The organism is Novosphingobium ovatum (assembly GCF_009909235.1).
Taxonomy (GTDB): Bacteria; Pseudomonadota; Alphaproteobacteria; order Sphingomonadales; family Sphingomonadaceae; genus Novosphingobium; species Novosphingobium ovatum.
Genome location: NZ_JAAAPO010000001.1, coordinates 1 through 57,671, shown reverse-complemented (window position 1 = coordinate 57,671; position 57,671 = coordinate 1). Strand labels below are relative to the sequence as shown.

Genomic DNA, 57,671 nt, shown 5'->3' with positions numbered 1-57,671 from the left:
GCCCCAACCGCCGCCGCCCGCGTTCCAGCAAATAGGCCGCCACGCCGGCCGCGCCATCGTCATTGTCGGCGCACACGCCGGGCAGGCGATCTTCGGGATCGGTGTTGATCAGCATCACCGCCGGCACGCCCGCCTCGATACATTCGCGCCCGACGCGCGCGGCGTGCCCGCTGGAGGCCAGCACCACCCCGTCCAGCCGATAGCCCAGCAGTTCGTCCAGCACCGGATCCAGATCCGCCTCGCCATGGGTGATGAACAGCACCAGCCGAAGCCCGCGAAGCGCCAGCGCCTCGTGCAGCATTTCGACCATGGCGGGGTAGAACTGATTGTCCAGACTGGTGATCGCCAGCCCGATCAACCGCGACTGGTTGGTCATCAGCGCGCGGGCGCTGTGGTTGGGGCGGTATTTCAACAGGCGCGCGGCCTCCATGATGCGCTTGCGCGCCTCGTCCGACACAACGCCGCCGGTAAACGCGCGCGACACCGCCGATTTCGATACCCCCGCCGCCCGCGCGACATCCGATCCGGTCGCTCGCCTTTGCACCACGTCTGTCCATCCCGCTTGCCGACATTCTTGCGCATCATCGCATGGGAACGGTTGCAATTTCTAGCCTTCGGTTTTCTGGATGGACGCCTATTCGCAAATTGGATTTTACTTATCCACGGCGAATATCGCAGATACAGGGCAACATCATAATCGATGAGAGGGCAGAAAAGCATATCGGGACAAGCTGCGTCGCATATTGGGAGCGGTTGCAATGCCACCCTCCGGTCGCGCCGCCTCCGTCCCATCCATCGCCTAGCCGTCCGCCTGCTGCACGCGCTTCTCGACCTTCCGAGAGCCGGACGGCCAAGGGTGGCGGCCACTGGTCGCAAAGTGGCCGCCACTTTCGCACGCCTGCCATCGGTTTTGCCTGATCCGTTTCGCACCCAAGGACACCTGAATGACCAAACACCACAGTCCCGGCCTGATGACAGGCGTTGCGCTGTTGCTGCCCGTGACGCTTTCGACGATGGCGATCGTGCTGTTGGCGCCCGTCCTGCCGCAGATCCTGACCGAATTCGCCGATGTTCCCGGCCATGACTATTGGGTGCCGATGATCCTGACGATCCCGGCGCTGTGCATTGCGCTGCTTTCGACGGTGGCGGGGATGCTGGGGGACTATTTCGGGCGGCGGCGGCTGTTGCTGTGGTCGTTCGGGCTGTATGCGATGGTCGGCATCGCGCCGATTTTCCTGCGCGATCTGACCGCGATCCTGATCAGCCGCGTGGGTGTCGGCATCGCCGAAGCGCTGATCATGGTGCTCTCGACCACGATGATTGGCGACTATTTCAAGGGTGCGGCGCGGGACAAGTGGCTGGCGGCGCAAACCGCCTTTGCCTCGATGTCGGCGCTGCTGTTCTTCAATCTGGGCGGGCAATTGGGCGCCTTTGGCTGGCGCACGCCGTTCTGGGCCTATGCTTCGGCGCTGGCGATGATGGCGCTGGTGCTGGCCTTCACCTGGGAACCGCAGGGCGATGATGGCGACGAGGCCGAAGCCGCCCCGCACAATGCCAGTTGGGCCGGTTTCCCGTGGGGGCGGATGGGCGTCATTCTGGCGATCACGGTCTATGGCGCGGTGTTTTTCTATACCGTGCAGATCCAGTCGGCCAGCGGTCTGGCGCTGCTGGGGGTAACCGATCCTGCGCGGGCGGGTTTCCTGACCTCCATCGCCAGCGTGGGCGTGCCGCTGGGCACCTTCCTCTATTCGCGCATTGGCCGCTGGCCGGTGCAACGCCTGTTGCTGATCGAGTTTGGCCTGCTGGCCATCGGCTTTCTGTTGATGAGCCGCGCGGGCAGCCCGGCGGGCTTTATCGCGGGCTGCTTTGTCAACCAGTTGGGCGCTGGCCTGTTGCTGCCCACGCTGCTGGTCTGGGCGATGAGCCTGCTGTCGTTCGAGGTGCGCGGTCGCGGCGCGGGCATGTGGCAAAGCGCCTTTGCGCTGGGACAGTTCCTCAGCCCGGTGGTGGTGACCTTTGCCTCGGCGCAGGCAGGCGGATTGCAGGCGGCGTTTGGCGTGCTGTCGGTCGGCGCGCTGGTGGGCATGGGCGCGGTATTGGTCGCGGCGGGCCGCATCACCCGCGCGGGCGATACCAGTGATGTGCAGGTGGCTCTTCATGGCTGACCGTTTGCAGGGCAAGCGCGCCATTATCACCGGCGCGGCCAATGGCATCGGCGCAGGGATCGCCGCCGCGTTCCGGGCACAGGGCGCGCAGGTGATCGGGGTCGATCTGGCGGGCGCCGACATCGCCTGCGACCTGACCGACGAAGCTGCCGTCAACGCCTTGTTCGCGCGATTGGCCAATGATGGCCCGGCGATCGACATTCTGGTGAATGCGGCCGCCTTTGCCCATTTCGCATGGATCGAGGCGATGACCTATGCCCAATGGCGCGCAACGCTGACCGGCGAGCTGGACATCGTGTTCCTGCCCACCCGCGCGGCGTGGCCGTTGCTGCGGGCATCGGGCCGGGGGGCGGTGATCAATTTTGCCAGCGCCAATGCCTATCACGCGTTGGAAGGATCGGCGGCGCTGGCCCATTGCGCGGGCAAGGGCGGCGTTCTGGCGATGACGCGGCAATTGGCGATGGAGGGCGCGCCCCACAACATCCGCGCCAACACCATTTCGCCCGGGTTCATCCGCACCGCCGCGACCGACCGCCATCTGGCCGCCGAACCCGCGTTGCGCGAGCAGGTGCTGGCCAAGAACATGCTGAAAATGCTGGGCGAACCCCATGACATCGCAATGGCCGCCGTGTGGCTGGCCAGTGACGAGGCACGCTATGTCACGGGCGCCGACATCTCGATCGATGGCGGGGCGACCGCCTGGTGAACTGACGACCAAAGACCAAACAAATGGGAGGGTTATAATGAAAATGTCCGCATATGTTTGCGGGGTGTCCTCGCTGTGCCTGATCGCCGCGTGGGCGCCTGCCGCCGCTGCCGAAACCAGCGCCGAAAAGCCCAGCCTGAACGACATTGTCGTGACCGCGCAAAAGACCACCTCGACGCTGCAAAAGACGCCGATCGCCATTTCGGTGGTCAAGGGCGAGGATGTGGCCGCGCTGGGCCAGACGTCTGCCGATGAGGTGTTGAAAAGCGTCTCGGGCGTCGAGGTGCAGGGCGCGGCGCGCGGTCAGGTGATCGCCATTCGCGGCCTTGGCACTGATACGCCTCCGGGCGTGGGGGAAAGCTCGGTCTCGACCAATTTCGATGGCGTCTATTCAATCCGCGCGGAATCGAACACGCTGGGCTTTTACGATCTGGAGCGCGTCGAGGTGCTGCGCGGGCCGCAATCGACCCTGTATGGCCGCAACGCCACGGGCGGCGTGGTCAACATGATCAGCGCCAACCCGGTGCTGAACCAGCGCAGCCTGAACGTCTCGATGGGGGCGGGCAATTACAGCCTGATGCGGGGCGAGGCCGCGCTGAACCTGCCGCTGGGGGACACGGTGGCGTTGCGTGTGTCGGGCACGGGCATTTCACGCGACGGCTATTTGAACAACGGCCACGCCGATCAACAGGGCGCGGGCCTGCGCGCCAAGCTGTTGTGGAAGCCCAGCGCCGAGCTGTCGGTGCTGACCGGGTTCGAAGGCGCATGGCTGAAGGGCCACGGTTCGGGCGGGGTCGAGGTGGCCAATTTCGCCGCCGGCCAACATTACACCACCGCTGACAGCGGCATCGGCGGACAGGACTATTTCGGGTACAAGGTATGGGGTCAGGTCGACTGGAAAGTCGGCCCCGGCACGGTCACGCTGATCCCCGCCTTCCAGCACGGCAGCGGCACCAACAATGGCGTGTTTGGCGGGCGCGGCACCTATGGCTCCGACCCGGCCAACATCGATCAGGGCAGCGTGGAATTGCGCTATGCCTCGGCGCCGGGGGCAAAGGTGCAATGGCTGGTGGGCCTGTACCACTATGACTACAGCCAATACACCTTCTCGCTGGACAATGCGACCTATGGCAGCTCGGCCGGGTACAGCTATAACCGGGGCATCTCGAACGCGGTGTTCGGGCAAGTGACGGTGCCGCTGGCGCCGGGCCTGCGGCTGATCGGCGGCCTGCGCCAGACCTGGGACAAGCGCCGCGCGTCGGGCACCGATGTGTTCGGCAATATCGTCGGCGGCTCGCTCAGCAACAGCTTCTTCGACTATCGCGGCGGGCTGGAATATGATCTGGGCAGCCATTCGCTGGCCTATGTCACCGCGTCCAGCGCGTTCCGGCCGGGCGGGGTCAACCCGTTCAACGGCTCGACCTTCCTGCCCGAACGGCTGCACGCCTATGAAGTGGGCGTCAAGAACCGCTTCCTCGACAACCGCCTGCAACTGAACCTCAGCGGGTTCTATTACGATTACAGCAAATATCAGGTGGTCGATTTCTTCATCGGCGCGACCGGCCCCAATCTGGTGTTCTATAACGTCGATGCCAAGAATTATGGGCTGGAAGCCGACATGCAGGCCGCGCTCAGCACCGCCGACACGGTCAACGCCAGCCTGACCTATCTGCATTCGCGGATCGAGGGCGACCTGATCCTGCACCCGGCCGATCCCTTTACCTCGGTCAATTTCCGGGGCGAACGCCTGCCCCACGCGCCCGAATGGACGATCAAGGGCGGCTATCAGCATGTGTTCGACCTGAACCGCGCGGGCAGCCTGACGGCGCGGGCCGATCTGCGTTACGTGTCCAAACAATATATCGCGCCCAACAACACCAGTGGCGCGACGCAGGACGCCTATGCGACGGTGGATGCCTCGCTGGCGTGGCGGTCGGCCAATGACCGGCTCAGCGTCACCGCCTTTATCAAGAACATCACCGACAAGGCCGTCAAGACCGCCTATTTCGTCGGCTATGTCATGGTCGGCGCACCGCAGACCTATGGCTTTACCGTCTCGGCCAAGTTCTGACGACGGTTGGGGGCGCGCGCCTGTGGGACGCGCCCCCTTCTTCCTCTCCCCTGCACAAAGGTCTGTCTGATGACCAAATACCCTGTGGGCCTGCGCCCGCTGTTGCTGGCGGTCGCGCTGATCCCGATGGCCGCGCTGGCGGTGCCTGTCATGGCCCAACCCGCCCCGCCGCCCGGCGCGCCGCCCGCGTTGCCCAATGGCGGGCCGCCGCCCGCGATGCCCAATGGCGGGCCGCCGCCCGCGATGCCTTCCATGGCCGATACCGCCTATGACGCGCTGATCGCGGTGCGCGATGGCCGCCTCACCCACACTCTGCCCGGTCGCGCGGCGGCCTCGGCCACGTTGGTCGCCGGGGCGCATATCACCTCGGCCCGCGATGGCCAGAACGGCGTGTGGATCAGCGGCGGGCACAGCGCCTTTACCCTGCGCAATGCGGCGATCCGCCTGTCCGGCACGGGCCGCAATGACTTTCTGGGAATCGGCGCGGGCGTGCTGGTGCGCGACGATGCCGCCGCCGTGATTGACCACAGCCGGATCGAAACCCGTGGCGCGGTCGCCTCGGCGCTGGTGGTGGCCGAAGGCGCGACCTTGCGCGTCTATGACAGCCATCTGGTCGCCCATGGCGGCCCCCTGCCCCGTGGCTATGTCCGCCACATCGGCCCCGGCATGATGGAGCCCCCCGCCCCGTTGGGACTGGACGGCACCGCCCGCGCCTTTCTGGCGATGAGCAACGCGCGCGCCTATCTCTACCGCACCACGATCGAGGCCGATGGCTGGGGCGCGCTGTCCACCGATGCGGCGGGCGGCCACCTCTATGTCGAGGCCAATGATTGCACCATCCGCGTGACGCGGCGCGGCTATGGCGCCTATGCCGATTTTGGCGCGCATGTGGTGTTGAACCGCGGCACGCTGGACAGCGGCGCCGATGGCGCGATCATCGCTGGCCAGGCCCGCATCGACATGACCGATGTGCGCGCCACCGCCGCCCGCACCGGGGTGATGATCCATTCAGTGATGGGCAACCCGCAAGAGGTCGCCACGCTGAACCTGACCCGCACCACGCTGACCACCACCGGCCCGGCACTATTGGTCAAAAGCGCCAATGCCCGGATCACCCTGCAGGGCGGCCAGATCACCAGCGCCAGCGGCCAATTGCTGACCCTGCGCCGCAACGATGACCCCAACGCCACCCAGACGCATGGCGCGATGGTGCCGGGCGTGGTCCTGACGCTGCGCCAAGCCGCGCTGAAAGGCGATGTTGCCAGCTATGATCCCGACCGCACGCTGACCCTGACGCTGGACAATAGCCGTTTGCAGGGCGCGCTGCGTGGCGTGGTGCTGAACGCCACTGGCCAAAGCGGCTGGACCGCCACCGCCGCATCGGACGTGACGCTGGCCAATGCCGGCAGTGCCGCACTGATCGACGCGCCTGCTGGCGTTACCGTCACCGCCACCTCCACCGACCCCGCGCTGCCTCCGCAATCGCGCAGCCTGCCCGGTGGCGGCACGTTGATCATCCGCCGCCCCTGATCCCTGCCCTTTGGAGAAAACCCATGTCACGAATGACCCTGCACCGCGTCACATTGGGCGCATCGCTGATGGCGCTAATGGCCTCGACCCTGCACGCCGAACCCGCCCCCGCATTGGTGGCGGCCACCACCACCTTTGCCGATCTGACCATCGCCCCCGGCCAGATCCCCGCCGCGCCTGCTGGCAAGCAACTGACGCTCAGCGTCGATGGCGTCGAACTGCCGCTTGCCCCTGGCCATTACACCGGCGCGGTGACGTTAAGCGTGACCGATGACATCCCGGTGAACTATCACGATGTGCTGAAGCACAATTTCCGCGCGGGGGCCTATGTGCAGGACGGCGCGCTGGTGGCGGGCAAATCGGCGCTGGCAACAGTCACAGGGGCAACCATCACCGATGGAGTGATCCAGAACGCCCGCATCACCAGCCGCGCCGAACGGTTCAACGGCATCATCATCACCGGCAAGGGCCATTACCGGCTGGACCACCCCGTGATCGAGATGACGGGCAATGGCGGCAATGACTTTGCCGGATATGGCGCGGCGATCACCGCCACGGGCGACGCGCAACTGACCATCGAGCGCCCGGTCATCCGCACCCATGGCGCGATCCGCACCGCCGTGTTTGTGGGCGGCAATGCCACCGTCCACATCAATGACGCCGATATCGAAGTGCTGAACGGCACGCTGCCGGCCGATTACACTTTCACCGTCGACATGGGCCGGATGATGGAAGTGCCATGGATGCTGGGCCTGTCGGGCAATGTCCGGGCGACCAATCTGGTGGGCAATGGCACGGTCTATTACAACCGCTCGCACATCCGGGCGCAGGGCTGGGGCGCGATGTCCACCGACGACAGCACGCATGTCCGCATGTTCGTCAATGACAGCCTGATCGAGGTGACCGAGAGCGGCTATGGCTGCTACTCGATCGGCGACAGCATCGACACCTTTACCCGATCGACCATCCGGGCCGCCGATATCGGCTGTATCATGGCCGCCGAAGGCAGCGTGGTGTTCACCGAAGGCACCCATGTGCAATCGGGCCGCTATGGCGTGATGATGCATTCAGGCGATGGCGGTGGCCGTCTGGTGATCGACAAGGGCAGCGTGATGCAGTCCGCGCAGACCGCCATTCAGGTCAAGGGATTGGGCACCACCATCCTGGTCGATGGCGCGCGGGTGACGGCGGGCAACGGCATCCTGTTGCAAAGCATGGAGAACGACGACCCGTTCATGAAGGCGATGATGCGCGGTGAAATCCCCGCCGGCATGCTGGCTCCGCCGCCGGGGGTGGCCGCCGCCGCGCCCAAGCCCAAGCCCAGCCCCGATGTGCTTGCCACCTTCCGCAACACCGCGCTGGTGGGCGACATGTTCAACGCCCGTCCAACCGGCAGCGCGATGGTGCTGACGTTTGCAGGCGCGCAGATCACCGGCCGCCTGTCGACCGCCACCGTGGTGGCGGCCAAGGGCGTGGAACCCACCCGCGCGACGCTGACCGAGATCGGCCATGTGGTGAACACGCCGGGCGCGGTGGCCGGTGGCAAGGGGCTGAAGGTATCGCTGGACGGGGCCTCGCGCTGGCGGGTGACGGGCACGTCCTATCTGACCGATCTGACGCTGGCGCCCGGCGCGCGGCTGGAGGCGGCGTCAGGCAAGCTGAACCTGAGCGTCAATGGCCGCAAGGTGGCGGTCAAGCCCGGCCACTACACCGGGGCGATCATCCTGCGGGCCGAATAAACGCTGCGGCCCCGGTGGGTGATCCCGCCGGGGCCGTTGACGCAATGGGCGCGGCAGCGATCAGGCCATGCCGCGCGTGCTGGGATGATTGGCCTGAAACTGCACGGCAATCTCGTCCGCGCGGGCGTCGGCGATCCGGGCCAAAGGCACCACATTGGTGTCCGCCGCAGGGCCGCTTTCCTGCGCATAGGCGGCCAGACGTTCCACCACCCAGCGCAGCGCCCGGTCATTGTTGTTGGTGATGTGCCACTGCACCGCCTCGCGGATGGGGGGGATGTCAAACGGCACCTCGCGCTGGATCAGCGGCAAAGTCTGCACCATCTGCGCCGCCAGACGGCGATGCATCGTGGCAATCCGGCGCGTGCCCAGCACCAGCCCCGGCAGCGACAGGAAACTGGGCGCGACCACCTCGATCCGGCGTTGCGTTTTTTGCCGGCGCACGAACCAGTCGTCAAAGGCGGGCGTCCGGCTTTTCCCGAAACGGGCGGTGACATGGCCCAGCGCGAAATATTTGTCGCGCGTCATCTCGCCCTGCATGGCGGCATTGGCGGCATCGCCCACCACCACATAGTCATCCTCGAACATCAACTGGCTGGGGTGGTCGGAACTGATGGCATAGTCGATGGTCAGCAACAGGTCGATCTGCCCACGCTCCAGCGTGTCGATGGGGTTGTCGCCCATCGGCTGGATCTCGAAACGCATATGCGGCGCTTCTGCCTCCAGCATGCCCAGCGCGCCGGCCAACAGCACCTGACACGAATAGTCCGACGCCATGATGCGGATCAGCCGGTCGGCGGTGGCCGGATCGAATTCAGGCTGGATGGCAATGGTTGAACGGATCTGCTCCAGCACCGCGCGCACCGGCTCGATCAATTCCTCGGCGCGGGCGGTCAGCACCATGGAGCGCCCCTTGACCACCAACAGCTCATCGCCAAAGTAATCGCGCAACCGGCCCAGCGCGCTGCTGGTGGCCGATTGCGACAGGCACAGTCGATCCGCCGCCAAACTGACGCTTTTTTCCGACAGCAGCGCGTCCAGCGCCACCAGCAAATTCAGGTCCAGCCGTTGAAACCGCATCTCCCGCTTTCCTTTTATGTCAGCGTCGTCAGCGCGCTGGCCACCAGAGTAGCCAGATCGCCATCATGCGCAAATCCGGCATTATGCGCAGCGGGCGTTTCCAGCGGCGGCTGTGCCCCGAATGCCACTTCCAGCGCGGCATCGGGCTCATAACGCACCAGATCGGCCGAAACGCCGCACTGGCGGGCGATTTCGGCGGCCATGTCGCCCATCCGCACCCGCAGAGCAGGCAGCGTCACGGCGCGCGTCACCGGCATGGCCGCGCCGTCCATGGTCAGTGCATGCAGGAAATTGCGCGCCACACGGTCGACAGATTCCGCCCAGATCGTCGCCTCGGCCGACACCGGGCAGACGAACGCCTCGCCCGCCTGCAACGCGTGGAACAGATTGGACATGAACGCGCTTTTCATGCCCGATGGCCCCTTGGGCCGCGCCAGAATGCCCGGCAGGCGCAGCGACACGCCATCGATGGCGCCACGATTGGTGAACATCGCCACCGCGTCCTCCATCATCGCCTTGTGCCCGCCATAGACCATCTTGGGGCTGAGCGGGGTGGCGTCATCGACATGGGCAGGCAGCGGATCGCCAAACACCGCGATCGAGCTGGCATAGACAAAGCGTACACCCGGCGTAACCGCGCTGGCCTCCAGCATCAGGTCATACATCGCGTCAATGTTGATCCGGCGCGAGGCGGCCGGGTCCTGCTCGGCCGCGCCACCGGGCACCGTGGCCAGATGGATCACCCCCGACACACCGCCCGCCAACGCCTGCGCGCGCAAGGCCGCATCGGCCAGATCGCCCGCCACCACCCGCGCGCCTGCCGGAATGCCACCTGCGACCGTATCCATCGCCACCACATCATGGCCGCCCGCCAGCAACAGCGCCACGATCTGCCGCCCGACAAAGCCGCCAGCGCCGGTCACAAGGATACTCATCTGCAATTGTCCTGTCTGATAGTGTGGGAAAGGCGCGATCAATAGCGGTCAGGATAGTGATCACGCACATTTTCGGAAAAGGAATCCGCCGGATAGGGCAACATGCCCGCGTTCCATTGCGCCCATGTCGCACGCATCCGGGCCAGCCGGTCAGGATCGAGGGCGGCCTGATCGGCCCGTTCGCGCGCGTCGACGGCCAGATTGAACAGATGTTCCTTGCCGCCCAGCTTCAGATATTTCCAATCGCCCTCACGCAGCGCGGCCTGATCGCCCGCCTTGAACCGCCAGAACAATTGCCGCGCCACCGGGGCCGCGCCGCGCGCCAGTTGCGCCGACAAGTCCGCCCCGTCAAACGCCACGCCCGCAGGCAATTTGCCCCCCGCCATGGCCAGCAGGCTGGGCAGGAAATCCATGTTGGTCACCACCTGATCGCTGATCGATCCAGGGGCGATCCGGGCCTTCCAGCGGATCAACAGCGGCACGCGGATGCCGCCCTCCAGCAATTCGCCCTTTACCCCGGTAAACGGCCAGGTTTCGGAAAAGCGTTCGCCGCCGTTGTCGCTGGTGAAAATGACGATGGTGTTGTCGGCCTGGCCCGTGCGCTCCAGCGCGGCCAGCACCTTGGCGACATTCTCGTCCATCGCCTGCACCATGCGGCGATAGGCCTCCAGATTGCCGCCATCATAGTGATAGGAAGCGCCGATGCGGCGGGCCAGTTCGGCGTCCTCTCGGTTTTCCCAGGGCCAATGCGGCGCGTTGAAATGCAGCGATAGCAGGAACGGCTTGTCGCCCGCCTGCTCGATCACCTTGACGGCCTCGTCGCCGAACATGTCGGTCAGATAGCCTTCCTGCGCCGTACCCGCATTGTCGCGCGCCAGGCCGATGCCCACATCGCGCCCACCCACCACCATATGGTGCCGGAAGTAATCGGCCGCCCCTTCGACGATGCCGAAAAAGCGGTCATAGCCATGCTGCAACGGCCCATGGCGGGGCGGTTCGCCCAGATGCCATTTGCCGATCAGGCTGGTGGCATAGCCCATCTGGCGGAACACGCCCGGCAAGGTGGGGCGGTCAAACGGCACGCCCAGACTGGCCAATGCCTTGGCGCCCAGCGGCTCTTCCAGCCCAACCGGGAAACGGTACTGATAGCACCCCGTCAGCAATGCCGTGCGCGAGGGCGAGCAGATCGGGCTGTTGGCATAGGCCTGTCGCACGAACAACCCCTGTTGCCCGATGCTGTCGATCGCCGGGGTGCGGATGTGGTGCGATCCGGTGAACGACAGATCGGCAAAGCCCATGTCGTCCGCCATGATAAAAACGATGTTGGGCCGCGCGGGCATCGCCCCCACCGTGCGTGCCATCAGCGGCCCACACAGGCCAGCGGCGCCGAGGGCGGTGGCCGCCCCCAGCGCCTGAACGATCTGCCTGCGCCGCAGGCCCGACCTCTGGCTCATCGTCAGAACGCGGCCGACAGGCGCAGCCCATAGGTACGCGGCGCGCCATAGCGTGCCACCGCCATGCCAATCGGCGAAAGCTGCGGCGTGACCATGCGGCGCACGTTTTCGACATTGTTGACATAGGCACCCAGCGACCAGCCACTGCCCGCCTTGCGCAGCGTCAGCGACAGGTCGGTGTTCCAATAGGCCGGGATATGTTCGAACGAGAGATGTTCAAACGCGCCCCACTGGTCCGACCGCCACGAGGTGTTGACGCTGCCCACCACTTCAAAGTCATGCGTCAGCGGAACGATCTGTTCCAGCCCCAGATTGACCGTCCATTCGGGCGAGAACAGCAGCGAATTGCCCGAGCAGTTGAAGTCCTTGACCGGCGCGCCACCAGCGGTTGCGCCCGTAAAGCTATAGGGGCAGCCGATATTGTCGCGCGGCGCGGCGGTGTACAGGTGCAGGTCGTCATACTTGGCCGACAGATATTGCACCTTGGCCGACAGGGTGGTGTTGGGCATCGGGCGGGCCACCACGTCCAGATCAAAGCCCTTGATCGTCGCGCGCCCGGCGTTCTCGTTCGAGTTGATCAGCGTGCCGCTGCTGTCCACCGTGAAATAGGTGATCTGCTGATCCTTGTACTTCCACAGGAAGGCTTCGGCGTTCACCTGCAGGCGGTTGTTGAAGAAGCGGTTCTTGGACCCGATGGTAAAGGCGGTGATGAACTCGGGCTTGTAGCGCGACTTGCCCTCGGCCAGCTGGAAACCACCGGCGCGGTAACCGCTCTCGGCCGAGATGAACAACAGCGAGCGCGGGCCCACGTCATATTCGGCCGCCAGCTTCCACGTCACGCGGTTATAGCTGCCGCTGTCGACCACCGGGTTATAGGTTTTGAGCACCACACCCGCGCCCGACAACAGCGGGAACACCTGCACATTGGCCTGATCGGTGCTTCCCGGCGCGATATAGCCGTTCGAGGCCATCCAGCTGACGGTCTGCCCCGTGGTCAGATAGTTGGGGAAGTGCGGCAAGGCGCCCGGCGCGGCGCAGCCGATGCCGAACGAGGCCGGCGGCGTCACCGGCGGAATGCCACCGCAGAAGGCGATGAAATTGTTGATGATGCCGTTCATGTCCTTGTGGTCATGGGTGTAACGGGCACCACCCACCAGACGCAGCTTGTCAGTGATGTGGCCGGTCAACTGGCCAAACAGCGCCCAGCTGTTCGTCTTGTGCGTGTACGACTGGATCGGCAGCACGAATTCCTGGTTATATTCGTTGCGAGCGACGATCTTCTCGTTGAACCAGAAACCGCCCAGCACATAGTCCACCTTGCCGCGCGAACCTGCCAGACGCAGTTCCAGACTGGTCTGCTTGTCATGCTCGTTGTTATAGGCGGTGTTGAACGCCGGGCCATAGAAATAGGCCTCGCCCTTGGACTCGCGATAGGCCGGGATCACCGTCACCTTGCCCAGCGACGTGGTCCAGTTCACCTCGGCATTGAGGCCCCAATAGGTGTAATCGGTCGACTGCTGGCGGTTCATCGCGTTCAGGAAGCCAAAGCCCGGCGCGCCCAGCTGGGTCTGGCGCCATGCGTTGGCGGCGGCCGTGTTGAAGCCTTCGCTGGTGTCAAACGGCCCCGGAACAAAGCCATAGGTGCCCGGCGTGAACGAGCCGACATAGCTGCTGCCCGCGCCAACGCCGCCCACCGCCGTCCAGTCCGCGCCCAGACGGATCGACAGATCGCTCGACGGTTCGATCAGGTATTGCACGCGGAAACCGGTGCGATCCAGATCGTCCGAGCCATCGCGGTTATAGCCATCATGCGACTGGCGCGTGGCGGCAATGCGCAGCGCGGTATGGTCCGAGGTAGCCAGGTTCAGATAGCCCTCGGCGCCCAGCGCGTCGTGATTGCCATAGGACAGGGTGAAGCCCATCTTGGTTTTGCCCAGTTCGGGGCGGGCAGGAATGATGTTGACCGCGCCGCCCGTGGCGTTGCGGCCATAGAGAATGCCCTGCGGGCCTTTCAGCACCTCGACGCGGGCCAGATCATAGAATGCGGCCGAAAAAGCGCCCGCAGCGCGGCCCATCACCACGCCGTCATAGCTGGGCGTGACGGCCGGATCGTTGTACGAGCTGTTCGTGACGTTACCCACGCCGCGCAGAAAGATCGAGGTGTTCGAACCGCCGCCATTGGTCACGGCGATGGCGGGCACCTGCTTGGTCAGATCGGCTGCCGAAACCATGCCGCGCGCTGCCAGATCGGCGCCCGTCACCGCGTCAATGGCGATGGCCGCGCGCTGGATGCTTTCCACCTTGCGCTGGGCGGTCACGACGATTTCGCCAATGCCGGTCTCTGCCGGGGCCGCTTGGGCCATCGCTGGCGCTGCGACAGCGATCGCGCCCAACGAAGCCGTCAGACAGGCGCAATGCCTCACCAAATTACGCATAAAACCTCCCCTCATGGTGTTTCCACACAGTGCTGCACGCACTTGTTGTGCCTTTGGGTAGCGCGTGGGGGGCCATCCGTCTTACCGATTGTATCGATAGTCGTGCATCCATGGTTCGGATTTGCCTATTGCCGGGCCATCATTAGGCATGAGGCCATGGAACGGGAGAACATCACCAGCGTCGCAAAGGCGCTGATCGTAGGCGGTGGTATCGGTGGCATGGCCGCCGCCATCGCCATGGCTGAACGCGGAGTGCGGGTGGATCTGATCGATCTGGACCCGCAATGGCGCGTGTATGGTGCGGGGATCACGATCACCGGGCCGACGCTGCGCGCCTATCGCAGGCTGGGATTGCTGGACGCGATCAAGGCACAAGGGGCGATCACCAACAAGACGCGGTTGTTCCGTTATGACGGCACGCATATCAAGGATCTGGACGAGCCGGTTATCGAGGAAGGCCTGCCCGCCACCGGCGGCATCATGCGCCCCGTGCTGCACCGCATCATGCAGGCGCGCGTCAATGAACTGGCCATCCCTGTGCGTCTGGGCCTCAGCGTCAGCGCGGCGGTCAACACCGGCGATGGCGTCGACGTGACCTTTACCGACGGCAGCACCGGGCGGTATGATCTGGTGGTGGGTTCGGACAGCGTATTTTCGGGCATGCGCGATCTGGCCTTCCCGCATATGGGCCCGGCTGTGCCCACCGGCCAGGGCTGCTGGCGCATTTCCATCGCCAAGCCGCCAGGGCTGGAATATGGCGAATTCTATCTGGGCCACGCCAACCCTTGCGGCATTACCGCCTGCAGCCCCGACAGCGTCTATATGTGGATGCTGACCGCCCATGTCGAACGCGAAACCTTTATGACCGAGGACGAGCTGTTCGACGAACTGCACCAGCAACTGGCTGATTTTGGTGGGAATGCGGGCTGGATCCGCGACAATATGACGCGGCAGGACTGGATCAACTATCGCCCGCTGGCCGCCGTGTTGCAGCCAAAGCCTTGGTACAATGGCCGCATCGTGCTGTTGGGCGATGCGGTGCACGCCACCACGCCGCATCTGGCATCGGGCGCGGGCATGGCGGTGGAAAGCGGCATCGTGCTGGCCGAGGAACTGGAGCGCGCGGACAGCGTCGAGGCGGGCCTGAGCGCCTATCAGGAACGCCGTTACGAGCGCTGCCGCGATGTGATTGAATCGAGCGTTTCAGTCGGCCGCCTGCAATTGGCGCATGGCGACCCGCGCGAACACGCCACTATTCTGGAAGGCGCGCTTTCCAGATTGAACCAGCCGTTCTGAACGGCTGACGTTCTCTCCTAACGCCTTGCGGGCGCTGCACCGAAGTGTTGCAGCGCCCGTTTTTTGTGCGCAGCATTTCGCGCATGCAACATCGGCTCACCACCTGCCATGGCCACAAAAAGGGGGCCGGAAATCCAGCCCCCTTCCCCCTGTTCAGTGCGACCCGGACAGGCTTTGTGTGATCATTTGCCCTCGGCGCGGCGTTCGACAAAGTTCAGCCGCGCCGTGTAGGGGTCCTCGATATGACGGGCGCCCGCCGCATCCAGCATCTGCACCGTGGTGGCAGTGGGTGTCGCCAGGGGCCAGGCAGGCACCCCGGCACCATCTGGCGCACCGGTCTTGATGAAATTCACCCAATACCGATGCATCTGCTTGGCCACTTCCAGCTCTTCCGGCTTGGGCGCAGGGCCCTTGCGCAGTTGCAAAGTGTCAAACGCATAGGGAATTTCGCTGGCGTGTGGCGCACCGCCCATCGCCGGGCCCATCTCGCTGGCCGGATAGCCAAAGCGATAGATCCACGCCTTTTCCCCCCGCGCGGACAGCGTGCGTGCCATCAGGCGCGCCGGTTCGATGAACATCACATCGGCGCTGGTCATCGTGCCCACCTGCAACCCGCTGGTGGTGCCATCGGCATCATACAGCTTGCGCGCGGCATCGGCATCGGCGCCATAGGCGGCAAAAATCTTGTCCTTGTCCGTCACCATGGGGAATCCATCGGCCGAATTGGCACCGATGATCACCGGCACACGCGCCATCAGGCCCGCCGCCGCCGCATCCACCGCCACGCCCAACAGCGTGCGCCCATCCAGCATCGGCCCGGAATACCCGCGATCGCCCATGCTCATCATCGAAAGCGTGCCGGTCACCTTGTCCTCGGGCAAGGCGCGCAACTGGGCGGCGGTCAGGCCGGGGGCAAAACGTTCCCCCGTCCGCGCGGCCGATGCCATCGTCGGCTGGGCCAGCGTGGCGCGGCCACCGCCCGATTCGACGATCACCCGGTGGAACAACCCCTTGGCCTCGGGTGCCTGCAACAGCATCAGCATGCTCATGCCACCGGCGCTTTCGCCAAACACCGTCACCTGCCCCGCGTCACCGCCGAACTGCGCGATATTGGCCTTGACCCACTTCAGCGCGGCGATCTGGTCCTGAAACCCGAAATTGCCGCCCAGCCCTTCGGCCGCCAAACCGGGGTGCGCGAAAAAGCCATAGCGGCCAAGGCGATAGTTGATCGAAACGAACACCACGCCATCGCGGGCAAAATTATGGCCCGAATAAACCGCCGGCGAAGAGCCACCGTTCACAAAGCCGCCGCCATGAATCCACACCACCACCGGCAGCTTGGCGCCGGGCTTGGCGGTCGCTGGCTTCCACACGTTCAGATACAGACAATCCTCACGCGGGGAGGTCTGGATCGGCGCGGCGTCGGGCGGGAACGGTGCCTGCGCACAGTCATTGCCATAGGCGGTCGCATCGCGCACGCCCGTCCACGCCTTGACCGGCTGGGGCGAGCGCCAGCGGTTGGCGCCCACCGGGGCCGCCGCATAGGGGATGCCCTTGAAGCTGACGACTGCGCCGTCCGCAGAACCGCGCAACGCACCAGAGGCGATTTTGGCCGTGGGGGCCGCGCCCTGCGCCAGAGCGGTCTGCCCCAGCGTCAGAGTCGCGGCCAATGTTGCGGCCATCGCCGCCAGTGCCTTACGCGTCATGCCTTCAGTCCTTCCACTTGCGAGCGGCCAGCTTCACCGTCACCGGCGTCTGGAGATGCTCGGCGTCCTCACCCAAAGCAAAGCTATACGTACCGGCAGCCACCTGCCAGCCATCCTTGACCCAATCGGCCAACAGGCGCGAATCAACCGGCACCGTCACCGTCTGGCTGGCGCCCGGCGCCAGGTTGACGCGGGCAAAGCCCACCAGACGCTGCTTGGCCGCGCCGTTGCGGGCGGTCAGATAGACCTGCCCAACGGTCGCGCCTTCACGCGCGCCAGTGTTCTTGACCGTAAAGGTGGCAAACAGACCCTTGCCCGGACGATCGACCACAGACAGGCCATTGCTGGCAAAGGTGGTGTAGCTCAGGCCAAAGCCGAAGGGGAACAACGCCTTGGCACCCGTGCGGGCGAACCAGCGATAGCCCACGTCCGAACCTTCGATGTCATAGTTCGCGCTCAGCTTGGCACCGGGGAACGGCGGATCACCGGCAAAATTGGCCTCATACTGGTTGTAACCATCCAGCACCGGACGCGGCAACTGCTTGACGCTGGCCGGGAACGTGATCGGCAAGTGGCCCGAGGGGTTGGTTTCGCCAAACAGCACGCTGGCGATGGCATCGCCACCACGCGCGCCCGGATACCACGCCTGCACCACGCCAGCGACCTTGTCCAACCACGGCATGGCGATCGGGTTGCCGGTTTCCAGCACGACGATCGTGCGCGGATTGGCCGCCGCCACTGCCGCGACCAGCGCATCCTGACCATTGGGCAGCGACAGATCGGCCTGATCCAGACCCTCGCTCGACCACTTGGTCACGAAGACCACGGCCACATCCGACTTGCGCGCCTGCTCGACCGCATCGGCGATGTAATTGCCGTCGCGATAGGTAACATTGGCCTGCGGAGCCAGCTTGCGGATGGCGGCCAGCGGGGCCGAACGGTGGTAATGCTGGGCCATAAAGCCCGCGAACGGCCCTTCGCCACCCAGCGGCACGGCCACGGCAGGCCCGCCCTCGCTGTTCACCTGGCTGGAGCCGCCACCCGACAGCACGCCCGAATTGGCATAGCCACCGATCACCGCGATGCTCTTGGCGCTGGCGGCCAGCGGCAGTGCGCCGTTGTTCTTCAGCAGCACGATACCCTGCTTGGCGGCCTCAAGCGCGACCAGACCATTGGCGGCAAAGTCGATCTTGCCACCCGGCTGCGGCTGGCTCTTGTCCAGGCCAGCAGCGTAGATGGCGGTCAGCACGCGGCGGTTCATGTCGTCCAGACGGGCGGCCCATGCCTTGTCGCCTGCCGCGCGCGCGGCCAGCTTGTCAGCAAAGAACACCGCCGGGTCAAGGCTTTCGCCCGACTGCTGATCCAGACCATTGATCGCGGTTTCCAGATTAGGCACCGCGCCCCAGTCGGACATGACAAAGCCCTTCCAGCGCCAGTCCTTCTTGAGCACCTTGTTCAACAGCCAGTCATTGCCGCAGGCCGGCGCGCCATTGACCACGTTATAGGCGCACATCACCGACAGGGGCTGGCCCTGCTCGATCCCGATCTGGAACGCCAGCAGGTCGCTCTCGCGCGCGGCGGCTTCGCTGATGCGGATGTCGACGAATTTGCGGCCCGTTTCCTGACCGTTCAGCGCGAAATGCTTGATGGTCGAAATGATGCCCTGCGACTGAATACCGCGAATCGAGGCGCCCACCAGCATGCCCGAGAGCAGCGGGTCTTCGGACAGATATTCAAACGTGCGGCCATTGCGCGGATCACGCGTCAGGTTGACGCCGCCGGCCAGCAGCACGTTAAAGCCCTTTGCCCGGGTTTCGCCCGCGATCATCGCGCCGCCCTGATAGGCCAGTTCGGGGTTCCAGCTGGACGCCAGCGACAGGCCCGAAGGCAGCGCGGTCGCGCCATCCTTGCGCAGGCCCATGACATAGGACACGCCCAGCGAGGCGTCCGTTTCCTTGAGCGCCGGTACGCCCAGACGCGCGATGCCCGCAATGTAGCCCGCACCGGGGATCGAATCCGCCGGCGGCGGCGGAGTACCCGGCATCAACGGCAGCGGCATGATGCCATGCGTCAGAACAGTCTTTTCTTCCGGCTTCATGGCGCGGACGGTGGCATCAGCGCGGGCCGCCGCAGCGGCGATCGTCGCAGCTGTCGGCGCCTGATCGGCGGCCATCGCGCCTGCGGGCATCATCAGCCCCATCAGCGCGCTCGACGCGATCAACATTGTCTTGGCTTGCATTCCGTCCACTCCAAAAAAATTTACCGGGGTCTCAAAAATAGAAAAAGGGGCGAGCCAAGGTTTTCACCCCAACTCGCCCCCTCGGGTTTAGCTCATGAAAGCACTGTTATCAGAACTTGGCACCGGCGCGGATGCCGAAGGTGCGCGGATCTTCAAACACCGCCGTGCCGGCAAAAGTGCCATTGGCCGAAACGCTGGTCAGGACCAGACGGTTCTCCAGGTTCTTGCCGAACACGCCAACATAGTACTTCTTGTCGGGCGCCGTGTAGGTCAGCGAGATGTCCGACTTGGTATAGTTGGGCTGACGGAAGAACACGCCATTGCCGATATCGGTCAGAGCATAGCTCGCCGAGATGCGGGTCTTGGCGTTGAGCGCCAGTTCAGCGCCACCACCCAGCGGCTGGGTGAAGGTGTAGCCCAGCGAGACCACCGACTTGGGGCTGCGGTTCAGCTGAACCCCAGCGAAGTTGGCATTCGCACCAGCCACCGGCGGCGTGTAGTTGCCATAGCGGGCGTTCAGGAAGGTCACCATGGCTTCGAACACGTGGTTCGGCGCAGGCTTGAAGGTGGCTTCCAGTTCCACACCGTCAACCTTGGCGGTCGCGGCGTTGGCGGTCACCTGGCAAGGGCCGCCGCAGACGTTCTGCACCGACGACACCTGCAGACCACTGTAGTCATAGTGGAAGTAGTTGCCGTTGAAGCGCAGCTTGTTGTCAGCCGTGTGCAGCTTGAAACCGACTTCGTACGAGGTCAGCGTTTCCGGCGCATAGTACAGCGCGGCAGCCGGCAGGGCGCAGCCCGGAGCGGTACCGGTTTCGCAACCGTCGTTGAAGCCACCAGCCTTGTAACCGGTCGCAACCGAGCCGTAGAACAGGCCCAGACCCGGCACGTCATAGTCCACACCCACGCGCCACGTCGTCTTGCTGAAGTTGCGGCTGGCGTTGTTGGTCTGGAAGGTGGTGCGCGCACCGGTGGTCAGATCGTCATTGACGGTCGCGCCCACGCGGCTCTTGTCGTCGCTGCTGTAGCGGATGCCGCCGGTGATCTTCAGCTCAGGCGTGAAGTTGTACGAAGCCTGACCGAACACACCCTTGGACACGGCAATGGTCGGGTCCTGCGGGAAACCAAACTGCGAGTTGGGGCCGAAGAAGTCGAGGATGAAGAAGGCAATGCCCGACTTTTCCTTGAAGTAGTAACCGCCGGTCTGAACGAACAGGTTACCCGACTTGAACGCCAGACGCGCTTCCTGGCTGGTCTGCCAGTAACGGCCGGTGAACCAGTCACGGTTGCCAGTCGTGGCCGTACGCGCCAACGTCGAATGCATAAAGCGATTCATCGTGCGGTACGAACCCAGATAGGTCAGCGTCAGGCTGTTCGACAGGTTCCAGTCGATCTGGCCCATCACGCCCTTGCCCAGCTTGCGCTCAACGCCCTGCCACTGCTCCGACAGGCTGCTGCTGCGCTGGGCGGTGGTGTCGCTGTTGACCACATAGGCCGCGTTGATCGGCGTACCGGCCACCGAAGCGGCAGCGGCGCTGGCAAAGAAGTTGGTGGTCGGCACGGCGTTCACGCCATAACCGTTGTCCAGCGAGTAATCCGCCTTGACCAGAACCTTCAGGTCCGAGGTGGGCTGCCACAGAGCCGACAGACGCGCGGCAAACACGTCCTTGAACGGACCCCAGTTATAACGGTCGCTCGAGGTCTTGTTCACAAAGGTGTCGCGACGGTCATAGTTGACCGCAGCGCGCACGGCGAAGGTGTCCGACACCGGCACGTTGATCGACCCGGACGCGGTGATGTGGTTGAAGCTCTCGTAAGAGACGTCAGCCGAGCCACCGAACTTGAACTTGGGCGCGGCCGAGATCACGTTGACCACACCAGCGGTCGTGTTGCGGCCATACAGCGTGCCCTGCGGGCCGCGCAGCACTTCCACGCGCTCGATGTCAAAGAAGCTGACTTCCTGGGCCTGCGGACGGGCGATGTACACGCCATCCAACAGGAACGCGGCCGAGGGGTCACCCTTTTCAGTGCCGTCGGTGCTGGTCACGCCGCGGATCGTGATCTGCAGACCGTTGCCACGAACGATCGACACGTTCGGCACCGAGTCAGCCAGCTGGGTGGTGTTGGTGATACCCTTTTGCGTCAGCATTTCGCCGCTGACGGCCGTCATGGCGATCGGCGTCTTCGACAACAGGGTTTCGGTACGAGTGGCGGTCACGATGATGTCGCCGTCTGCATTGACGGTAGTTTGGGCCATCGCAGGCGACGTCATCAGGGCAATAGCGGACGCTACGCCCAAATAGGCGACCTTTCTCATAACTGCATCTCCTCCAAGGGGCCCGCCATCCGGGCTCTCTCTGTGATTACAAATTGACAAATTGACCAGCGCTGTCAAGACATCGCTGTCAGAACAAAACATGCGCCGTAATGAATAGGATATCACATCCATTTTTCAGACACTTAGCGCAACGCAAGAGAGGCCTGGGGCATGCGACAAACCTGCCTAGCGATGCATAGTTGTAACAGCTTTGCCACAGTTTGGCGCCCCGTCCATGCAGGGAAAGGCTCCGTAATGGGGCAAATTCGCCACCCCGCACGCGCCCGCACATCCGCCACCCCGAATCCCCCGATTGCGCCTCGCCTCACCCCGCCGCGATTTGCGCAAAACCATCAAATCTGGCGCACATACGAGATCATGCCCCTGTTCAATCACGAAATCATGCCTACATGGAACAACGTAGTTAGGGGGCAGCCATGAGCAGCGGACGAACCGTACATCCGGTTCCATCGCACACGACCATGACAGATGTGGCGCGCGTCGCTGGCGTGTCGATCAAAAGCGTGTCGCGGGTAATCAACAACGAGCCGCACGTTTCGCAACGCCTGCGCGAGAAGGTTGAGGCAGCGATTGCCGAACTGGACTATGTGCCAGACACCGCCGCGCGCTCGCTGGCCGGTGCGCGCAGCTTTACCATTGGCGTATTGTTCGACAATCCCAGCCCGAACTATACGATGAAGGTGCTGGCGGGGGCCTATCGCGCCTGCATCGACAATCAATACCACTTGCGCATCGACACACTGGATTCCTTCGTGCCCGAAGCCGACCTGCGGCGTCAGGTGGATCAGATCCTGCGCCACAGCCGCTGTGATGGCTTCATCCTGACGCCCCCCCTCAGCGATGCCAAGGTACTGCTTGACATGCTGGAAGCGCGCGGTGTTGCCTATTCAAGAATAGCGCCAATGCTGGATGTCGACCGTTCGATGGCGGTGATGATCGATGACACGGCGGCAGCGGCGGCCGTGGCGGATCTGTTCTGGGCCCGCGGCCACCGCCGCATCGGCATCATCAACGGCCCCAATACCCATGGCGCGGCGGTCAATCGCCGGCGCGGCTTCATGGAGCGGCTGCTGCAACTCGATCCCGCGATTCTGGTCAGCGAGGCGAACGGTGGCTTCTCGTTCGAAGGCGGGATTGCGGCAGGCCACGAATTGCTGGCGGCGCGACGCTATCCCACGGCAATTTTCGCCGCCAATGATGACTCGGCGGCCGGGGTTATTGTCGCATGCAGCCAATTGGGGCTGAAAGTGCCGTCCGATGTCTCGATCTGTGGCTTTGACGACAGCTGGATCGCCAAATCGGTCTGGCCTTATCTGACGACGGTGCACCAGCCGATCGATATGATGGCCCAATATGCCGCGCAAATGGTCCTCTCACGCGTCAGCCTGAACGAGACGCAGCGGCTGCGCCAATTGGACTTTGAGCTGATTTTGCGCGATTCGGTGGCCGACGCCAGTTGATTACGCGCCGCTTGATACGGGCCTTTCCATAGGTCCGCGTTTGGAGGATTTTGGGCAAAGCCACCTCATAGAGGCTCCGACATGCGCATTGCGCCATGAAACGGAGCGGTCTGATGAAGTGCACTCTTTCCCACCCCTTGCTGCTGAGCGCTGGCGCTGTGCTGGCTATGGTGGCCAGCCCGGCACAGGCCCAGACAGAACCGGGTTTCCAGATCTATGGCGGCGTCCTGGCCGGCGCTCAGCAGGTGCGGATTTCAGGCGCCGATGTGCGAGCCAACGGCACCGGCGAAGGCATCAAATATGGCGCGTTGATCGGCGTTGACACGTCGGTCCTGACCGACACCCGGTTGGGGATCGAAGCCGAAGTCACCACCGGTACGATGCGCCACACCTATACCGACCGCCTGTTAAGCGCCGCGCAATTGCGCACCGGGCGCGACCTTTATATCGGCGTGCGCGCGGGCATCACGGTGGCACCGCGCACGCTGGCATTTGTCAAGGCGGGCTATACCAACGCGCAAATGCGCATGAACGCCACACAGGCCACCTCAAACAGCATCCTTGCCGATCTGAGCGGCTATCGCGTCGGGGCGGGCATTGAATATGGCACGAAAATCCGTGCGCGCGTCGAATACCGTTTCTCGGATTACGGCACCGTCAAATATGCTGGCCAATCGCTGGGACAAAAGGTGCAAAGCCATGAAATCATGGCAGGCATGATCTATGGGTTCTGAACGCGGCAGAGTGTAGCAGTCCTGTACGCAGCTTGGCCGATCCCGTCCGGCCCAAAAAAGGGGTGACAGCCAAATGCGCTGTCACCCCTTTTTGCTTGGTGTGCCGCTTACTGGCCTTCGGGACGGATGTCCTTGAACGCCGAGGAAAAACCGCTGGAAGGCGCGGTCGGCGCGGGAGCATGATAGACCGGCGGCGTATAGGGCGCCCGATGCGCACTGGCGCGGCTGCGCGCCGCGTGGGCGCCGGTGGCCTGACTGCGCCCGTGATGACGGGCCGCCATCGCGGCGTGACGCCCATGCGCCGCATGATGCCTTGCGGCCGCCCGCGCCTTGCGCCGCTCCTGTCGGGTCATCGGCGGCGCCTTGCGCTGTTCGGCGCGACGCTGCGCCGCTGTCATCGCGATGGCACGATGATGCCCCTTGCGCCCTGCCCGCTGGCCGTGTGCCACCGCGTCCTGCTTGTGCCCCTTGCGCGGGTGCACCTTGGCTTTGCCATGCGCCACTTCATGCGCCTTGGCCTTGGCCTTGCCATGCGCCTTGGCCTTGCCATGCGCGACAGCGGCGTGGCCACCCGTTGCGGCCCGGTGCCGCTGTCCATGCTCGCGCGATTGCGCCGGGACTGCCGGAAACAATGCCACCGCCGCCAAAATGGCTACCACACCACGCAACATCTTTTGACGCTCTCCCAGATACTTGGCCAAATCCGCCACGAACGGATGGCGGGACGGCAGCAATGATACGCGCATTCGCCGATCAGTCCAACGGAGATCTCGATCCGGCACGGATCGCAAAACCGCTTGGGCATAACCATTTGGGCGCAAACATGCCGGTAACGAACAGTGTGACATGTTTACCAAAGCGTAGCAAAATTCCGGCAACAAATGCGCAAAATAGCCTTGCGCAGCGCATCCGCGCAGGTAAACACGGGGCATTGCGGAGCAACGCGAACGAGGTTTTACCCTCATTCCCGTCAATCAGGCAGGGTCGCATAAGATAATTTGGCACGTCCTGTGATGATAGAGGGGGATTTCACCATGCACTTCCAGCCTAACCTGCTGGGACATTTGTCGCGCCTGCAGGCTTTCACCACACTGGTGATGCCTTTGGTGTCGCGCGCGGTGCATCCGCGCTCCATCTGACAGCAATGCGTCGTGCCCGTCCGTTGCGGACGCCTTTGCGCGCGCCCCGATTTTCGACCACGTTTTGAACTGGGAGTATCTATGAATCCTGTAACCACCCGCCGGTCGCCCCGCGCGATCACATGGAGCGCTTCGGCGTCGGTTCTGGCCGCCACGCTGTGCCTTGCAAATCCGGCTCTGGCCGCCGATGCCAGCGGCAATGATTTCGTCAACGCAGGTTTTGAAACGGGCGACACCACGGGTTGGGTCGTCACGGGTGGCTATCGCCCAAGCGGTGGCGGCGCGGTGACCGCTTCCGACTACGCAGGCTCGCCCAACTCGGTCACAGTTGTCAGCCAGGGCACCGATGCGATCACCGGCCTGCCGACCGTGTTTGCCGGCGATTATGCCGTGCGGATCAACGATTCGAACAACAATTACAGCATCAACGCGATTTCGCAGACCGTCTCCAACTACGGCAGCAGCACGCTGTATGTGGCGTGGTCGGCGGTGATGTCGCCGTCCCACCCCGAGGATGAATCTGCCACGATGCACGTCGTCGTGACCGATGTGACAGATGCCAACAACACCTTTGTTCTGACCGATGAGGTGTACAACGCTTCGGATTCGTCGGTAAACTTGGCCGCTTTCCAGACGACGCAATATGGTGAGTTGTACACTGGCTGGGTGGTGAACAAGATCAACACCACCGTTGGCCATGACTACAACATCACCATCTATGTGGGCGACTGCATCTGGGGCGGTCACTATGGCTATGCCTATGTCGATGCGTTCTCGCAGCTGCGTCCGGTCAGCAACCCCGGCGTGGAGTCGACCAGCTCTGAAGGCGGCGTGATCGACGCGGCGACCGACCTGTTCTGGGTCGGTGGCAGCGGTACGTGGGACGTTGTCTCGCTGAACTGGAACACCGGCACTCAGCAGCAGAACACCCCCTATTCCACCACGCAGCGCGTCACCGTGTTCAGCGGCACGCCCGGCACCGTCACCGTCAACAACACCGGCGGCACCGTGACCGCGGGCGATCTCAGCTTTACCGTGGGCGGTTACATCCTGAACGGCGGCACGATCACCTTTGGCGGGACGACCGCCAACATCAACGTGGGTGACGGCACGCCCGATGGCGCGGGCTATGTCGCCACGATCTACAATACGCTGGCGGGCAACGTGGCTGTGGTCAAGACGGGCCTGGGCACGTTGGTGCTGTATGGCAACAACACGTTCAGCGGCGGCCTGCGTGTGCAGGGCGGCACGGTGACGGCCACCTATCAGTCGCTGGGCACCAGCACGGTTGATCTGGACCTGAACACCACGCTGAACATCTATAGCCCGTCGAACAACGCGTCGGCGGTGCGTGCGCTGACCGGGCCGACCACCTTGAGCAACGCCTTTGGCGGCACCGGCACGATCAACTTCTATAACACCGACACGGTCATCATGACCGGCACCAGCACCATCTCGGGCACGGCCAACGTGCTGGGTGGCGGGCGCGTGCAGATCGGCGGCGCGGTGGTTGGCCAGAACGGCACGACCTATGCGGGGTCGATGGCCAACGCCAATTTCGTCGTCACCAATGGCTCGCTGGGCGGCTATGGCACGATCGGCAGCCTGTCGATGGGCAGCGGCACCACGCTGGCGCCGGGCGGCTCGATCGGCACGCTGACGGTTGCGGGCAACTTTGTGCAGGGCACCGGTTCGACCTATGCGGTCGAGCTGACCTCGACCGGTTCGACCGACCTGCTGGCGGTCGGCGGCACCGCGACGATCCAGTCGGGCACGACGCTTAACGTCACCAAGACCGACACGGGCGCCTATCAACTGGGGCGCCGCTACACCATCCTGACCGCCGCTGGTGGCCGCACGGGCACCTATGGCTCGGTCACGGGTGATACGGCCGTCTCGTACTTCTACAGCCTGGTCCCGACCTATGCGGCCAACGCCATCTATCTGGATGTCGCCAAGACCCGTACCTATGCCTCGGCCGGGTTGACGCCCAACCAGATCGCCGCCGGCACCAGCGCCGACACCGCCGCCGGCCGCATCGCTGCGGGCACGGTGCTTGACAGCACGTCGCTGCTCTATGCGATGGGCAACCTGCAAAGCCGCGCCGCTGGCGCTGCGGCGCTGGACGTCATCTCGGGCGAAGTGCATGCCAGCGTCCGTGCCGCCGCGATGGAGGACAGCCAGTTCGTGCGTAACGCGGTCCTGTCGCAGCGCGCCTATGGCAGCATGTTCTGGGCCTATGGCTATGGCAGCTGGGGCCACGCCAATGGCGATGGCAACGCGGCCACCTATGCCCGCAACACCAGCGGGATGCTGTTTGGCTCGCAACTGGAACTGGTGCCGCACCTGACCGTGGGCAGCATGTTCGGCATCGGCACGAGCAAGCTGGCGCTGTCGGCGCGCGGTTCGTCGGCGGACACCAACGACCTGCATGCCGGCTTCTTTGGCCGTATCGACGGCAGCGCGCTGTCGCTGGTGGCTGGCGTCGGTCTGACCCGCCGCGATACGCACACCAGCCGTTCGGTGACGATCGGCACCTTCTCGGAAAGCGCGAAGAGCCGGTACAACGTCATCGTCAAGCAGTTCTTTGCCCAAGCCAGCTATCGCAAGCAGCTGAAGGGCATCGAGCTTGAGCCTTCGGTCGGGGTGGCCTATGTCGATGTCACCGGACGTTCGGCGGCCGAAGACGCGGCGACCTCGCGTCTGGGCATCCGCGAAGGCGGCGGCGGCGGCTGGCTTTACACCGTGGGCCTGCGCGGCGCGGCGGATCTGGGCAAGCTGGCTGGCGTGCCGATCAAGGCGACCGGCGGCGTGCAATATCGCCTTGCCGAACACGCCACGACCTTCACGGCCGACAACAGCCTGCTGAATGGCAGCACCTTCCGCGTGGCCAGCGTGCCGACGGCGCGCAGCGCGGCGCTGCTGGATCTGGGCCTGGAGGCCAAGCTGGCTCCGGGTCTGGTGCTCAGCGCCGCCTATACCAGCACCCAGGCCTCGAATGCGCAGGACAGCGGTCTGCGCGGGTCGCTGACCTTTACCTTCTGATCCAGCCCCGGCACCTGCCCCCATGCGGGGTAGGCCGGACAAAACCCCCGGTCGCGCAGGACGCGGCCGGGGGTTTTTGCTGGGCGCGTGGGGCCATGGCGCACCCTTGCCAATCGGGGCAAAGACGCCCATCTGAGCGCCATGCGCACCACCTATCACTCCGCCAGCGTGCGGCTGTATCATCTGGACGGCGGCCCGGAAGGGGGCGCGGCCACCACGCTGTTCTATGGCCCCTTGTCCGAGGCGATGCTGATCGGCGAACAGCAACCGGCCGAGGTGCAGGAGGGGCTGTATATCGCCACCGACAATGATGTGGTGGCGTTTCTGGACCTGTTCGAAGGCGGCTGACGCACCAACACAAACCCCGCCCCGGACAAGCCGGAGCGGGGCTGCATCTCCCGAAAAGGGCAGTCAGCGATTAAGCCGGCAGCGCGCCGATCACCGACTTGACCTCGAGGAATTCTTCCAGACCGAACTTGCCGAATTCACGGCCATTGCCCGACTGCTTGTAGCCGCCAAAGGGCATGTCCATCACCAGACCACCGGCGTTGACATAGACCGAACCGGCGCGGATCTTGCCGACGATCTGCTTGGCCACCGAAGGATCGCCCGCGATATAGGCGCCCAGACCATAGGGCGTGTCATTGGCGATGGCGACGGCCTCGTCCAGATCCTTGTACGGCAGGATGACCAGCACCGGACCAAAGATTTCCTCGCGCGCGATGGCCATGTCATTGGTGACATTGGCAAACACGGTCGGCTTGACGAAATAGCCCTTGTCCACGCCCTCGGGCAGGCCGGTGCCGCCGGTGACCAGTGTCGCACCTTCTTCAATGCCCTTGGCGATCAGGCCCTGGATCTTGTCAAACTGGGCCTTGTTCACCACCGGGCCGATGTGGCCGCCTTCGGCCATCGGATCGCCCACCGGCTTGCCGCCAAAGATTTCGCCAGCCAGCTTGGCCGCCTCGTCATGCTGCGACACATGGACCAGCATACGGGTCGGCGCCACGCAGCTCTGGCCCGAGTTCAGCAGCACGCCGCCGCAACCGCCGGGCAGCGCCTTGTCCAGCGGGGTGCCGGGCAGGATGATGTTGGGCGACTTGCCCCCCAGTTCCTGCGTCACGCGCTTGACGGTGTCGGCAGCCGCCTTGGCCACCATGATGCCGGCGCGGGTCGAGCCGGTGAACGACACCATGTCGATGCCGGGGTGGGCGGCGATGGCATTGCCCACGGTCGGGCCATCGCCCTGCACCAGATTGAACACGCCGGCCGGAACGCCCGCGGCTTCCAGCACTTCAGCGAACACGGCAGCGCAGGTGGGCGCTTCTTCCGAAGGCTTCAGCACGATGGTGCAGCCCGCGGCCAGCGCCGGCGCCACCTTGGCGACGATCTGGTTCATCGGCCAGTTCCACGGCGTGATCAGGCCAACCACGCCGATGGCTTCGCGCACGACCTTGTTATCGCCAAACTTTTCCTCAAAGTCATAGGCGCTCAGCGCGGCCAGCGTGTTGGCCAGATGGCCCAGACCCGAACCAGCCTGCGCGGTGCTGGAGGTGCCGATGGGGCAGCCCATTTCAGTGCTGATCGCTTCGGCAATGTCGCCGATGCGGGCCTTGTAGGCCTCGATGATGCGGCCCAGCAGGGCGATGCGCTCATCCTTGGTGGTGGCAGAGAAGCTGTCGAACGCGCGGCGCGCGGCGGCAACGGCGGCATCCACGTCGGCGGCCGTGCCCAGCGTGATGGTGCTGGCGGTGCCTTCGGTGGCGGGGTTGATCACGTCATGCGACGTGCCGCCGATGCTGTCGACCCATTTGCCGTCGATGTAATTCTGCGGATAGCTCTTCATGGGGCAGTCCTTTCGAAGGGGAATATATTCAAGGGGTTCGCAAAAATCAGATCAGGCCCAGTTCCGCGTCGCTGGCGGCATGGCCCCATTTGTCGCGCGGGGGCATGGGGCGGGCGCTCCACGGCGGGGCCAGAGTAAAGCTGGAGACGCTGCGCCCTTCGGGGATGCGGCCATTGCCGCCACCCTGCGCATAGTCATAATACAGCGTCATCAGTTCGGTATGGCTGTGCAGCGCGGCGACCACCGGGTGGTTCACACAGGCCTCGCGCCAGCGCAGCACGCGGGTCAGATGCTGCGGCACCTGATAATCCTCGTAATATTCCAGGAACCACAGCCGTTTGAACATCGGGGCAAAGGCGCATTCCGCCCAGCCAAAGCGATCGAACAGATAGTCGCCATCAGGCGCATAATCGCGCAGGAACGCGTCCAGCCGGGCATATTGCGCGTCGACCTCGGCCTTGAGCGTGTCGCGCTGGGCCACATCACGGTTCAGGATCATGCGATAGCCCGCCCCGGTGAACGCCCCATCGGTCGCCACCAGCATCTGTTCCACGGCATGTTCATACGGATCTGCACGGGCGATGCGCGGCTGCGGGAAACGTTCGTCGAAATAGCGCAGGATCACCATGCTCTCTTTCAACGTCTCGCCACTTTCCAGCTCCAGCGCGGGCAGAGCGGTGGTGCCCCGCGTCTTGCGCAACAGCCAATCGGGGCGCGGCTTGGAAATGTCGATGTCGTGGTGGGCCATCACATCACCCACCCCCTTCAGCCCCAACAGGATTTCCACCCGCTCGGAAAAGGGGCAGCCGGGGATGTGGTACATCCGCAAACGGCCCGCAGGCGGCTCGCCACTGGCATCCTCAACACGCATCACGTCTGCCCTATCCTGTCATCTTGCCGCCGGGGTAGCGGTATAGCGCCCGCCCGGCCTGCCCATCGGGGCATAGCCGGAACGGGCACCCGTCCCAAAGCATTTTGTCAGGGTTGCATATGAATTCGCCGCCCGGCGATTGCAACCCCGACCGACCAACGATCACACATCGGCCATGGTGCCTCAGGCCTTTTCCTTGGCTCCGGTGATGTGGGCGGTTTCAGCCGCCGTGCTGGCGGGCCCGGTGTTGCGCTTGACCAGACCCGACACCAGCGAGGGGCCCTTGGAAAACGGCTCGGGATCGCCCTCGCGCAACTTCAGACCAAACAGCGGGCTCATCCCCGGAATGCGGCCCAGACCGCCGAACAGGTCAAAACCACGGTCGATCCAGTCACGCAGCGGCTCGTCCTCGGTCATGGGCGGGATGTCGGCCACGCTGGCGCACCACAGGAACACCGCCAGCGCGCGATAGTCAGCATAGTTGGGCGTGTCGCCACCCAGCCATTTGTGCTGCCCCAAAATGCCGCGCAGCAGTTCCAGCTCGGGCAAGACCTTGGGCAGGCGGTCTTCACGACCTACGGCAATATCCTCCAGCTTGCGGTTGCCGAACATGCGTTCGCGCGTTTCGGTGATGTAATTGTGGTCATGTTCATACGCGCGGCTGCGGTATTCCAGGATATAGCAGGTCATCCACGGGCTGATCGCGGTCTTCCACAGCCAGGTTTCCAGAAACTGGATCAGCGGCTTGATCGACGGATCGGGGATCAGCTTGGGCCGGTCGGGGTATTTCTCGTCCAGATATTCGGCGATCAGCCAGCTATCGAGCACGAAATGGCCATCATCCGCGATCACCGGCAGGCGTTCGCTGCGGCCACCGGTTCGCTCCAGAATGCCGGTGAACCCGCCCGACACCACATCCAGATCAAAGCCCTTGTGCGCAACGGCATATTTCGTCGCCCAGACGAACGGGCTGGTGGTGCAGCCGCTGGCATGATTCAGGTCGAAAAAGGTGATCTTGTTGTCTTTCGCCACGGCGCTCTCCATGTTCGGCGCGGGTCAGGCCGGGGAGGACCATACCCACGCGTCATTTGTATGTCTTACTGCCATTTTTGCGAGGCCCAGCGCAAGTTGCCAAGTGGGCAGAATATACTAGCAGCAAAAATAACTCCCTGACGGTGCGGGACGACAGCCAGCGCGCCCAGCTCCAGCCCCCTGCCCAGCCTGTCACAATCTATGATAGCGCCGCCAATGGCCTTGTCCGCCGCGCCCGCCCTGACGCAAAGGTGGCACAACCGATGCCCGCGCGGCCCATGCGGCCTGCGCGCACCCCACACGCCCCCACCGCCATGAAGGAGAGGTTCATGCTGGAATTATACACATCCGAAACGCCCAATGGCTGGAAGGTCTCGATCCTGCTGGAGGAGTTGGGGGTGCCATACAAGGTCCACCCGATCTCGCTGACCAATCAGGAGCAGAAGACGCCCGCGTTTCTGGCCCGCAATCCCAATGGCAAGATCCCCGTGCTGGTGGATACCGAGGTCGAGGCCGACACGGGCGGCTTTGCGGTGTTCGAATCGGGCGCGATCCTGATCTATCTGGCTGAAAAGTTTGGCCGCTTTATCCCCGCCGATGTGGCCGGCCGCAGCCGCGCGCTGCAATGGGTGACGTGGCAGGTGGCGGGTCTGGGCCCGATGATGGGGCAGGCAACGGTGTTCAACCGCTACTTCCCCGAAAAGATCCCCGCCGTGATCGAGCGCTATACCCGTGAAAGCCGCCGCCTGCTGGGCGTGCTGAACGATCAACTGGCCGACCGGGCCTATCTGCTGGGCGATGACTATAGCGTGGCCGACATCGCCAGCTTCCCTTGGGTGCGCGGCTGTGAATGGGCCAACATCGACATTTCGGACATGCCCCATCTGTTGCGCTGGCGCGATGCCATTGCCGCGCGCCCGGCGGTACAGCGCGGGCTGTTGATCCCCACGCCCCCCACACCTGAGGAAATGGCCGCCAAGACCACCACGCAGGGCAAGGCCATTCTGGCATGAGCGAGGCGCCTGAATACACCGCTTTCCTCTCGCGCCCGCACCGCATCACCTGGGGCGAGTGCGACCCGGCAGGCATCGTCTTTGCCCCGCGCTATTTCGACATGTTTGCCGAAAACGCGGTGCTGTTGTTCGAACACGCCGGCCTGCCGCCCAAACGGCAAATGCTCAAGGAACTGGGCGTCATCGGCTTTCCGGCGGTGGACATGTCGGCGCGTTTTCTGGGACCGACGTCCTATGGCGACGATGTGCTGGTAGAAACGGCCGCGCCTGATTTCGGCAACTCCAGCTTTACCCTGCATCACCGCCTGACGCATCAGGGGCGAATCTGCGTCGAATGCACGGAAAAGCGCGTGTGGACCGTGCCTCACCCCGACAAGCCCGGCGCCATGAAGGCCGCGCGCATTCCCGATGACATCCGCGCCCTGTTCCTGAAAGCGCCGGCGTGAACGAAACCATTGTAAAGCCCCGCACCATCGCCCTGGTGGTGGCGGTGGTGATGTTCATGGGCATTCTGGAAGGCACGATCATCGCCACCGCCCTGCCGCATATGGCGGTGGATTTCCGCGTCGCGCCGGTGGACCTGTCGGCGGGGATCACGGCCTACTTGCTGGTCTCGGCGGTGTTTTTGCCGATCAGCAGCTGGGTGGCGGAAAAGCTGGGGACGCAGCGGGTGCTGATCGGCGCGATCGCGGGCTTTGCCGCGTCCTCATTGCTGTGCGGGCTGTGCGATGGTCTGCCCGGTTTTGTCGCGGCGCGCAGCGTACAGGCGATGTTCTCGGCCTTGATGGTGCCGGTGGGCAATCTGGTGCTGTTGCGTATCACGCCCAAACGCGATCTGGTGGAAATGACCGCGATCAGCACCACCCCCGCGCTGATCGCTCCGGTGATCGGCCCGCCCATCGGCGGCTTGATTACCGACCTGCTGGGCTGGCGGTACATCTTTTTCATCAACGTGCCGCTGGCGGTGATCGGCATTGTCATGGTGCTGCGCCTGATCCCCAATCTGCGCGATGATGACGCCCCGCTGTTCGATCACAAAGGCTTCGTGCTGGTGGCGGGCGCGCTGTCAGGGCTGGTCTATGCGCTGGACCGGCTGGGCGCGGAACCGGCACATTGGCAACAACCGGCGGCGCTGGGGCTGGCGGCGATAGGCATCGCGTGGCTGGCCATGCGCCACATGCGGCGGCATGACGCGCCGCTGGTGCCGCTGGACGCGCTGCGCCATGGCACGTTCCGCTCGATCGCCTTTGGCGCGGGGTTTTTGATGCGGCTGCCGTTCATGGGGCAATCGCTGTTGCTGCCGCTGTTCTTTCAGGTGGGGTTTGGCCTGTCGCCATTTACCACCGGCATGCTGCTATTGGCGCAAAACGCGGGCGATCTGATGCTCAAACCCATCGCCGGGCGCAGCATCCGCCGCATGGGGTTCCGCACCGCGCTGACGCTGGGCACGGCCACGATGATGGGCGCGATGGGCGCCACCGCGCTGTTGCAGCCCAGTTGGCCGATGTGGGCGCTGGGCGGGGCGATGCTGGTGACGGGGATGGCGCGCTCGATCGCCTTTACGGGGATGATGTCGCTCTCCTTTGCCGATGTCGAGCGCGAGGAGTTGGGCGGAGCGACGGTCGTCAACAATCTGGCCAACTCGCTCTCGGCGGCGGCGGGGATTTCGCTCGCGGCGCTGCTGGTCAATGGCTCGGCCGGGCTGGGCGCTGTGGCGGGGCTCGAGGACTATCGCCTGGCGATTGTCGCGCTGGCCGGGATCGGCGCGCTGGCCGTGCCGCTGTTCGCACGCATGCCGCGCGACGCGGGCGCAGAAGTGTCGGGCCACGCGCCGCCGCCCATCGGGCATTGAGGACGCGCCGAGGTCAGCCTGCGACTTCGGCGCGCAATTCCTCGGCCACGCGGCGCAGCTTTTCCGCGCTCTCCGCGTCAGCCGGGGCAAACAGGATCAACCGCTGCCCGGGCACTTCCTCAATCGCATAGGACGTGTGGTGGAACGAGATCTGCCCCACTTCCGGCAGGGCGGCAGTGTTCACATCCTCGAAATGGGTGCGGATTTCGGCCGCTTCCCAGCATTGGGCGAACACCTCGCTGCTTTCGCGCATTTCCGCGATCAGCACGTCAAACACCTCGGGACTGGCGGTGCGGCTGTAATCCCACTTGAACCGCGCGGTGAGGCGGCGGGCCATCTCGCGATAGCGTTCGGGATCGACGCGATATTGCTGGCCCAGCATCAGGATGCGGAACAGGTTGCGCTCGGCCCGAGGCAGCGGGGCATAATCGCGGAACACGCGCTGCACCAGCCGGTTCCAGCCCACCACCGTCCAGTCCTCGACGATCACCAGCGCAGGGATGTTCAACGCGTCGATCAGCGCCTGCGTGCCGGGGCGCACCTCCTCGTCCAGTTGCGAAGACAGCGGGGGTGGGCGATGCTGCGCCAGCGCGAACAGGAACTCGCGCTCCTTGGGCTCCAGCCGCAGGGCGCGGCCCAGACGCTCGATCATCGGCACCGACAATTGCACATCGCGGCCCTGTTCGAACCACGTGTACCACGTCACGCTCATGCCGGCCAAGGTCGCGACCTCTTCGCGCCGCAGCCCGCGTGTACGACGCCGCTCCCCCGCCGGCAGACCCACGTCGGCCGGCGACAGCCGCGCCCGCGCGGCCTTCATGAAACGGGTCAGTTCCTCTCTTTGCGCCATGATGCTCCACACCGGCTGTTCGCACCGGCCCATACAGCACGCCCCCCTTACAGCATAGGGGAAATGCGTGCCCAACCTTTTTGGCTCTGTCCGCGCCACCTTACCGGCCCAGACTGTTAGTGGCAATAATGGCAGAGGCAACGGCCTATCTGTGGGCCACGGCATTTGCCACAGGGTGTCCCCATCACACCGCCCGCCCAGAACATCTTACGAAATGCCGAGAGGAGAATACACTTGGCCGACAAGGTTTTCATCACCTGCGCCGTCACCGGCAGCAGCGATCCGTTCCCCAAGCACCCCAACTTCCCCTTCCGCCCCGAGCATGTGGCGCAAGAAGCGCTGGACGCGGCGGACGCTGGCGCCTCGATCATCCACCTGCATGTGCGTGACCGCGATACCGGCGCCCCCAGCCAGGCGCTGGAGGACTACCGCGAAGTGGTCGGCATGATCCGCGCCAAGAACACCGACGTCATCCTCAACGTCACCACCGGCCCCGGCTGCACCTGGATGCAAAGCGACGAGGACCCCTCGCTGCCCGGCCCCGGCACACTGATGTTCACCGCCCAGCGCCGTCTGGAGCACATTCTGGACCTCAAGCCCGACATGTGCACGCTGGACATCTGCACCATGAACCTGTGGGGCGGCGCGGCGATCAACCTGAAACCGATGATGGTCCAGATGGGCCACATGATTCAGGATGCGGGCGTTCTGCCGGAAATCGAATGCTTTGAAGCGGGCGACTTCGTGTTCGCCGAGGACCTGATCGCCGAGGGCGCCCTGCCCGCGCATGTGCCCTATACCTTTGTGCTGGGCACCAAATACGGCCTGCCCGCCACGACCGAGGCGATGCAATACTCCAAGAACCAGCTGCCGCGTGGGGCGAACTTCACCGGGTTCGGCATCCAAAAGTTCTCGTTCCCGATGGCGGCGCAATCGGTGCTGCTGGGCGGCAACGTGCGCACCGGCTTTGAAGACACGACCTATCTGCGCCGTGGCCGTCAGGCCGCCAACAATGCCGAAATGGTCGTCTGGGCGCGCGAGCTGATCGAGCGTCTGGGCAGCGATGTGGCGACGCCGGGCGAGACCCGCCAGCGTCTGGGCCTGAAGAACTAACACATATCCGCAGCGGGCCGGGGCAACTCCCCTTGTGCCGGCCCGATCTGCATCACGGGCGACCTGACAACGGGCGCCGACAACGGAAGAGGTGATAGAAATGGCATTTCAAGCTCCCACGGCCAATGTGACGCCGATGGCCGATGTGCGCGGCAAGACGGCCTTTGTCACGGGCGGCGCCAATGGCATTGGCCTGGGCATCGTGCAGGCGCTGGTCAAGGCAGGTGCCAATGTGGTGATCGCCGACATCCGCCAGTCCGCGCTGGACGAAGCCAAGGCCGCCCTGAACGCTGACGCGCAGGTCGAAACGGTCCAGCTGGACGTCACCGACCGCGCCGCCTTCGCCGCCGCCGCCGACCGCGCCGAGGCCCGTTTTGGCAAGATCCACATGCTGATCGGCAACGCTGGCATTGGCGTCATGGGCCCGGTGCTGGACGCGCGTTATGACGATTGGGATTGGGGCATGGGCGTCAATCTGGGCGGCGTGATCAATGGCCTGGTCACCATCCTCCCGCGTATCAAGGCGCATGGTGAAGGCGGCCAGATCGTCACCACCTCGTCGCAATCGGCGCTGATCCCGATCTCGTATTCGGCCATTTACACCGCCGCCAAAGCCGCCGTCATGGGCATTTCCGAGGCGATCCGGGGCGAACTGGCGGTTGAAAACATCGGCGTGTCGGCCTTTATGCCCGGCCCGGTGCAATCGAACATCTCGCAATCGGGTGAACTGCGCCCGCAGCATCTGCGCAACGACAGCGGCTATGCCCAGCGCGAGGCCGATCTGGAAAAGCGCCCCAACTCGCCATTGTGGATGAGCGCCGAGGAAGTGGGCGAACGCGTGCTGGCGGGCATCCAGCGCAACGACCTGTATATCCTGACCCATCCCGAATTCGGCCCCGGTATGCAAAAGCGTTTCGACGCGATCATGGCCAGCGTGCCCAGCGAGCCGGTGAACGAGGCGCGTGCCAAGGAAATCTTCTTCCTGCTGGATAACCCCGTGTTTGACGACCAACTGGCCCGCCGAGCGGAGGCCAACGCCCCGCAGACCGAACAGGCCTGATCTCCACCCAAAACAGCAACGCCGCCGTGGGAGCCCTTCCCCGGCGGCGTTTTTCTGTCTGGCGTATGCCTATCAGGCGGGCTGGGCGTCCTCTCCGCCATTGCGCAACACCGCCACCATCACCGCGAATAACCCGCTGATCGCCGCCGTGCGCAACGGATAGTCGGCCAGACTATGCGCCATCACCGCCAGCACCGCCACCGATGCGGCCAGTGCGGCCGGCGCGCTGTCACGCGCACGCCATAGCCGCCACACCACCGGTGCCAGCCACCGGCACCACAGCGCCATCGCCGCCAGCCCGAACACGCCAGTGTCCACCACCAGCTCCAATATGTCATTGTGGGCGTGGTTGACATAGATCGATCCGACCTGCGCCGCCTGCTCATACCACGGGTAGATCTGGACAAAACTGCCCAGCCCCGCCCCCACCGGCGCGACATCGCCAATGATGCGCAGGCCATTGCGCAAAAACGCCCCCCGACTGATCCCCGCAACGGCGCCATGGCCGGTCAGATCATTGCCAAACGGCCCGACCAACACCACCGCCACAATCGCCACCGCTCCGGCCGCGATGCCGGGCAACACCCAATTCTGCATCCGCCAGTCGCGCCGGGCGATCAGCACCATCGCGCCCACCACCACCGGCAACAGCGCAAAACACGCCAGCGAGTCATTGATCAACACGCCCAGTGCCAGCCAGCCCAGCACCAGTGCCCACGGCCCCCATTTGCGCATCCGCGCCCACAGGCTGCCGGCCCACAGTTGCACCGCGCGGCCGTGGCGGGCCCGCCGACGCGCAGCCTCATCCCCGGCCAGCGCCGCCGCCAGCCCCAGCGGCAACACCATCAGCGCCAGCGTGCCCTGATGGTTTGCATTGGCAAACACCCCCGGCCCCTGACCGTAATTGGTGATGCCATAGGTGTAATAATCGCCCCCCATCTTTTGCATCAGGCCCAACAGCACCGATCCACCCGCCACCGTCATCGCCACGGCCGCCACCCACGTCAGCCGGGGCGCGTGAGCGCAACGCATCGCCAGATACAGCGCCAGCGCGGGAATGGCCCAGCCCATCGCCTCCACCGCCTGCCACGGCGCCAGGCCCAGCGGCATCCACGGCACAGGTTCGCCCAACATGACAAAGCCCTGCGCCACCGCGGCCCGCCCCGGCAACAGAGTCCAGATCGCGGGCGGCAAGGGGATGATCTGCGCGGCCAGCAGCACCGCCACCGCCGCCACCCACCAGCCAAATCGGCGCGTATCGTCCAGAGGGCTGGGCTGAGGCCCGATCACCACCGCCCATCCGGCCAGCACCGCGCCAGCCAGTTGCAGCAGCCCATTGGCCACGCCCCCCTGGGAACTGGCCCCGCCCAGCACCATCACCGCCGCCAGATAGGCCAGCACCATCGGGCCGAAACCCTGCCGCACATTCCAGTTCAACCGAAAACCGCGCGTCATTGTCCGCCCTCCAGCCCGGTGTCAGGCACCACCGGCGCCATCACCGGCGCCGCGCTCAACCGCAAGATCCGCGTCGCCTGACTGCCGCCGCCATCCACCGCCCGGCCGATGATCGACAGCCGTTGCCCGGTGCAGCGCCCGGTGGGCACCGTCAGATCCACGCTGGCATCCACCAGCCCTTCGCCCCCGCGCAAAGGCATCTGGGCCAACGTACCGCCATCGGCACAATCCACCTGCAACGCCAAGGCCCCCTCGGCCCGGCCCTGCCGTTCGTGACGCAATGTGACGCGCCACCGCCCCGGCGTCAGCGCCAGCCATTGGCCGATCAGCGCTCCATCCCCACGGCCATAGGCGACCAGCGCCAAACCGCCCGCCGGATCAGGGTCCACCGCGCCCACCGGCCCGGTTTCCACCTGCCAACCAAAGGGGCCATGCGCACGCATATCGGCGAAATCGGGGCTGAACACGGGCTGTTCCGCGCCCTTGCTCCCCGCCATCGCCATGGCCCGCGCCCGCGTAAAGGCACCCGCCCGCATCCACAAAGCGGCCGTCTGCGCCCGGATCTGTGGATCACGCAAGGCACCCGCCGGCACCCACTGCGCCACCCGCGCGATCACCGCAACCGGTGCGCTGCCGCGCGCCATTGTCCCCAGAAAGGCAGGCAACAGCGCGGGCTGACGCGACAGTTCCACCATGATCTCGTCCGCGACATCGCCGCTGCGCACCGACATCGCCAGCCGCGCCATCAGCTCGCCCGCCACCGCTGGCTGCATCCGGCCCAGCACAACCAGTTCGGCCAGCGCGGCATCGGGCCGGTCGGCCTGCACATACCGCTCGATCAAGGCCAGCCGCACGCCCAGCACATGCGGATCACGCCGCCGCGCCTCCTCCAGCAAGGCCAGCGCACGGGCCCGATCGCCCGACGCCAGCGCCGCGTGATAGAACGGCGCCCAGGACAAGGGCGCCTGCGCGAGCCGTGTCGGCGCCTCCAGCGTGGCCGGGTCCTGTGTGACGTGGCGCATCAGCCCCACCGCCGCCACCGCGCCCAGCGCCACCGTCACCGCCACGCCCCGCCACAGCCGAGACGCGCGCCAGCCGCCCGCCTGAGGCGCGTCGCGGTGATACACCCGCTCGCCCATTTGGTTGGCGATATCCATCTCGACCATCATCTTGCGCACCCTCAGTCGTCAGCTTCCAGCGTGTCGCCCGGATCGAAACGCGGCTTGGCCGAAGGCGTGCTGCGGCGACGGTCTGTGTCCTGCTCATCCTTTGGCTGGCTGCGATCCTCGCCATAGCCATAACCGTACCCATAGCCATAACCGTACCCATAGCCGTAGCCATAGCCATACGAACCGCCCCGGCGCGCGACCTTGGTCAGGATGACGCCCAGAATGTCGCCCCCGGCATCGGCAATGCGGCGCGACAGATCGGCGGCGGCACCGGTCCGGGTCTTGCGGCTTTCGATGACGATCACCGTGCCGTCCGCGACCGAGGCCAACAGCGGCGCATCGGTCAGACCCAGCACTGGCGGGCCGTCCAGCACCACCAGATCATAGCCTTCCTGCGCCTCTGCCACCACGGCGGGCAGCCGCAACGAACTGAGCAGTTCGGCCGCCGAGCCCTGATAGGTGCCCGCCGGTAGCAGGCTGAGATTCTCGATCTGGGTGGGCTGAATGAAATCGGCCACCCGGTCCTCTGATGACAGCAGATGGGCAAACCCCTGCCCGTCCGACCGGCTGGTGGTGAAGGTCGGACGGCGCAAGTCGGCGTCGATCAACAACACCTTGCGCCCCAACCGCGCCGAAGTCACCGCCAACGCATAGGCGCTGGTCGACTTACCCTCCCCTGGCCGCGACGAGGTAACGAACAGCGTGCGCGGCGCCCCCCCCTCGCGGGCGAATTTCAACGCCGTCAGCGCCGAATAATAGGCCTCGGTCGCATGGCTCTTGCGGTCGTTCAACGCCTCGCCCAGCGTGCGGCCCTCCGGCTCCATCGGGATCACGCCCAGCACCGGCAGATGCAGCCGCTGACGCACGTCCGAGGGATCGATCACCGTATCGAACAGCAGGTATTTGCCAAAAGCCCCCGCCACGCCCAGCACCAGACCGATCACCAGACCAACCACCGCGTTCAGCGCCTTGTTCGGGCGATAGGGCGCGGTCGGCACCTTGGCATCGTCCACCAGGCTGACGTTGCTTTGACCGATGCCACCGGCCACGCCCACTTCCTTGTACCGCTGCAACAGCGCGTCATACAGCGCGCGGTTGGTGTCGGCCTCACGCTGCAGGATGTTATACTGGATCGAGCGGCTGCGCTCATCCTGCACCGATCCCTTGACCGTGTTGAACCGCGCCGCCAGCGCGTTTTCCGCCTCCAGCGCGGCGCGATAGGCGGCCTGCAACTGCGCGGTGGCCTGACCGTTGCCGCTGCGCTGCAACCCCTCGATCGTGGCGTCCAGACGGCCGATATGCGCCTGCAACTCCTGCATCTTGGGATAGGCCGGCTTGAACGTGCGCAGCCCCTCGGCATATTCGGCCTGCAATTGGGCGCGCTGCTGCTCCAGCGCGGCCAGAGTCTGATAATTGTCGGGCGATTTGTCCATCACCCGGTTGCGCCACGCGCTTTCGGCGGCCACGCGCCGGACGCGCGCCTCGTTCAACGCTTCCTGCATGGCGGTCAGATCGCTGACCGACAAGGTCGTGCCCTCGGTCGCCTTGCCGTCCACCACCTGCCCCGGCGTGCGGAACAGCTTGCTACGGATGGCATAGTCATTCACCGCCCGCTCGGACTCTTCCAGCTGCGCCTTGGTCCGGGCCAACTGCTCGGACAGGAACTTGCGCGCATAGGACGAGGAATTGTACCGCCGCTCCAGACTGCTGGCGATAAAGCCCTGCGCCAGCGCGCTGGTGATGCGCGCGGCCAGACGGGGATCGATCGACTTGTGGTTGATGCGGATCAGCAGGCTCAGCTTCACCACCTCCACCTCGGTGTTGCTTTGCACCAGCCGCGCGGCACGCTTGACACGGTCCTCGCGGCTGGGCGCGCCACCGCCATAGGCAGGCACCGCGGCCAGATTCAGATCCTCGGCCACGCGGCGCGCCAGCGTTTCGCTGCGCAACAGGCCCACCTGCGTCGCCAGCATTTCCTGATTGGCCACCGTCGCCCGCACGGCGGTCGCGCCCTGCTTTTGATCCAGCGTTTCGGTGGCGTTGGGGTCATACTGCAACAGCGCGGTGGAACGGTACAGCGGCGTGGTCATCAACGCGACCACCACGCCCAACACCACGCCCAGCACACCCAGACCCAAAATCATGCGGATATGTTCGACCAACAGGCGGAACACCTCCTGAAAGTCCAGCCCGCCCTCTGCCTGCGCGCCATGGCCCGCGTGCGAGCCCCCCTGCGCCACGCCGCGCCACGAACGCGCCGCGCCGCCATCGCCCGCGCCGCCCTGCGCGTTGCCAGCGGGCGCACCGCCCACCGTCATCGCGCCATTCTCAACCGTTGCCATGCTGGTCATGCCCATCGAATCCCCGAAATATGCATGTGCAAAACCGGCCCCGCGGCGGCCCCTGCCACCGCGCGCCGGGTCAAAGCTGCCGGAACAGCACGAAAGCGGGCAGCGCCTGGATCAGGTCGCGGTACAGCTTGCGCAGATTGTCGCTTTCGACCACCACCGTGTCGCCCGGATAGACCATCGGGTCCTCCATCTTGCCCTGACGGATCGCCCGCAGATCGAACGCGGCGGCAAAGGTCTTGCCCCCCTGCTTGCGGAAGATCGCCGCGCGACGGGGGTTGCCGTGCTCTTCGTTGACGCCATGCGCCAACGCCACCGCGCCCAGCAACGTCGTCCGCCCCGGCAGGCTGTAGATGCCCGATTGCACCACACCACCTTCGACCGTGATATTCGCGCCGCTGCTGCTCATCAGGCGAACCGCGATGTCGGGGCTGTTCAAATAGCGCGCACCGTACAAGCGGCGCAGATCCGCGGCCAACACCTGCGGCGTCTGATTGCGCACGTTCAGCCGGCCCACCAGCGGCAGGTCCAGCATCCCGTTGGCATCCACCTGATACTCCCCGCTCAGCTCGGGGACGCGAAACACGCTTACCTTGACCACGTCCAGCGGGCCCAGCGGCATGTCATACACCGCATCCTCGGCCCGGGGATGGTCGGGCGCCATCAGCCCCGCCCCACCATAGGGGATTGTTTTTTGCCGGGTGGCACAGCCGCCCAACATCACCGCCAGCCCCAGCGCCGCCGCGCCAGCCATCAGCCCACGGACACGCCGTCCACCGATGCCGCCCTGGTACTGCCGCCCATGGTCACCCATCGGCGCGCCATGCCGACGCGCCGCCGCCTGATCAGACACGTTCATTGCATACTCCCGCCTTGGACGATCGGGACGGGTGTGGCACCTGCCGCACGGCCTGATCGTCCCCCTTACGGATCAACGTCTAAGAGACGGATACCAGATTTGGAAGGCACCGAAGCCACCATTCATATCCATCTTTTTGCCAATTTCCGCAAGAATACTAAGGAAACATCCGTATTGACGCATTCAAATCGGAGTTAATTACGGTAATTTACTGAAAACTACGGCACCACAACTTCGGCATCAGCAAAAGCCGCCATCGCGGATGCACCCGCCGCCTCCATTTCCGAGGCAACCGCCCCCACCCCCGCCGCACACAGCGCTTGCAAATACAAGGCGATCACCCGACTTTCGGCGAACTCAGCCTCGACCCGTGCGCGGCCACACGCCGCCATCGCGCCCCACGCCGCATCATCCAGCGCCCCGGCCCGGCACAGCGCCGCGGCCAACCCATCGGCATCGGCAACAGGCGCCAAAAAGCCATTCTCACCCTCGCGCACGATGTCGCGGCATCCCGGTGCGTCAGATGTCACAATCGGCCGCCCCATCGCCGCCGCCTCCAGCAACACGCGCGACAGCCCTTCGCGATAGGACGGCAACACCACCCATTCCGCCCCGGCGATCACCGGGCGAATGTCCTCCACCGGCGGCTGCCATTCCACCACGCCCTCGGCCAGCCAGCCGTCCAGCTCGTCCTGCGCAATCGCGGTCCGATTGGCCACGCCCACCTGCCCCACCAGTACAAAGCGCGCCTCGGGCATCACGCCGCGCAACATCCGCGCCGCCGCGACAAATTCGCGCACCCCCTTGTCCGCCAACAATCGCGCAATCAGCACAAACCGCCGCCCAGTGGGCCGCCCCCCCGGCGGCACGGCAAAACGCGCCAGATCAATCCCCGATCCGGGCAACAGCCGCACCTGATCCCCCCGCACCAGTCCCAGCCGCAAAAACAGATCGCGGTCATCGCCGTTCTGGAAAAACACTGTCGGGCACCGCGCAAAGGCCAACCGGTACAGTCCCCCCGCCACCAGCGTCAGCAGGTTGCGCCGGATAAATGCCGTGCCCAGGCCCGACACATTGGGGATCGCGGGCACCCCGCACAGGCGCGCGGCCAAAGCCCCGTAACAGTTCGGCTTGATCGTCCAGCCCAGAAAAGCCGCCGGCCGCACCCGCCGCATCAGCGCCACCATCCGCGCCAACAGCCGCGCCTCTTGCCACAGGCTGGTGCCGGCCGCCTCCATCGGCATGTCGGCACAATCACATCCCATGTCGCGCAAACGCTGGCTCCACATCGGATCATGTGGCGCCACCGCCATCACCCGATACCCCGCCCCAATCAGCGCGCGGATCAGGCTGCCGCGAAAATTCACCAGATTCCACGCCTGATTGGCGCACACCATCACCAACGGAGCCTGCTGCATGGCTGCCTCCTGCCTGCTGTGTCAGATCAATTCGGCGATCGATTTGTAGGGCACCCACAACTCGGCAAAGGTGGCCATCACCAGCCACACCACCTGCACCACGCCCACCCCCATGATCGAGGCGATCCGCATGCCATAGGCCCCGCGCCGCCCCACGCCCGTCAGTTCGACCAGACTGCCAAACACCACCATCTGTACCGGCGCGAAATACAGCGCCACGCGGTCCACCGCCGTGGACGAAGGGCTAAGATACAGCGCGGCGATCAGGCCGATATTGGTCACCGCCACCAGCAACCACAGGCTGCGCAACATGCCGGTGGCGTCAAACCGCTTCCAGCGCACCAGCAGCAACAGCGATGGCAGCACGCTCATCGCCAGACGTACCCCTGCGCCGCTGGAATCATACGACTGCCCCAAATAGGCATCCTGAAACGTGTTCAGCCGCTCCATCAACACACCGGCAAAGCTGAAACCGACCAAGCCCAGAATGCTGACCAGAGCCATATTGCGCCGCGCCATCACCATGGCAAACAACGGAAAAACCACGCCTGCTGTCAGATGCAGCCCCGCCGCCAGAAACAGCATCCCAAAGGTGGCCCAGCGCGCCCGGTGGTCGATCCCGGCCATCGCTGCCATCACCAGCCCCATCGCACCAGCCTGCCGGACATAGCCCATGCCCACCACCACCAGCAGATATGGCACCGCCGAGAGGATCGCCAACCACGGCTCACGCGTGGTCATCGCCAGCCGCACCACGCCCCACACCATGATCGCCGCGCATAGGCCATTGGGCAGATATTGATCCGTCCCCAACCGCGCCGCCACCCACAAGATCACGCCAAACAGCGGGTCGGTAAACTGCACAATCTCGGTAAAGGTGGACTGCCGGGCAAAGCCGTACATCGTGGCATAGGTTTCCCAATCGCCCCCGATCTCGTGCCGCAAGGTCGCCACGCTGGCGTAAAACAGCACAAAGGCGATCATCGCCAACGTGTGCCCGACGCCCAATTGCATCCGCCCCTCGCGAAACGGAAAGAACAGCGCCAACACCGCCGCCATGCCAAACAATAGCCAATAGATCAGCATGATGCCCCCTGTTGAATATCCGCGCCATCACGCGCCTTTGCCGCTATCGGCCGGGCGGGCACACCGGCGTACACGCCGCGCACCGACAGATCGCGCGTCACCACCGCATGCGCGCCCACCACCGCATGCGGCGCGATGGTCACCCCGCGCGTCACCGTCACCTTTGCCCCCAGCCACACGTCATGGCCGATCACCACCGGCGCGCACACCATGCCCTGAGCGTCCAGCCGTTCATCGCCGTCATGGCGGTGGTCCTGATCGCGCAAGGTCACATATTCGGCCATCAACGTGCCCGCGCCGATGGTCATCGCCTGCGCGCACACCACCACCGCGCCGCGCCCGATCAGGCAATCCGCGCCAATGTCCAGCCGCCCGCCCTGCACCAGCACCAGCGCGCCATCGTCAAACTGCACGCCAGCGCCCACGCGCATCTGCCCCCCGGCAAAGGCGCGCAACCGCACCCCCCGCCCGATCCGCACCGGCCCGGCAAATGTGATCCCCGGATAGGCCGCCCGCCAATAGGCCCGCATCGCCGCGCCCCGCAGCGCGAAACGCGCCAGCCGCACGCCAGCCAATGCGCGTTCGATCAACCTAGCCATGGGCCGCCTCCCGCCGCGCCGCGCGCCAGCCCCGCGCCCGCGCGACCGCCTGCGCCAACAGCCGCAACGTCAGCGGGTTCAGCACCGTCGCATTCACTCCCGCCACGCGCCACAACCGCCACGCCAGCACCATGCTGCCCAGCCCCAGCGACACCGCCAGCGCCACCGCGCCGCCCATCGCCCCCCAGCGCGGGATCAGAACCAGCCCCAGCACGCCGTTCAACACGACAATCGTGGCAAAGCCCTGCGTCGTCAGGCGGTGATGGCCGGTCATATTGGCGATCGCCTGACCGATGCCGCATCCCGCCCACACCAGCCATCCGCACCATTGCATCGCATACAGCGGCCAACTGGCGGCAAATTCAGCCCCGAACAGCGCCGGAAACAGCCATCCGCCCAGCGCCAAAGGCACCGCCCCCAGCCCCAGCGCACCGCCCACCATCGCCCATGCGCAAAGCACGGCCACGCGGGCGATGCCCTCACGGTCCCCCTCGGCGTGCAGGCGGGCGATTTGCGCCGTCGCCGCCGTCCCCACGATCGAGGCCACCATCGCCGTCATCTGGCACACCGCATCGGCCACCCGGTAATGCCCCGCTGCCGCCGCCCCTGACAAAGCGCCCACCAACAGCACCGTCATCTGCGTCTGCAACAACCGCAACCCCTCGGTCATGCCCATGGGCGCGCAAGTCATCAGCCATTCGCGCCGCGCCATCACCGGCGCTGCGGCCACCAGCGCGGCCGGACGATGCCGCCGCCACAGCCCCCACAGCACCACCATCGCCACGCCCGCCGCCGCCACCTGCGCCGCCATCGCCTGATCGGCGCGCAATGCCCGCCCCTGCGCCCACAAACCGCCGCACAACGCCAGAAACAGCACCGGCCGCAGCACCAGCACCGGCACCTGACTGGCCCGCACATGGTCCAGCGCCAGCAACACCTGCGCCCGCAATTTGCCCAGTGCCACCGCCGGGATCAGCGCCAGGCCCCACAGCATCGCGGGCACTGCCGCCGCCACGCGTCCGTCCAGCCACCCGGCCGCCCACGCGCCCCACGCCGCCAGCGCCATCGCGCCCGACAGGCCGATCACCATCCCTTGCGCGAAACGGATCACACCGCGCGCCCGGCCCCATTCTCCATGACCGCGCGCATGCCCCACATCGCGCATCGCCAGCGTCGGCAGGCCAAATTCTGTCGCCAGCCCCGCCAGCGTCGCGGCCGTCATCGCCAGCGCATAGACGCCATATTGCGCCGCCCCCAGCATCCGCGCCAACATCATCCCCACGGCAAAGGTCAGCCCGGTGGAGAGCACCTGCAACACGCCCATCGTCGCCGCCGCGCGGGCAAAGCGGCGGACCGCGCCCAATTCCTGATGGCGCCCGCTCATGCCAGCCCCGCCAGCGCCAGATAGGCGTCCAGCGCCCGGTCGACCGAGAACCACGCCGCGCGCGCCTGTTGCCCCGCCGCATCGGGCAGGTCCGAAGCCGCCCGCCCCATCGCCTGTGCCAGCCCCGCCGCATCGCCCACCGGCACCAGCCGCCCATACCGGCCATTGACCAGAATCTCGGCCGGGCCATGCGGGCAATCGGTCGCCACCACACGCAGTCCGCAATGCATCGCCTCGACGATGACATTGCCCAACCCCTCATAATCGGACGACAGCACAAACACGTCCGCCGCCGCCATCCAGTCAGCGGGCGTGGGCGTGAAACCGGGCATCACCACCTGATCGCCCAGCCCCAGCCGCGCCACCTCCGCCTCCAGCAGGGGGCGCTGATCCCCCTCTCCCACGATGGCCAGTTGCGGCGGCGCCTCCCCGCGATACGATGCCTCTGCCGACAGGCGGGCAAAGGCGCGCAACAGCAACGGAAAATTCTTTTGCGTTTTCAGCGATCCCACGCCGATAAACCGCACCCCGCCGCGCGCCCGCCATGCCGCCACCGCCGCCGGCTCCTCCACGCTGCGGACCGGCACCGGCACGGGATTATAGATCGTCGCCACCTGCGCGCGCGGCAGCCCGGCCAGTTCCGCCATTTCGGCGGCAACCCCGTCCGACACCCCCGCCAGCCCGTCAGCCATGCCATACAGCACCGCCATCGACAGGCGCAGCATCGTGCGCCCGCGCGCGTCCCCGCCATATTGGGCCAAGAGCGAACAATGTTCGACCCCGATCAGGCGCGGGCGGGTGCCATCGGCACGGCGCAGGCCCATCCGCGCCATCACCGCCAGCGCCGGCAACGGCCATAGCGCAGCGATCAACGCATCCGCCTCCGTGCCCCGCATCCAGCGTCGCAGTGGCCCCACGACATCACGCAGCCGCCCCGCGTCCAGATCCACCAGATCGACGCCATCAGGCACCAAATCGCACAATTCCCCGCGCCGCTGTGCCAATAACAAGCTGACCCGCAGCCCGCGCCCCAGCGCGGAACGCGCCAGATCCAGCGTCAAACGCTCAGTCCCTCCACCGGCCAGGCTGGGCAAGACAAAGGCGATGTGACGGGACAAAGGCAAGGCTCCACACAAACGCCGGGAAGCGACATGGCTGCCCCCGGCCCTTGGGCGGGGGGTGTGGGCTGCCCCGCCCATCAGGGCAAGCAACACTCCATCCGTATTCGTACCAGCTACTGCCAACTTGGATTATTCTCTGGACGATAGCGCGGTTATTCATTCCATTTCTTATTGCGCGGGCGATCTCGCGCTTGCACCCTATACAGCGTGATCGGGCTTTCCACGCCCGGCTGATGTGGAGTGCCTTTCCAGTGCAGACAGATACCAACGGCGCGCCCTCGCCCTTTTCCGGGGGGGAGCAGGCAGTCCGGCGCGGATCATGGCCGCGCCACGACCCGCTGGCAGCACTGGGCGGGGCCAAATGTCTGGCTTGTGGCGCGCCCGCATGGCGGGGGGGCTATCCGCATGACACACGGTTTGACGGGGCGGGCTATCGCTTTTTCGCCTGCGCCGGTTGCGGCGCGCATTTCATCAATCCGGTGCCCGACGCCGCCACGCTGGCGCGGATGTACGCGCCCGACGCCTATCATCAGGCGTTCTATGCCGATGACGGGCGGGCCAACCATGACACGATGATCACCCACCTGCGCGCCCATCTGACCGATGGCGCGCGGGTGCTGGACTATGGCTGTGGCAATGGGGATTTTCTGCGCGCCGCGCTGGCGGCGGGCTTTCTGGCGCAGGGGGCCGAATTTGGCGCGAGTGCGGCGGATGCGGCGGCGGAACGGTCGGGCGCTTCGGTGTTTGACCTGATGCGCGGCGATTGGCGCGATGCGGACGAATGGGACGCGATCCATCTGGGCGATGTGATCGAACATATGACCGATCCGCTGCCCACGCTGGCGGGGATTGTGGCGCGGCTGCGCCCCGGCGGCGTGCTGGCGGCGCAGGGCCCGCTGGAACTGAACGGATCGCTGATCGGGATGTGCGTGCGTGCCTGGGCGCGGGCCAAGGCGGCGCGCGGGCAACAGGGCAGCTTCATCCCATGGCATGTGCTGTATTTCGACGCGCGGGCGCAACGGGCACTGTTTGACCGGCTGGGCCTGCACCCCATCGCATGGCAGGTACACGAGGATGGCTGGCCCTATAGCCATCATGGAGGCGCGCGCGGGATGATCGCGCGGATGGGCGTGGCACTGGCCCGGCTGCCGGGGTTGCGCGGGCGCTGGGGCAACCGCTTTGTGGCGCTGTATCGCAAACCGGCGGCGGGCTGATTTTTCCGGGGTTTAGAGGGGCGACTTTTCCATGTGCGGCATTGCCGGATTGATTGCGCGAGAGACGCGCGTCCTGCCCGAAACGGTGCGGGCGATGACCGACCGCATCGTGCCACGCGGGCCCGACAGTGCGGGCGAATGGGTGGATGATAGCGGGCGCGTGGGGCTGGGCCACCGGCGTCTGGCCATTCTGGACCTGACACAGGCCGGGCATCAGCCGATGCATTCGGCCTGCGGGCGCTATACGGTGGTGTTCAATGGCGAAATTTACAATTTCGCCGCCATCCGCACCCGATTGGAGCAGGCCGGGATGGCGCCGCCATGGCGCGGCCATTCCGATACCGAGGTGTTGCTGGCCGCGATCGCCGCATGGGGCGTGCAGGCGGCGGTGGAGATGGCGCAGGGCATGTTTGCCATCGCGCTGTGGGACGCGGCGGACCGCACGCTGACGCTGGCGCGCGACCGTTTCGGGGAAAAGCCGCTGTATTACGGCTGGTGCGCGGCCGGGTTTGCCTTTGCCTCGACGCTGGCGCCGATCCGGGCGCTGCCGGGGTTTGACGCAGGGGTCGAGCCGCAGGCGCTGTCCGTACTGATGGCGCGCGCCTATGTGCCGGCGCCGTGGTCGATCTATCGCGGGGTGTATAAGTTGCCGCCCGGCTGCCTGTTGACGGTGGGCGTGGACCGCGCGCGCAATGCGCCCGCCGCCCCGCCGGTGGAGGGCGTGGCACAGGACGGGCTGATCCTGACGCGCTGGTTCGATTACGCGGATGAGGTGTTGGCCGGTGCCGCCGATCCGATTGATGACGCGGATGAGGCGCTGGCCGCATTGGACGCGGCGCTGGGCCATGCGGTGCGGCAACAATTGGTCGCCGATGTGCCGGTGGGCACGTTCCTGTCAGGCGGGATCGACAGCTCGCTGATCACGGCGCTGGCGCAAAAATCGGTGTCGCAACCGATCCGCAGCTTTACCATCGGGTTTGAAGAGGCCGGCTTTGACGAGGCGGTCCATGCCAAGCAGGTGGCGCAGGTTTTGGGCACCGACCATACCGAGCTGTATGTCACCGCCCGCGACGCGCTGGACCTGATCCCGGCGATGCCGCATGTGTTTGACGAACCCTTTGCCGACAGCTCGCAATTGCCCACGCATCTGGTGGCCAAACTGGCGCGGCGGCAGGTGACGGTGGCATTGTCGGGCGACGCGGGGGACGAATTGTTTGGCGGATACAACCGCCACCAGCAGGTGCCGCGCGTGTGGCGGCGGATTGCGCGCCTGCCCGGACCGTTGCGGGCCATGGTGCTGAATGGAGCGGGGCAATTGCCGCCGGGCCTGTGGAACCTGCTGTCCGATCTGCGTGGGCGGCGGCGGTCGGGGCAATTTGGCCACAACGCCCGGCGCGGCCTGCGCACCATGGCGCGGGCGGACAGTTTCGATGCGCTGTTCGATGGCTTTCTGGACGATTGGCTGCTGACGGGATCCCCGCTGTCGGGCGATGTGGTCCGGCAATCGCGGCTGGGGCTGGACGCGCGCTTGGCCGCGCTGCCGCTGGAGGTGGGGATGATGCATGCCGATGCCGTCACCTATCTACCCGACGACATCCTGTGCAAGGTGGACCGCGCCGCCATGGCCGTCAGCCTGGAAACGCGGGTGCCGTTTCTGGACCCCGGCGTCACCGCCACGGCCGCCCGCATCGCGCCGGCACTGAAATTCGCTAGTGGCGGGGGAAAGCATATCCTCAAGGAACTGCTCTACACCCATGTCCCGCGCGCGCTGGTGGACCGGCCCAAGGCGGGCTTTGCCATTCCGGTGGGCCTGTGGCTGAAGGGTCCGCTGCGCGACTGGGCCGAGGATCTGCTGTCGGAAAGCGCGCTGGCCGCCGATGGACTGTTTGATGTCGGCCTGATCCGCCGCCGCTGGCACGCGCATCTGCACGGCGCCGAAGAGCAGACGCAGGCATTGTGGAGCGTGTTGATGTTTCAGGCGTGGCGGCGCGGGTAATCTACCCCGCCGCCTGATCCAGCACCGCGCGATAGGCCGGGGCAATCACGCCCTGGCTGTATTGCGCCACCGCGTCGCGCCGCCCGGCCGCGCCCATGGCCCGGCGCAAATCGGCGTCCCGCACCAAACGCTCCAGCCGGTCCAGCCATTCGGCATCATTGCGCACCAGAAAGCCGGTTTCCCCTTCGCGGATCTGTTCGCGCGACAGTGGCACATCGCTGGCCACACAGGCCAGCCCGGCAGCCTGATACTGAATGATCTTCAGCCCCGCCTTGCCCCGCGTCCATTCGTCATCAGGCAGCGGATACACGCCGATATCCAGCGATTGCAGGTCCTCCGCCTCACGCGCGGCGGACCATTGCACCACGTCCAGATCCACACCGGGCAGATCATAGTCAAAATTGCCAATCACCCGCAGCGTGAACGGCACCCGAGCGGCCAATTGACGCAACACATCGGCCAGCATGTCCAGATAGGGCCGGCTGGAAAAGGTGCCCGTCCAGCCGATCACCACCCGATCGCGCAATGGCGGCGGATCGGCGGGGCAGATGCGATCCGTGTCCAGCGAGGGCGGGATGCAAGTCACCGCGCCATTGCGGTTCAGCGCCCGCGTGGGATCAACCATATGAGGCGATGCGACGATCACCGCATCGGCCACCCGTGCCAGATAGCGCGCCTTGCCCGGCCCCTTGATCAGGCGGACGATACGGTTGGGGCTGGCGCTGGCCATCGCCGTCTGGCCGACAAAGATGTTGTCCTCCAGATCATAGACCAGCCCGCGCGCCAGCCAGCGCACCAACCGCTCATACACCGGCGGGCCAAACGGCGTGCCCCACATGAACAGATAGACGCAATCATATTGCCACAACCGCAGCAGATCGCGCCATCGGCGCCGGTATCCGGTCATCACGCCCCGCAGCTTGTCCCACAGATGGCCGGGCTGATAGACAACCTCCCACAGGTCGGGCGGCATGAAGCAGGACACAGTGATGTCCCACCCTTGCGCCACCCAATCGTTGAAATAGGGCTCATACTTCAACCGTTGCCCAGCCGCCCGCCCAACGGGAAAAGGGCACAGCACCAATAGTCGCCGACGCGCCAACCGGTTCATGTCCGCTCTCCATCCCAGATCCGGGCATAGGCGCGCACCCCCGCCGTCACGGCAAAGCGCGCCTGCGCCGCCGCCCGGCACCGCGCCCCGGTGTCGGGCGCATCGCACAGCGCCAGCAATTGCGCCACCGCCTGCGCACGGGATTCGGGCGTGAAATCGGGCATCACCACGCCCACCGGCGCGCCATCATTGGCCAGCACCTGATCCATGTCGCCCACCCCGGCATTGCCCAGACACGGCACCCCACAGCCCAGATACTCACCCAGCTTGGTCGGGGCGGTAGCGACCGTGGAAAAGGACGAAGCGTAAAAGGCCGTGCCCGCGTCCATCTGGCGGATCAGCCCCGGCACGGCGGCATGATCGGCCGCCACCACCTGCACCGCCTCGACCGGCAAGCCCGCCGCCCGCACCCGCTCGATCACCAGCCCCGGATCATTGCGGTTGACCACCAACAGCCGCGCGCCGGGCCGCTGCGCACGGATCAGGGCGAACACGGCCACCACCTCGTCAAACAGGTATCGCGTGCCGATCGATCCGACATAGCCCAGCGTGAAAACCCGCGAAGATGCGGGCGCGGGGTTGGACGCAGGCGGGGCAAATCGCTCCAGATCGGCGCAGGTGGGGATGACCGACACCGGCGTCCACCCCGGCAAACCCAGCCGCCGCAACACCGGCAAGGACGCCTGGGTCAGCGTCACCACATGATCGGCCCGGCGCAACAGCCATGCCTCGATCCGCTTGGTCCAGCGATAGGCGCGCGATTGCGCGCCCCATGCGCCGCCATCGACCTTTTCGTCGGGCCACAGCCCGCGCATGTCAAACACCAGCCGAGCACCCGTCAGCGTCCGCGCCGCCGCCCCGATCACCGCCGGAACATAGGACCGCGCATGGACGATGCGCAAACCATGCCGCCAGCATAGCGCGGCGGCCAACACCGCACCGCGCAGCGCGTCATATAGCGTGGCCGGCACCGTGGGCGATTTGTGATAGGCCAGCGGGTGCCACACGATCCCGCCCCGCGCCAGACGCGCCGCCACCGCGCGGCGGCGGTCGCCATCACGCCAATCACCCGCCTTTTCATAGCTGATCAGATGGACATGCCGCCCCAGCGACAAACGTTCCAGATAGGTGATAACCTGACTTTGCCCCAACGGCTCCATCATGCCGTCATACGAGATATACAGCACCCCCGTCACGACCACTTCACCCCTGCGTCTGACGCCGGGTGCCCACCGCCACCCAATACGGCACCTCGTCAGAAAAGCGGATGTTCTCCAACCCCGCCGCCGCCATCATGTCTGCCATTTGCGCGCGGGTGAAACGCTGCTCCAGCCGGGTGCCCAGCCGGTCGAGCGCGTCGGTGCGCATGGTGTAGAAACTGGTCTGGCGATAGGAGGACAGCGGCCAGCGCGCCACATCCACCCCCAGCATTTCCGCCAAGCCAGCGGCCCGCGCCAGCGGCCAATAGGCCAAGGCGGCGATCAGGCTGGTCACGCGGCGGCGCAACCAAAATGGCAAACGACAGATCCCCCGCCGCGCCACATCGCTGGCCCGCCACAGCGCCCGGAACCACGCAGGGCGATTGTCGAAAGCATAATACAGATAGACCAGAAACGGCGCGCCCGGCTTCAGCTTGGCCACGCAATCACGCAACGCGGCCGCCGTGTCGGGAATATGGTGCAACACCCCCAGCGAATAGCCGAAATCCTGGCTGCCATCGCCTAAGGGAATCGCATCCACCCCGGCGTGGTGCAGGCTGACATTGCCCTGCCCCGCCATCCGCCGCCGCGCCACGGCCAAGGCATCGCTTGCCGGGTCAATGCAGTGCAAATGCCCGACCCGCGGCGCGACCCCCGCCGCCCAGCGCCCCGAACCACAGCCCAAATCAAACCCGGACGCGCCCTTTGGCAACGTATTCCACGGGAAAATACGGAAGTATCGTTCAAACAACCGTCGCCATTCCGCCTCTTCCAGTGCGGTCTGATCAAACGCTGCCCATTCCGCACCGAAACCGGCAACGGTTTCAGGATCGATATTGCCAATAATGGTTCCGCCCATCACCCATTCCTGCCTTTGGCTTTGCCCGTTTGTGCGCTTGATCTACGCAAACGACTGATCCGCAAACCTACGAATGCTCGGAAATGGAACCGTCTTGATTCCGCTATGCGCGGGCAAATGGCCTAGAGGTTCCCCCATGGATGGCTGGAGGGCGGCATGCCTGCTGCACATATGGGGCTGTTGATGTTCAATGATTTGCGCCTGAATCGTCGAAGCCGCTGGTTCTGCCCGGCGACGCAATTGGCGGTGGGCATTCTGATCTGTGTGATCATCCCGTTCATCGTGCAGAGCCGTGGCCTGCCGCAGGGTTTGATGGAGCCGGAGGCCCAGCATACCGCGTTGGCGGCACTGGCCGCGATTCTGGGCGGGTTCTGGCTGCACCGCAATGTCGGGCAATTGCCCGGCACGCGGGAAAGCAGCGGGATCGTCGCGGGCTACTCACTCTCGTTCGGGGCGGTGTTGACGCTGATCCTGCTGGTCCGCTGGCCCTATGCGCGCGGTATTCTGGTGCTGTCCTATGTGCTGGCGGTGGCGTGGTTCACACTGGTCTATCTGTTGATGCAGCGCCATGTGCGGCTGTCGCTGGGGCTAGTCGGGGGGGGCTGTGTGCACCTGTTCGAAGGGATGCCTGGGCTGGACACGCAACGGATGGAACTGAACCGCTGGCCCGAACGGGTGGACGCGGTGGCCGCCGACTTCCGGGAGGACCATTCGGATGACTGGCAGGCCCGGCTATCGGATTATGTGCTGGCGGGGATCCCCGTGTACCATGCCAAGGATCTGTATGAATCACTGACCGGCCGGGCCGAAATTGAGCATCTGTCGGAAAACACCTTTGGCGCGCTGGGACCGCAATCGTCGTTGCTGTTTGCGAAAAAGCAGCTGGACCGGCTGCTGGCAGTGCCCGCACTGATCGTGGTGCTGCCGATCCTGATCATCACCGCATTGGTGATCAAACTGGATTCCCCGGGGCCAGTGCTGTTCCGGCAATTGCGCGTGGGCTATCGCGGGCGGGAATTCACCGTTTTCAAATTCCGTACCATGCGCGATGACCCGCTGGCCAGCGGCAAGGGGCGCAAGGCCGAGGATGGCGTGGACCGTTTCGTCACCCGCCCGCGCGACCCGCGCATCACCCGGATTGGCGCTTTTTTGCGCCGCAGTCGCATTGATGAGCTGCCGCAGATCATCAACATTCTGATGGGCGATATGAGCTGGATCGGCCCTCGGCCAGAGGCGGCCGCGCTGTCGGACTATTATGGCGAGCAGATCGCCTTTTACCGATATCGCTATGTTGTGCGACCCGGCATCACCGGATGGGCGCAAATCAGTCAGGGTCACGTTACCGACGTGGACGATATTCGAACCAAATTGGCGTTCGACTTCTATTACATCCGCAATTTCTCCGTATGGCTGGACCTGCTGATCGTGGCCAAAACGATCAAGACCATGCTGAACGGGTTTGGCCACCGGTAAAGGTTGGGACACAGGCATGGATTCTGGGACAATGCGCATTGTTGTGGTGGGACTTGGCTATGTGGGGCTGCCTTTGGCGGTGGCTTTGGCGGGTCGGTTCGAGACGGTGGGGCTGGATATTGACGCGCGCCGCATTGACGAACTGGCCAAGGGGTATGACCGCACCAATGAAATCAGCGCGGAGCGACTGGAGGCCAGCACGCTGGCGCTGAGCGCGGACCCGGCGATCTGCCCGCCGGCCGATTTCTATATCGTCACGGTGCCAACGCCGATTGACGGCGCCAACCGCCCCGATCTGCGCATGGTCGAGGCCGCGTCACGAACCGTATCGGCGATGCTGGTCGCGGCCGTGGCCGAAGGGCGCAGTCCGGTGGTGGTGTATGAATCGACCGTCTATCCCGGCGTGACCGAGGAGGTCTGCGCCCCCATTCTGGAGGCAGGATCGGGCCTGAAATGCGGACGGGATTTCTATCTGGGCTATTCGCCTGAACGCATCAACCCCGGCGACCGCGAGCACACGATCGACAAAATTACCAAAGTGGTTTCTGGACAGACGCCCGAAGTGCTGGAGCGTGTCGCCGCCCTGTATGACGCGATCACCAGCGGGGGCGTGTTCCGCGCCGCCAGCATCAAGGCCGCCGAGGCGGCCAAGGTGATCGAAAACGCACAGCGCG

44 protein-coding genes (1 of these 44 running past the window's edge) are annotated in these 57,671 nt (G+C 65.2%); 19 read left to right on the top strand and 25 right to left on the bottom strand.

Going from position 1 to position 57,671, the window contains the following annotated elements; genetic code table 11:
• Positions 1-547 carry the 5' portion of a LacI family DNA-binding transcriptional regulator gene (locus GTZ99_RS00220; RefSeq protein WP_161716285.1) on the bottom strand. Its footprint begins 446 nt before the window's first position, so 547 of the gene's 993 nt are visible here — the first part of the coding sequence; it begins with the start codon at positions 545-547; its stop codon lies beyond the left edge, outside the window.
• Between the two features lie 397 nt (positions 548-944).
• Between GTZ99_RS00220 and GTZ99_RS00215 the strand changes: the two genes are divergently transcribed.
• From GTZ99_RS00215 to GTZ99_RS00195, 5 genes are all read left to right on the top strand, one after another.
• Complete coding sequence (locus GTZ99_RS00215; protein ID WP_161716284.1) at positions 945-2,165, top strand: MFS transporter; 1,221 nt, start codon at positions 945-947, stop codon at positions 2,163-2,165.
• Entirely contained in the window at positions 2,158-2,871 is a 714-nt protein-coding gene (locus GTZ99_RS00210) for an SDR family NAD(P)-dependent oxidoreductase (protein ID WP_161716283.1), read from the top strand. Before GTZ99_RS00215 ends, GTZ99_RS00210 begins: the two co-directional genes overlap by 8 nt.
• A gap of 37 nt (positions 2,872-2,908) precedes the next feature.
• Positions 2,909-4,942 (top strand): TonB-dependent receptor, encoded by a 2,034-nt coding sequence (locus tag GTZ99_RS00205; protein ID WP_161716282.1) that lies wholly within the window; start codon positions 2,909-2,911, stop codon positions 4,940-4,942.
• A 69-nt stretch (positions 4,943-5,011) separates the two neighbouring features.
• Positions 5,012-6,472 (top strand): hypothetical protein, encoded by a 1,461-nt coding sequence (locus GTZ99_RS00200; protein WP_161716281.1) that lies wholly within the window; start codon positions 5,012-5,014, stop codon positions 6,470-6,472.
• A gap of 23 nt (positions 6,473-6,495) precedes the next feature.
• Complete coding sequence (locus GTZ99_RS00195; protein ID WP_161716280.1) at positions 6,496-8,211, top strand: hypothetical protein; 1,716 nt, start codon at positions 6,496-6,498, stop codon at positions 8,209-8,211.
• Positions 8,212-8,271: 60 nt separating this feature from the next.
• Here the strand turns inward: GTZ99_RS00195 and GTZ99_RS00190 are convergent, their stop codons facing one another.
• The 4 genes from GTZ99_RS00190 to GTZ99_RS00175 are packed head-to-tail and all read right to left on the bottom strand — an operon-like array spanning position 8,272 to position 14,040.
• Positions 8,272-9,288, bottom strand: coding sequence for a LysR family transcriptional regulator (locus tag GTZ99_RS00190; RefSeq protein ID WP_161716279.1), 1,017 nt, complete (start codon positions 9,286-9,288; stop codon positions 8,272-8,274).
• Positions 9,289-9,302: 14 nt separating this feature from the next.
• Entirely contained in the window at positions 9,303-10,223 is a 921-nt protein-coding gene (locus GTZ99_RS00185; RefSeq protein WP_161716278.1) for an NAD-dependent epimerase/dehydratase family protein, read from the bottom strand.
• 38 nt (positions 10,224-10,261) lie between these two features.
• Complete coding sequence (locus tag GTZ99_RS00180; protein ID WP_161716277.1) at positions 10,262-11,677, bottom strand: sulfatase family protein; 1,416 nt, start codon at positions 11,675-11,677, stop codon at positions 10,262-10,264.
• 2 nt (positions 11,678-11,679) lie between these two features.
• A complete protein-coding gene (locus GTZ99_RS00175; RefSeq protein WP_227711002.1) occupies positions 11,680-14,040 on the bottom strand; it encodes a TonB-dependent receptor in 2,361 nt (786 codons plus the stop codon).
• A gap of 228 nt (positions 14,041-14,268) precedes the next feature.
• Between GTZ99_RS00175 and GTZ99_RS00170 the strand changes: the two genes are divergently transcribed.
• Positions 14,269-15,408 (top strand): FAD-dependent monooxygenase, encoded by a 1,140-nt coding sequence (locus GTZ99_RS00170; RefSeq protein WP_161716275.1) that lies wholly within the window; start codon positions 14,269-14,271, stop codon positions 15,406-15,408.
• Between the two features lie 182 nt (positions 15,409-15,590).
• On the opposite strand, the gene GTZ99_RS00165 is transcribed toward GTZ99_RS00170, so the two are convergent.
• From GTZ99_RS00165 to GTZ99_RS00155, 3 genes are all read right to left on the bottom strand, one after another.
• Positions 15,591-17,114, bottom strand: a complete 1,524-nt coding sequence (locus tag GTZ99_RS00165) for a carboxylesterase/lipase family protein (protein ID WP_227711001.1) — start codon at positions 17,112-17,114, stop codon at positions 15,591-15,593.
• A gap of 4 nt (positions 17,115-17,118) precedes the next feature.
• Positions 17,119-19,353: a beta-glucosidase family protein gene (locus GTZ99_RS00160; protein WP_161716274.1), complete on the bottom strand. Its 2,235-nt coding sequence runs from the start codon at positions 19,351-19,353 to the stop codon at positions 17,119-17,121.
• A gap of 109 nt (positions 19,354-19,462) precedes the next feature.
• Entirely contained in the window at positions 19,463-21,610 is a 2,148-nt protein-coding gene (locus tag GTZ99_RS00155) for a TonB-dependent receptor (RefSeq protein ID WP_227711000.1), read from the bottom strand.
• A 497-nt stretch (positions 21,611-22,107) separates the two neighbouring features.
• Here GTZ99_RS00155 and GTZ99_RS00150 point away from each other — a divergent pair, with 497 nt between their 5' ends.
• Both GTZ99_RS00150 and GTZ99_RS00145 read left to right on the top strand, forming a co-directional pair.
• Positions 22,108-23,151 carry a LacI family DNA-binding transcriptional regulator gene (locus tag GTZ99_RS00150; protein WP_161716272.1) on the top strand — a complete coding sequence of 348 codons (1,044 nt, stop codon included), beginning with the start codon at positions 22,108-22,110 and terminating at the stop codon, positions 23,149-23,151.
• A gap of 113 nt (positions 23,152-23,264) precedes the next feature.
• A complete protein-coding gene (locus GTZ99_RS00145; RefSeq protein ID WP_161716271.1) occupies positions 23,265-23,885 on the top strand; it encodes an outer membrane protein in 621 nt (206 codons plus the stop codon).
• 107 nt (positions 23,886-23,992) lie between these two features.
• On the opposite strand, the gene GTZ99_RS00140 is transcribed toward GTZ99_RS00145, so the two are convergent.
• A complete protein-coding gene (locus tag GTZ99_RS00140; protein ID WP_161716270.1) occupies positions 23,993-24,595 on the bottom strand; it encodes a hypothetical protein in 603 nt (200 codons plus the stop codon).
• Between the two features lie 510 nt (positions 24,596-25,105).
• Here GTZ99_RS00140 and GTZ99_RS00135 point away from each other — a divergent pair.
• Entirely contained in the window at positions 25,106-28,069 is a 2,964-nt protein-coding gene (locus GTZ99_RS00135; RefSeq protein ID WP_161716269.1) for an autotransporter outer membrane beta-barrel domain-containing protein, read from the top strand.
• A 141-nt stretch (positions 28,070-28,210) separates the two neighbouring features.
• Complete coding sequence (locus GTZ99_RS00130) at positions 28,211-28,417, top strand: hypothetical protein (RefSeq protein WP_161716268.1); 207 nt, start codon at positions 28,211-28,213, stop codon at positions 28,415-28,417.
• Between the two features lie 70 nt (positions 28,418-28,487).
• Here the strand turns inward: GTZ99_RS00130 and GTZ99_RS00125 are convergent, their stop codons facing one another.
• From GTZ99_RS00125 to GTZ99_RS00115, 3 genes are all read right to left on the bottom strand, one after another.
• Complete coding sequence (locus GTZ99_RS00125; RefSeq protein WP_161716267.1) at positions 28,488-29,915, bottom strand: aldehyde dehydrogenase family protein; 1,428 nt, start codon at positions 29,913-29,915, stop codon at positions 28,488-28,490.
• A gap of 46 nt (positions 29,916-29,961) precedes the next feature.
• The gene (locus GTZ99_RS00120) at positions 29,962-30,786 is read right to left on the bottom strand and encodes a glutathione S-transferase family protein (protein WP_227711054.1); all 825 of its coding nucleotides are present in this window, start codon (positions 30,784-30,786) and stop codon (positions 29,962-29,964) included.
• A gap of 183 nt (positions 30,787-30,969) precedes the next feature.
• Positions 30,970-31,818 (bottom strand): beta-etherase, encoded by an 849-nt coding sequence (locus GTZ99_RS00115; protein WP_161716266.1) that lies wholly within the window; start codon positions 31,816-31,818, stop codon positions 30,970-30,972.
• Between the two features lie 314 nt (positions 31,819-32,132).
• On the opposite strand from GTZ99_RS00115, the gene GTZ99_RS00110 reads away from it, so the two are divergent.
• From GTZ99_RS00110 to GTZ99_RS00100, 3 genes are read left to right on the top strand one after another with little or no spacing between them, the layout of a single operon-like run.
• Positions 32,133-32,831: a glutathione S-transferase family protein gene (locus GTZ99_RS00110; RefSeq protein WP_227710999.1), complete on the top strand. Its 699-nt coding sequence runs from the start codon at positions 32,133-32,135 to the stop codon at positions 32,829-32,831.
• Positions 32,828-33,277, top strand: a complete 450-nt coding sequence (locus GTZ99_RS00105; protein ID WP_161716265.1) for an acyl-CoA thioesterase — start codon at positions 32,828-32,830, stop codon at positions 33,275-33,277. The genes GTZ99_RS00110 and GTZ99_RS00105 overlap by 4 nt, the downstream gene beginning before the upstream one ends.
• Positions 33,274-34,683: an MFS transporter gene (locus GTZ99_RS00100; RefSeq protein WP_161716264.1), complete on the top strand. Its 1,410-nt coding sequence runs from the start codon at positions 33,274-33,276 to the stop codon at positions 34,681-34,683. The genes GTZ99_RS00105 and GTZ99_RS00100 overlap by 4 nt, the downstream gene beginning before the upstream one ends.
• Before the next feature lie 13 nt (positions 34,684-34,696).
• On the opposite strand, the gene GTZ99_RS00095 is transcribed toward GTZ99_RS00100, so the two are convergent.
• Positions 34,697-35,566: a helix-turn-helix transcriptional regulator gene (locus tag GTZ99_RS00095; protein ID WP_227710998.1), complete on the bottom strand. Its 870-nt coding sequence runs from the start codon at positions 35,564-35,566 to the stop codon at positions 34,697-34,699.
• 201 nt (positions 35,567-35,767) lie between these two features.
• Between GTZ99_RS00095 and GTZ99_RS00090 the strand changes: the two genes are divergently transcribed.
• Entirely contained in the window at positions 35,768-36,646 is an 879-nt protein-coding gene (locus tag GTZ99_RS00090) for a BKACE family enzyme (RefSeq protein ID WP_161716263.1), read from the top strand.
• A 100-nt stretch (positions 36,647-36,746) separates the two neighbouring features.
• A complete protein-coding gene (locus tag GTZ99_RS00085; RefSeq protein ID WP_161716262.1) occupies positions 36,747-37,706 on the top strand; it encodes an SDR family NAD(P)-dependent oxidoreductase in 960 nt (319 codons plus the stop codon).
• Between the two features lie 72 nt (positions 37,707-37,778).
• On the opposite strand, the gene GTZ99_RS00080 is transcribed toward GTZ99_RS00085, so the two are convergent.
• The 9 genes from GTZ99_RS00080 to GTZ99_RS00040 form a co-directional block, all read right to left on the bottom strand.
• Positions 37,779-39,161, bottom strand: coding sequence for an O-antigen ligase family protein (locus tag GTZ99_RS00080; RefSeq protein ID WP_161716261.1), 1,383 nt, complete (start codon positions 39,159-39,161; stop codon positions 37,779-37,781).
• Positions 39,158-40,330, bottom strand: a complete 1,173-nt coding sequence (locus GTZ99_RS00075) for a tetratricopeptide repeat protein (RefSeq protein WP_161716260.1) — start codon at positions 40,328-40,330, stop codon at positions 39,158-39,160. The genes GTZ99_RS00080 and GTZ99_RS00075 overlap by 4 nt, the downstream gene beginning before the upstream one ends.
• An 11-nt stretch (positions 40,331-40,341) precedes the next feature.
• Complete coding sequence (locus GTZ99_RS00070) at positions 40,342-42,681, bottom strand: GumC family protein (protein WP_161716259.1); 2,340 nt, start codon at positions 42,679-42,681, stop codon at positions 40,342-40,344.
• A 70-nt stretch (positions 42,682-42,751) separates the two neighbouring features.
• The gene (locus GTZ99_RS00065; protein ID WP_161716258.1) at positions 42,752-43,537 is read right to left on the bottom strand and encodes a polysaccharide biosynthesis/export family protein; all 786 of its coding nucleotides are present in this window, start codon (positions 43,535-43,537) and stop codon (positions 42,752-42,754) included.
• 218 nt (positions 43,538-43,755) lie between these two features.
• Positions 43,756-44,955, bottom strand: coding sequence for a glycosyltransferase family 4 protein (locus GTZ99_RS00060; RefSeq protein WP_161716257.1), 1,200 nt, complete (start codon positions 44,953-44,955; stop codon positions 43,756-43,758).
• A gap of 21 nt (positions 44,956-44,976) precedes the next feature.
• Positions 44,977-46,041 carry an EpsG family protein gene (locus GTZ99_RS00055; protein ID WP_161716256.1) on the bottom strand — a complete coding sequence of 355 codons (1,065 nt, stop codon included), beginning with the start codon at positions 46,039-46,041 and terminating at the stop codon, positions 44,977-44,979.
• Positions 46,035-46,640 (bottom strand): acyltransferase, encoded by a 606-nt coding sequence (locus GTZ99_RS00050; protein WP_161716255.1) that lies wholly within the window; start codon positions 46,638-46,640, stop codon positions 46,035-46,037. Before GTZ99_RS00050 ends, GTZ99_RS00055 begins: the two co-directional genes overlap by 7 nt.
• Complete coding sequence (locus tag GTZ99_RS00045; protein WP_161716254.1) at positions 46,633-48,024, bottom strand: lipopolysaccharide biosynthesis protein; 1,392 nt, start codon at positions 48,022-48,024, stop codon at positions 46,633-46,635. The genes GTZ99_RS00050 and GTZ99_RS00045 overlap by 8 nt, the downstream gene beginning before the upstream one ends.
• Entirely contained in the window at positions 48,021-49,142 is a 1,122-nt protein-coding gene (locus tag GTZ99_RS00040; RefSeq protein WP_161716253.1) for a glycosyltransferase, read from the bottom strand. Before GTZ99_RS00040 ends, GTZ99_RS00045 begins: the two co-directional genes overlap by 4 nt.
• A 254-nt stretch (positions 49,143-49,396) precedes the next feature.
• Here GTZ99_RS00040 and GTZ99_RS00035 point away from each other — a divergent pair, with 254 nt between their 5' ends.
• Positions 49,397-50,359: a class I SAM-dependent methyltransferase gene (locus GTZ99_RS00035; protein ID WP_161716252.1), complete on the top strand. Its 963-nt coding sequence runs from the start codon at positions 49,397-49,399 to the stop codon at positions 50,357-50,359.
• A 31-nt stretch (positions 50,360-50,390) separates the two neighbouring features.
• Entirely contained in the window at positions 50,391-52,355 is a 1,965-nt protein-coding gene (gene asnB / locus GTZ99_RS00030) for an asparagine synthase (glutamine-hydrolyzing) (protein WP_161716251.1), read from the top strand.
• A gap of 1 nt (position 52,356) precedes the next feature.
• Here the strand turns inward: asnB and GTZ99_RS00025 are convergent, their stop codons facing one another.
• Genes GTZ99_RS00025 through GTZ99_RS00015 form a run of 3 tightly spaced genes read right to left on the bottom strand, consistent with a single transcriptional unit; the run spans position 52,357 to position 55,524 of the window.
• Positions 52,357-53,466 (bottom strand): glycosyltransferase family 4 protein, encoded by a 1,110-nt coding sequence (locus tag GTZ99_RS00025; protein WP_161716250.1) that lies wholly within the window; start codon positions 53,464-53,466, stop codon positions 52,357-52,359.
• Positions 53,463-54,662 carry a glycosyltransferase gene (locus tag GTZ99_RS00020; protein ID WP_161716249.1) on the bottom strand — a complete coding sequence of 400 codons (1,200 nt, stop codon included), beginning with the start codon at positions 54,660-54,662 and terminating at the stop codon, positions 53,463-53,465. The genes GTZ99_RS00025 and GTZ99_RS00020 overlap by 4 nt, the downstream gene beginning before the upstream one ends.
• 7 nt (positions 54,663-54,669) lie before the next feature.
• Positions 54,670-55,524, bottom strand: coding sequence for a class I SAM-dependent methyltransferase (locus GTZ99_RS00015; RefSeq protein ID WP_161716248.1), 855 nt, complete (start codon positions 55,522-55,524; stop codon positions 54,670-54,672).
• Positions 55,525-55,680: 156 nt separating this feature from the next.
• On the opposite strand from GTZ99_RS00015, the gene GTZ99_RS00010 reads away from it, so the two are divergent.
• Together GTZ99_RS00010 and GTZ99_RS00005 are read left to right on the top strand one after the other, a co-directional pair.
• Complete coding sequence (locus GTZ99_RS00010; RefSeq protein WP_161716247.1) at positions 55,681-56,997, top strand: sugar transferase; 1,317 nt, start codon at positions 55,681-55,683, stop codon at positions 56,995-56,997.
• Between the two features lie 16 nt (positions 56,998-57,013).
• Positions 57,014-57,671 (top strand): nucleotide sugar dehydrogenase (locus GTZ99_RS00005; protein ID WP_161716246.1); only part of this gene is annotated, 658 nt, incomplete at its 3' end.

Excerpts from the sequence above, each read along its gene's own strand:
- GTZ99_RS00190 (WP_161716279.1), bottom strand. The coding sequence starts at position 9,288 with ATGCGGTTTCAACGGCTGGACCTGAATTTGCTGGTGGCGCTGGACGCG.
- GTZ99_RS00155 (WP_227711000.1), bottom strand. The coding sequence starts at position 21,610 with ATGGCCCAAACTACCGTCAATGCAGACGGCGACATCATCGTGACCGCC.
- GTZ99_RS00015 (WP_161716248.1), bottom strand. The coding sequence starts at position 55,524 with ATGGGCGGAACCATTATTGGCAATATCGATCCTGAAACCGTTGCCGGT.
- GTZ99_RS00055 (WP_161716256.1), bottom strand. The coding sequence starts at position 46,041 with ATGCTGATCTATTGGCTATTGTTTGGCATGGCGGCGGTGTTGGCGCTG.
- GTZ99_RS00185 (WP_161716278.1), bottom strand. The coding sequence starts at position 10,223 with ATGAGTATCCTTGTGACCGGCGCTGGCGGCTTTGTCGGGCGGCAGATC.
- GTZ99_RS00150 (WP_161716272.1), top strand. The coding sequence starts at position 22,108 with ATGAGCAGCGGACGAACCGTACATCCGGTTCCATCGCACACGACCATG.
- GTZ99_RS00095 (WP_227710998.1), bottom strand. The coding sequence starts at position 35,566 with ATGGGCCGGTGCGAACAGCCGGTGTGGAGCATCATGGCGCAAAGAGAG.
- GTZ99_RS00075 (WP_161716260.1), bottom strand. The coding sequence starts at position 40,330 with ATGATGGTCGAGATGGATATCGCCAACCAAATGGGCGAGCGGGTGTAT.
- GTZ99_RS00175 (WP_227711002.1), bottom strand. The coding sequence starts at position 14,040 with ATGGCCCAAGCGGCCCCGGCAGAGACCGGCATTGGCGAAATCGTCGTG.
- GTZ99_RS00060 (WP_161716257.1), bottom strand. The coding sequence starts at position 44,955 with ATGCAGCAGGCTCCGTTGGTGATGGTGTGCGCCAATCAGGCGTGGAAT.
- GTZ99_RS00125 (WP_161716267.1), bottom strand. The coding sequence starts at position 29,915 with ATGAAGAGCTATCCGCAGAATTACATCGACGGCAAATGGGTCGACAGC.
- GTZ99_RS00180 (WP_161716277.1), bottom strand. The coding sequence starts at position 11,677 with ATGAGCCAGAGGTCGGGCCTGCGGCGCAGGCAGATCGTTCAGGCGCTG.
- GTZ99_RS00010 (WP_161716247.1), top strand. The coding sequence starts at position 55,681 with ATGCCTGCTGCACATATGGGGCTGTTGATGTTCAATGATTTGCGCCTG.
- GTZ99_RS00170 (WP_161716275.1), top strand. The coding sequence starts at position 14,269 with ATGGAACGGGAGAACATCACCAGCGTCGCAAAGGCGCTGATCGTAGGC.
- GTZ99_RS00120 (WP_227711054.1), bottom strand. The coding sequence starts at position 30,786 with ATGCGTGTTGAGGATGCCAGTGGCGAGCCGCCTGCGGGCCGTTTGCGG.
- GTZ99_RS00080 (WP_161716261.1), bottom strand. The coding sequence starts at position 39,161 with ATGACGCGCGGTTTTCGGTTGAACTGGAATGTGCGGCAGGGTTTCGGC.
- GTZ99_RS00050 (WP_161716255.1), bottom strand. The coding sequence starts at position 46,640 with ATGGCTAGGTTGATCGAACGCGCATTGGCTGGCGTGCGGCTGGCGCGT.
- GTZ99_RS00045 (WP_161716254.1), bottom strand. The coding sequence starts at position 48,024 with ATGAGCGGGCGCCATCAGGAATTGGGCGCGGTCCGCCGCTTTGCCCGC.
- GTZ99_RS00165 (WP_227711001.1), bottom strand. The coding sequence starts at position 17,114 with ATGACGCGTAAGGCACTGGCGGCGATGGCCGCAACATTGGCCGCGACT.
- GTZ99_RS00065 (WP_161716258.1), bottom strand. The coding sequence starts at position 43,537 with ATGAACGTGTCTGATCAGGCGGCGGCGCGTCGGCATGGCGCGCCGATG.
- GTZ99_RS00110 (WP_227710999.1), top strand. The coding sequence starts at position 32,133 with ATGAAGGAGAGGTTCATGCTGGAATTATACACATCCGAAACGCCCAAT.
- GTZ99_RS00105 (WP_161716265.1), top strand. The coding sequence starts at position 32,828 with ATGAGCGAGGCGCCTGAATACACCGCTTTCCTCTCGCGCCCGCACCGC.
- GTZ99_RS00215 (WP_161716284.1), top strand. The coding sequence starts at position 945 with ATGACCAAACACCACAGTCCCGGCCTGATGACAGGCGTTGCGCTGTTG.
- GTZ99_RS00135 (WP_161716269.1), top strand. The coding sequence starts at position 25,106 with ATGAATCCTGTAACCACCCGCCGGTCGCCCCGCGCGATCACATGGAGC.
- GTZ99_RS00210 (WP_161716283.1), top strand. The coding sequence starts at position 2,158 with ATGGCTGACCGTTTGCAGGGCAAGCGCGCCATTATCACCGGCGCGGCC.
- GTZ99_RS00025 (WP_161716250.1), bottom strand. The coding sequence starts at position 53,466 with ATGAACCGGTTGGCGCGTCGGCGACTATTGGTGCTGTGCCCTTTTCCC.
- asnB (WP_161716251.1), top strand. The coding sequence starts at position 50,391 with ATGTGCGGCATTGCCGGATTGATTGCGCGAGAGACGCGCGTCCTGCCC.
- GTZ99_RS00145 (WP_161716271.1), top strand. The coding sequence starts at position 23,265 with ATGAAGTGCACTCTTTCCCACCCCTTGCTGCTGAGCGCTGGCGCTGTG.
- GTZ99_RS00070 (WP_161716259.1), bottom strand. The coding sequence starts at position 42,681 with ATGACCAGCATGGCAACGGTTGAGAATGGCGCGATGACGGTGGGCGGT.
- GTZ99_RS00130 (WP_161716268.1), top strand. The coding sequence starts at position 28,211 with ATGCGCACCACCTATCACTCCGCCAGCGTGCGGCTGTATCATCTGGAC.
- GTZ99_RS00195 (WP_161716280.1), top strand. The coding sequence starts at position 6,496 with ATGTCACGAATGACCCTGCACCGCGTCACATTGGGCGCATCGCTGATG.
- GTZ99_RS00085 (WP_161716262.1), top strand. The coding sequence starts at position 36,747 with ATGGCATTTCAAGCTCCCACGGCCAATGTGACGCCGATGGCCGATGTG.
- GTZ99_RS00160 (WP_161716274.1), bottom strand. The coding sequence starts at position 19,353 with ATGCAAGCCAAGACAATGTTGATCGCGTCGAGCGCGCTGATGGGGCTG.
- GTZ99_RS00200 (WP_161716281.1), top strand. The coding sequence starts at position 5,012 with ATGACCAAATACCCTGTGGGCCTGCGCCCGCTGTTGCTGGCGGTCGCG.
- GTZ99_RS00205 (WP_161716282.1), top strand. The coding sequence starts at position 2,909 with ATGAAAATGTCCGCATATGTTTGCGGGGTGTCCTCGCTGTGCCTGATC.